Consider the following 54,031-nt stretch of genomic DNA (forward strand, 5'->3'; position numbering starts at 1 on the left):
ACCCGCCGCTCATGCGCGCGCAGATGGTCGACCGGCTTGCCGCCGATCGCGACGCTGCCGCCATCCTGGTTCTCCAGGCCGGCAATGATGCGGATCAGGGTGGACTTGCCGCAGCCGGACGGGCCGACAAGCGTGAGGAACTCGCCCTCGGTGATCGACAGGTCGATGCCGTCCAGCACCTTGGTCGATCCGAAGGATTTGGCGATGGACGTCAGATCGACTGCTGCCACCTTTCGCCTCCTGTTTGAGCCCTGATCGGGTTGTCCCCGTCTCGGGCGTGGTCTTGTCGTTGGGCCGGCGTCAGGCCGCGCGGGGCGGGTAGACCTCGTGGATCACGTCATCGATCCAGAGCGTCTGGAGCGCGGTGATCTCGTGGATCGCGGCCGAGAATCCGGCCCCGTCGAACTCGTAGACGACGGCGCCGAGGCTGGTGGCTCCGGCCATGCCGGGCTGGAGCGCAGGCCCAACGACGAAGCCGGAGGAGGGCCCCCAGATATAGCGCGTGTCGTCGAGCACGAGATCATGCGCGCGGTGCAAATGGCCGCTGGCGACGATCGCGACCTCGTGCTTGCGGACAAGTTCAAGGAGCTTGGCGCGGGGTGCCGGCGGCACGCTCCAATAGCCCATGTCGCCCTCCTCGGGCGCTTCGATGAACAGCGGCCGGTGCAGGAACCAGGCGATGCGCCGCTCTCCGGCCTGCTGCATCTGCTGCTCCAGCCAGGCGAGCTGGCGTGCCTCGTCAGAGCTGTCGCTGCCGAACAGCATCGCGTTGAGGCCGATCAGGCGCCAGCTCTCGAGATCGCGCACCCAGCGGTCGGTCCCGAAATGGCTCTGCCAGCGTGCCAGCCGCTCGGCATTGACCGGCTGGTGCGGATGATATGCCTCTCCGACATCATGGTTGCCGGGCACGCTGAGCACCGGCACGCCGAGCCCGGTGAGCAGCTCGGCGCAATGGCTCATGTCCTCGTCCTGGTCGGCGCCATCGACGGTGACGTCACCGGTATGGATGACGAGATCCGGCTTCTGCTCGACGAGCCACGCCCTGAGCGGCTCCCAGTTGCAGGCGAAATGCCGCTTGGTCGGACTGAGATGAGTGTCCGAAATCTGCAGGACACGCAGCATGGGCTTCCCTCCGCTAGCGCCTCCCTGGACGGGAGGTCGTGCCGCTCTCAGGGGGTCGACCCGCGGCGGCTTTGCAGTGGACCATACAGATGAATTTTTGATGACACAAATGTATTTCAAGGCACGCCGCAGCCGGCGTCGGAACGCAGGGCGATCGGGCGGCGGCGCGCCTGCGGCGGGCGCTAGCGCTCCCGAAAAGTCTTGGCGATCTGGTCCATCAGTGGCTTGACGATGAACTGCAGCGGCGTGCGGTCTTCGGTCTTCACGAAGACGTCGGCCTGCATGCCGGCCGAGACGCGGTGTGGTGCGAGGCGCGCGAGCTCCCCGGGCGCGATCGAGACCCGGACGGTGTAGAAGCTCGCGCCGCTCTGCCGGTCGAGGCTGGTGTCGGCGGAGATGCGCGAGACCTTGCCGTTGAGCTCGGGCGTGGTGCGCTGGTTGAAGGCGCGGATCCGGACCAGCGCGGCGCGTCCGAGGCCAATCTGGTCGATATCGGGCGGATTGACCCTCGCCTCGACCTGGAGGCCGTCCTCGGCCGGGACGATCAGCATGGCCGGGTCCGCCGGCGTGATGACGCCGCCAATGGTGTGGACCGCGAGCTGATGCACATAGCCCGCGCTCGGCGCGCGGATCTCGACGCGCTTGAGCTGGTCCTCCGCGGCGATGCGCCGTTCGACCAGCTCCGCGCTCTTGCCCTGGATCTCGCGCAGCTCCTTCATCACCTCTTCGCGCAAGGCATCGTCGATCTGGATGATCTGGAGCTGCGTCTCGGCGATCTTGCCCTCGGCCTGCGCCACCGCCGCGATCAGCTGGCCCTTGCGCCCTTCGAGATTGGCGGCCTCGCGGTCGAGCGCCGCCCTGCGGCTGAGCGAGACGAGGTTCTTCTGGTAGAGGTCCCTGACCCCGAGCAGCTCTTCGTCGATCAGGGTCGCCTGGCGGTCGCGAGCCTTCTGCTGCGCCCTGAGCCCGGCGATCTCGTCCTCGAGCTGGCCGACGCGCCTGGCGAGCTGCGCCTTCTGGCCGTCGCGCGCCGCGCGGCGGGCAGTGAACAGGTTGCCTTCGGCCGTGACCAGCTCGGTGATGGCCGGCTCCTTCAGCCGGCCGGCGAGCTCGGGATCGACCGTGACGCTTGCGCGGCCGTCGCGTTCGGCCTCGAGGCGGGCACGGCGGGCGGCGAACTGATCGAGCTGCTTGGTGACCACCTGGAGATTGGCGCGGGTGACGGTGTCGTCGAGCCGGATCAGGACGGCATCCTGCTCGACCTTGTCGCCGTCGCGGACCAGGAGCTCGCCGACGATCCCGCCGGTTGCGTGCTGGACCTTCTTGACGTTGCCGTCGACCACGAACTGCCCGCTGGCGACGACCGCGCCGGACAGCGTCGTGGCGACTGCCCAGACGCCGATCGTGCCGGCGAACAGGGCGATGCCCGCGCCGCCGAGCAGGGCAAGCCCCCTGAGCGAGCGCGTGAACTCGGTCTTGTCGTTGGCGCTGCTGGTCATGGCGTCATCGTCTGGCGCTGGACGCTCGGCAGGCCGCCGCGCCGCATCACCTTCTGCAGGATTTCTTCCTTCGGCCCGAATCCCTGGATGCGGCCCTCCGCCATCACCGCAATCTGATCGACGCCGGCGATCGCCGTCTGCCGGTGCGTGACGACGATGACGATGCCGCCGCGCGCGCGGATGCCCTTGACGGCGACCGTCAGGGCCTCGTCCCCGTCATGGTCGAGATTGGAATTGGGTTCGTCGAGGACGACGAGGAAGGGATCGCCATAAAGGGCCCGCGCCAGGCCGACCCGCTGGCGCTGGCCGCCGGAGAGTGTCGCGCCGTCCTCGCCGATGCGGGTGTCGTAGCCCTTCTCGAGCTTGAGGATCAGGTCATGGGCGCCGGCGGCCTGGGCCGCGGCGACGATCGCCTCGTCGGAGGCCTCGGGCTCGAAACGGGCGATGTTCTCGGCGACCGTGCCGTCGAACAGCTCGATATCCTGCGGCAGATAGCCGATATGGCGGCCGAGCTCCTGCGTCGGCCATTGCTCGAGCGCCGCACCGTCGAGGCGCACCTCGCCCTTGAGCGGGCGCCAGACGCCGACCAGCGCCCGGACCAGCGTCGACTTTCCCGAAGCGCTCGGCCCGATGATGCCGAGCCCCTGGCCGGCATCGAGCTTGAGCGACACCCCGTGCAGGATCGGCGCCTGGCGGCCGGGCGCGGCGACGACCAGGCCGCCGGCCGAGAGCTCGCGCCGAGGTGCGGGCAGGGCGGTGCGGTCGCGGTCGAGGAAGGCGGGCGCGTCCAGCACCTTTCTCAGGCGCTCGATCCCCTGGCGGGCCGCGACGAAGCCCTTCCAATGCGCGACCGCGATCTCGATCGGCGCCAGCGCGCGCGAGGTCATGATCGAGGCGGCGATCATCGCGCCGCCGGAGAGCTCGCCCTGCATCACCAGATAGGCGCCGAGCCCCAGCACCGCCGATTGCAGCACCATGCGGAAGACCTTGGCGAAGGCGCCGATTCCGCTGGTCGCGTCGGCGCCCGCGAGCCAGTCGCGGATATGGCGCAGATTGGCGTCGCGCCATTTCGCCTGGAAGGCGCCGCCCATGCCCATCGCCGTCAGCGCTTCGGCATTGCGGCGGCTGGCCTCGACGAGGGTGTGGCGCGCCAGCCCGCTCGTCATTTGCGCGGTCGTCGCCTCGCGGCTGCCGAGTTCGGTCAGGAAGGTCAGAAGCAGGATCACGATCCCGCCGCCGATGGCGAGCCAGCCGAGCCAGGGATGCAGCAGGAAGCAGCCGGCGAAGAACAGCGGCATCCACGGCATGTCGAACAGGGCGGTCGGGCCGAGCGAGGCCAGGAAGCCGCGGGCCTGGTCGAGGTCGCGGATCGGCTGCATCGCCTGGTCGGCGCGCAGGCCGAGCAAGGGCAGCTTCTGGGCCGCGGCGAAGGCCGAGGGCGAGACCTGCTCGTCGAACCGCGCGCCGATCCGCGCCAGCATGCGCACCCGGATCGCATCGAGAAAGCCCTGCAGGGCATAGGCCGCCAGGAGCAGCAGCGAGAGCCCGACCAGCGTCGCGACGCTGCGCGAGCTCAGAACCCGGTCATAGACCTGCAGCATGTAGAACGAGCCGGACAGCATCAGGAGGTTGATCAGGCCGGAAAATACCCCGACCGCCAGGAACGCCCCGCGACACGAGGCCAGCGCCGAGGCGACGATCGAGGCTGAACGGGCGGGCGGAGAACGACGGATCAAGACAGGGCCTCGTCCAAAACCGAGAGAGCTCCGAGGCTCAAAGCAAATCTACCCGGCGCCGACAACATCGACGCCGGCCGGGACACCAAGATTATCACAGCGGAACTACGCGAACACCAAATCATTCGCGCCGGATTTCCCCTTCGGCATGCTCTTTTGCCTGATCGTATTGCTGTTGTCGTGGATGAGCAATCTACCCGAGCGGAGTAGGTCGCCGGTCGTGCGCCCCGCTCCGGCCCGGCGCAACGGTGCCCGCGATCGGCGCTTGCGACTCATTCATATTATAATATGATCTTCTCATGAGCCGCCCGCCGAATTTCCATTCGCATCTCGTCGACCAGCTCGGCCGCATGATCGTCGGCGGCCAGATCGGCCATGACGGCGCCTTGCCGCGCGAGGACGACCTAGTGGCCCGGTTCGGCGTCAGCCGTACCGTGATCCGCGAGGTGACGAAGACCTTGCAGGCGCTCGGCCTGATCACGACGGGGCCGCGCGTCGGCTCGCGCATCCAGCCGATCTCGGCCTGGCGGCTGCTCGACCCGCAGGTGATGGACTGGATCACCGATGCCGACCTGGCGCATGGCTTCGAGCGCGACCTGCTCGAGCTGCGCGGCATGATCGAGCCGGCCGCCGCGGCGCTTGCCGCCGAGCGCGGCACGCCGGAGCAGATCGAGGCCGTCACCACGGCTTTGGCGGAGATGGCCGGCTCGTCCGACAAGGCCCGGCACGAAGCCATGGATTTCCGCTTCCACGAGGCGATCCTGCAGGCTTCGGGAAACATCCTCCTGATTCAGCTCCAGCCCGTCCTGCATGCGGTGCTGAAGGCCTCCTTCCGGCTGTCGATGCATGATCATGAGCGTGCCCAAGCCTCGGTCGCGATCCATCGCCATGTCGCGAGCGCGATCGCGGAGCGCCGGCCCGACCAGGCGCGCGAGGCCATGGTCGCGCTGCTCGGCATCGCACGGGCCGATATGGAGCGCGGCCACGCGCGAGCCGGACAAGCTGCGGACCCGGAACGAGGTCTGACCAGAAAAACAACAGAGGAAGCGCAGAATGCTCGCCAACGCAGAGAGATGGGTCTTACGCGGGCTTGAGGCCGCCCTCGTCATCCTGCTGGCCGGGATGGTGGTGATGGTCTTCGGCAATGTCGTGCTGCGCTATGCCTTCAATTCCGGCATCGACATTTCCGAGGAGCTGTCGCGCTATTTCTTCGTCTGGCTGACCTATATCGGCGCCGTCGTCGTGATGCGCGAGAACGGTCATCTCGGCGTCGACACGCTGGTCGGCGCTATCGGCCCGCGCAAGCGCCTGGTCTGCATGGTCGTCAGCGACCTGATCGTGCTCGCCTGCTGCGTGATGCTACTCGACGGCACCTGGAAGCAGCACGAGATCAACGCCAGCGCCGTAGCCCCGGTCACCGGGCTGAGCATGGGCTATGTCTACGGCGTGCTCTACTTCGCCGGCCTCGGCATCGGCTTCATCACGCTGTCCCGGCTGATCCGGGCGCTGACGGGCAAGCTCGGCGAGTTCGAGCTCGCCGAATTCGCCGGCGACTATAGCGGCAACCCCTCGCATGACCTGAAGGGGCACCTGGAATGACCGTCGCCATCTTCCTGCTCTCGCTTTGCGGGGCGATGGCGCTCGGCATGCCGATCGCCTTCGCGCTGATCGTCTGCGCGGTCTGCCTGATGCTCTGGCTCGGCGTCTTCGACACCCAGATCATCGCCCAGAACATGATCGTCGGAGCCGATTCCTTCCAGTTGCTGGCGATCCCGTTCTTCCTTCTCGCCGGCGAGCTGATGAATGCCGGCGGGTTGTCGAAGCGCATCGTCAATTTCGCCCTGTCGCTCGTCGGCCATCTCCATGGCGGCCTCGGCTATGTCGCGATCTTCGCCTCGATCATCATGGCCTCGCTCTCGGGCTCGGCCGCGGCCGACACCGCCGCGCTGGCCTCGATCCTGCTGCCGATGATGCGCCAGGCCGGCTACGACACCGGCCGCTCCGCCGGCCTGATCGCGTCCGGCGGCATCATCGCGCCGATCATCCCGCCCTCGATCGGCTTCATCGTCTTCGGCGTCGCCGCCAACCTCTCGATCACGAAGCTCTTCCTGGCCGGCGTCGTGCCCGGCCTGATCATCGGCCTCTCGCTGGTGATCGCCTGGTTCATCGTCTGCCGGCACGACAAGATCACGGTCCTGCCGCGGCGCAGCGGCAGGGAGCGGCTGCAGGCGACCTGGGACGGCGCGCTCGCCTTGCTGATGCCGATCGCGATCCTCGGCGGCATCCGCTTCGGCATCGTCACGCCGACGGAGGCAGCCGTCGTCGCGACGGTCTATGCGCTGGTCGTCGGGATGTTCGTCTATCGCGAGCTCAAGGTCCGCGACCTCTACAAGGTCACGCTGATGGCCGCGAAGACGACGAGCGCCGTCATGCTGCTGGTCGCCGCCGCCGTCGTCTCGGCCTGGCTGATCACGCAGGCCAACATCCCGGCCGAGCTCTCGAGCCTGCTCGCGCCCTTCATGGAGAACAAGACGGCGCTGCTGCTCGTCATCATGCTGCTGGTCATGGTCGTCGGCACCGCGCTCGATTTCACGCCGACGGTGCTGATCCTGACACCGGTGCTGATGCCCGTCATCAAGCAGGCCGGCATCGACCCGATCTATTTCGGCGTGCTCTTCATCATCAACAACGCCATCGGGCTGATCACCCCGCCCGTCGGCATCGTGCTCAACGTCGTCTGCGGCGTGGCGCGCATCCCGATGAGCCTCGTCATCCGCGGCGTCTGGCCGTTCCTCGTCGCCCAGACGCTGGCGATGCTGCTGCTCGTCTTCTTCCCGCAACTCGTGACCGTTCCGCTCGCCTGGCTGAGCGGTCGCTGATCCCAATCCACAACAAGGCAAACAGGGAGAACGTCATGCTCAAAACCCGTCTCGTCTCGATCTTGGCCGGCGTCGCGCTCGCCGCTCTCGCCGGCTCGGCCCAGGCCCAGGTCAAGGAGCGCAACATCCGCGTCTCCAACGGCATCAACGAGGACCACCCGGTCGGCAACGGCGTCGCCAAGATGAAGGCCTGCATGGCCGAGAAGTCGGGCGGCAAGCTCAAGCTCCAGGCCTTCTGGGGCGGCGCGCTCGGCGGCGACCTGCAGGCGACCCAGGCGCTGCGCGCCGGCACGCAGGAGATGGTGATCACCTCCTCCTCGCCGCTGGTCGGCATCATGCCTGAGCTCGGCGTCTTCGACCTGCCCTTCCTCTTCACCAACGAGAAGGAGGCCGACGCGATCCTCGACGGCGCTTTCGGCAAGTATATCGCCGAGAAGCTGCCCGCCTTCGGCGTCGTCAACCTGTCCTACTGGGAGAACGGCTTCCGCAACCTGACCAATTCCAAGCGCGCGGTGTCGAAGGCTGAGGAACTGACCGGCCTCAAGGTCCGCGTCATGCAGAACAACATCTTCCTCGACAGCTTCAAGAGCATGGGCGCCAACGCCACCCCGATGGCCTTCGGCGAGGTCTTTGCGGCGCTGGAGACCCACGCCATCGACGGGCAGGAGAACCCGCTCGTCACCATCGATACCTCCAAGCTCTACGAGGTGCAGAAATACCTGACGATGACGCGCCACGCCTATACGCCGTTCCTGGCGCTCTACTCCAAGAAACTCTGGGACCAGCTCTCGCCCGAGGAGCAGGCGATCCTGACCGACTGCTCGATCGTCGGCCGCGACGAGGAGCGCCGCGTCTCGCGCGAGCTCAACGACAAGTCGCTGGCGAACCTGAAGAAGCAGGGCATGCAGGTCTCCGAGGTCGCTCCGGCCGAGCTGACCAAGATGCGCGAGGCAACGGCTGCGGTCTATCAGCGCCACGAGGCGACGATCGGCAAGGAGACGATCGAGCGCCTGAAGGCCGACCTCGCCAAGATCCGCGGCTCGAACTGATAGGGAGAGTCCCCGGAGCCGCGCCAGCGGTTCCGGGGGCGTCCGCCATGCGCATCGCAACAATCGAACCCTTCATCCTGCATATTCCGGTCACCGGCGGCTCGATCGCCGACTCGACCCATCGCATCAGCCATTGGGGCGTCGTCGGCGCGAAGATCGTCACCGAGGACGGGCTCGCGGGCTACGGCTTCACCGGAACCCATGCCGACCTCGCCTCCGACCGGCTGATCACCGCCTGCATCCGCGACTGCTACGCGCCGCTGCTGATCGGCGAGGATGCCTCCGAGATCACGCGGCTCTGGCTCAAGCTCGCCCGTCATCCCGCTCTGCAATGGGTGGGTCGCGCCGGCATCACCCAGCTTGCGCTCGCCGCCGTCGATGTCGCGCTCTGGGATCTCAAGGCCAAGGCGGCCGGCGTGCCGCTCTGGCACCTGCTCGGTGGCGCGACGAAGCCGAAGCTCGACGCCTACAACACCGATATCGGCTGGCTCTCGATCCCGAAGGACGAGCTCGTCGAGGGCGCCCGCATGGCGGTCGAGCGCGACGGTTTTCGCCGCATCAAGATCAAGGTCGGGCATGCCGATATCGGCACCGATATCCACCGGCTCGAAGCCGTGCGCCGTGCCGTCGGCGACCATGTCACCATGGCGATCGACGGCAACGGCAAATGGGACCTGCCGACCTGCAAGCGCTTCTGCGCCCGCGCCGAGGGGCTCGACATCTTCTGGTTCGAGGAACCGCTCTGGTATGACGATGTCGGCTCGCACGCGGCGCTGGCGAAAGCGACCTCGATCCCCGTCGCGCTCGGCGAGCAGCTCTATTCGCTCGACGCTTTCCGCGCCTTCGTCGCGGCCGATGCGATCCATTACGTCCAGCCCGACGTGACCAGGCTCGGCGGCATCACCGAGTACATCCAGGTCGCCGAGCTGGCGCTTGCCCATCGCCTGCCGGTCGCGCCGCATGCCGGCGAGATGAGCCAGGTCCATGTCCATCTCGCCTATTGGCATCAGGCGACGCCGCTCCTGGAATACATCCCCTGGATCAAGGACGCCTTCGTCGAGCCGGCCGATGTCGTCGACGGCTGGTTCCTGCGCCCGCAGCAGCCCGGCGCCGGCACCACCCCGACCGCGGACGCTTTCGCCCGCTTCGCCCAACCCCTTGCATGAGCAGCATTCGATGAAGATCACCGCCGTCGAGACCATCCGCCTGACCGAGTTCGGCAATATCGTCTGGGTCAGGCTCCATACCGATGACGGGCTCGTCGGGCTGGGCGAGACCTTCATGGGCGCCGCCGCCGTCGAGGCCTATCTGCATGAGAGCGTCGCGCCGAAGCTGCTCGGCCAGGACCCGCTCCAGATCGAGGCCCGCAATGCGAGCCTCGGCAATTATCTCGGCTGGCGCGGCTCGGGCGTCGAGACGCGCGGCAACTCAGCCGTCGACATCGCGCTCTGGGACATCTACGGCAAGGCGATCGGCCAGCCGATCTCGGTCGCGCTCGGCGGCCGGGCGCGCGAGACGATCCGCACCTACAACACCTGCGCCGGCTACAAATATATCCGCGACACGCGCTCGCAGGCCGTCGCCAACTGGCATGTCGGCGAGCAGGGCGGCCCCTATGAGGACCTCGAAGGCTTCCTATACAGGGCCGACGAGCTCGCCCATTCCCTGCTGGAGCAGGGCATCACTGGCATGAAGATCTGGCCCTTCGACATTGCCGCCGAGCGCTCGGCCGGCTGGGACATCACGCCCCAGGAGCTGAACACGGCGCTCGAACCCTTCCGCAAGATCCGGAAGGCCGTCGGCGACAAGATGGACATCATGGTCGAGTTCCACTCGCTCTGGAGCCTGCCCATGGCCAAGAAGCTGGCCGAGCGACTGGCCGAGTTCGACACCTACTGGCACGAGGACCCGTTCCGGCTCGACAATGTCCAGGATCTCGGCGAATACGCCCGCCATTCCAAGGCCTGGGTCTGCGCCTCCGAGACGCTGGCCTATACCCACTCCTTCCGCGACTATCTCGAGACCAAGGCGGCCGGCGTCGTCATGCTCGACCTGTCCTGGTGCGGCGGGCTGTCGGAGGCCCGCAAGATCGCCGGCATGGCGGAGGCCTGGCACACGCCGGTCGCGCCGCATGACTGCACCGGCCCGGTGGTCTACGCCGCCTCCTGCCATTTCTCGCTGCATGCCCGCAACGCGCTGATCCAGGAATCGGTGCGGGCCTTCTACACGGGCTGGTACACCGAGCTGGTCACCGAGCTGCCGAAAGCCGAGAACGGCATGATCACGGTCTCCGAGGCGCCGGGGCTGGGGCTCGAGCTCCTGCCCGATCTGGACCAGCGCCAGGATGCGATCGTGCGCTTCAGCCGGCTCGGGGAGGGGTGAGAGGCAACTGGGGCGGGCCTATTGCGGCTTGATCCCCGCCGCCGCGATCGTCCTGGCCCATTTCGCGCGGTCCTGGCCGATCGTGCGGGCGAACTCCGCCGGGCTATTGCCGATGACCTTGCCCTGATTGCTGAAGCTCGCCGCGACCTGCGGATCCTTCAGCACCGCGCCGATCTCGCGGTTGAGCTTTTCGACGATGGCGTCCGGCGTCTTGCCCGGCGCCAGCACCGCGAACCAGGTGTCGACCGTGAAGCCCGGCAGCCCGGCCTCGGCCATGGTCGGGATCGCCGGCGCAAAACTCGCGCGCTCGTCCGCCGTGATCGCCAGCGCCCGGACATGGCCGGCCTCGACCGCGCCGGCGACGCCGATATAGGTGTCCATCATCGCCTGGACCTCGTTCGAGGTCAGGGCCGGCAGCACCGCGGCGCTGCCCTTGTAGGGGATATGCACCGCCTTGACGCCCGCCGCGGCGAGGAAGGCCTCGAAGGCGAGATGGGTCGAGGTGCCGTAGCCCGGCGAGCCGAAATTCAGCTTGTCGGGATTGGCCTTGGCGTAGTCGATCAGGTCCTTCAAGCTGCGGAAGGGCGAATCCTTGCCGACCAGGATCACATAGGGCGCCGACGACACGATGGTGACCGGCTTCAGGTCCTTCTCGATGTCATAGGTGAAATTCTTCTCGAAGCTCGGATAGACGGTGAGCGTCGCCGTGGCGAACAGCAGCGAGAGCCCGTCCGGCGCGGCGCGGATGACGTTCTCGGTGCCGATCACGCCGCCGGCGCCCGGCCGGTTCTCGACGATGACCGATTGCTTCAGCCGCTCCGTGAGCTTTTGCGCCAGCAGCCGCGCCATCGTGTCGGTGACGCCGCCGGGCACATAGGGCACGACGATCTTGACCGGCCGGTCCGGATAGCCGGACTGGGCCGCTGCGATGGGGTTCAGCCCGGCGAGCGCGCCGCCGGCGATCATCATGGTGCAGAACTGGCGTCTTAGCATCGTCGTTTCCTTCCCGTCTTTTTCTTGGCTGCCTGCTAGACCGGCGCCCAGCGGAACACGTCGGTGATGCGCTCGAGCGGCGTCAGGGACGCTGCCCAGGCCGTCGGGACGCGCTCCGCGAGCGCCTGCGCGGTCCAGCCTTCGGCCGCATGGAGCATCCGGACCGGCCGGTGCTGGCCATACAGGTAGAGCTCGTTGCCGCGCGCGCCGATCACCTGGCCGTTGACGCCGGCTGCGGCGTCGCTCGCCAGGAAGACGGCGAGCGGCGCCATCTGGTCGGGCTGCGAGGCGGCGCGCGAGCGCGCCAGGATGGCGAGGTCCGCCTCCGACATCAGATGCCGCCGGCTGCCATCGGTGAGCTCGGTCATCCGGCTCGTGCTCGACGGCGCGATGCAGTTCGAGCGCACGCCGTCCGCCGCCATGTCGAGCGCGAGCGCCTTGGACAGCCCGACGAGGCCGAGCTTGGCCGCCGCGTAATTCGCCTGGCTGGTCGAGCCGATCAGGCCGCTCGCCGAGGTCATGTGGACATAGGCGCCGGCGCGCTGCCGCCGGAAATGCGGAGCGGCCGCCCGGCTGAGATTATAGGAGCCGTCGAGATGGACGCCGATGACGGCGCGCCAGTCGCCGGGCGTCATCTGGTCGAAGCGCGCCATCCGGATGATGCCGGCATTGTTGACCACGACGTCGATGCGCCCGAAGCCGTCGAGCGCGCGCTCGACCATGGCGCGCGTCGCGACCCGGTCGGTCACGCTGCCCTTGTCGGCGATCGCCTCGCCTCCCGCGGCGGCGATCTCGGCGACGACGGTGTCGGCCGGATCGTGGCCCTCGCTGTCGCCCGCCACCGAGACGCCGAGATCGTTGACGACGACCTTGGCGCCGGCGGCGGCCATTTGCAGGGCGATGGCACGGCCGATGCCGCGCCCGGCGCCGGTCACGATCGCGACCTTGCCCTTCAGCAGGGCGCCTGGTTCGGAGTTCTCGGAATTGGCGCTCATGCCTCGGCCTCAGAATGCGTCATGGATCGTCTCGCCGGCCGGTACGAAGGCGCCGGCCCAGGGGCGGGCGAGCCCTGCGGCGAGGCCTTCGGCGCGCCAGCCTCCGTCGCGATGAAGCACCCGCAGCGGCCGCGGCTGGCCGAGCAGGTGGATGCCGCCCCCGCGCAGGACGAGGATCTGCCCCTGGATGGCGCTTGCCGCCTCGCTCAGCAGAAAGGCGGTGGCGGCTGCGGCGTCATCCGCCCCGTCGAACAGGCCGAGGCAGTTCGACCTGACGCCGGACTCGGCCAGGTCGAGCGCGATCGAGCGCGAGAGCCCGGCCGCCGCCATTCCCGCTGCCGCGACCGGCGCGTAGCCGTGGTCGCCAATGAAGGCTGCGGCAGGCACGAGATGCACGAAGGCGCCCCGGCCGCGCGCCACGAAATGCGGCGCGAGCGCCCGCGCGACGATGAAGCGGCGATGCAGCCCTTCGGTCAGCCCGGCGTCCCAATCAGCATCGTCGAGCTCGGCGAAATCGCCGGTTCGCGCCGTGCCCGGCAGCGTCACCACGGCATCGACGGCGCCGCCGGACAGGATTGCACTGCCGAGCGCATCGGGATCGTCGCCCGGCGGAGCCGGCACGATCTCGGCGCCCAGCGCGTGCAATCCGCCAGCCAGCGCCTCGCGCAGGCGCGGCGCGCCATCGCCCAGCACGATGCGAAACCCCTCGATCATGATGCGTCCTCTTCGAATACGACGTCGCGCTTGGCGCGGATCGACGGCAGCAGCACCGAGATGAGCAGCAGCGCCGAGAGCGCGAGCAGTCCGGCGCTGATCGGATGCTGCAGGAAGATCAGCGGGTCGCCGCGCGAGATCGTCAGGGCGCGCCGCAGGTTCTCTTCCATGAGCGGCCCCAGGATGATGCCGAGCAGGAGCGGCGCCGGCTCGCAGCCGAACTTGGTCAGCAGATAGCCGACGACGCCGAAGAGCAGCATCACGCCGACATCGAGCGTCGAGGAGTTCACCGTGTAGACGCCGATCGAGCAGAGCAGGAGGATGGCGGGGAACAGCACCGCATAGGGGATGCGCAGGATCCAGACCCAGACCCGGATCATCGGCAGGTTGATGACGAGCAGCATCAGGTTGCCGATCCACATGCTGACGATGACGCCCCAGAAGATATCGGGCTGCTTGGTCATCACGCCTGGGCCGGGCTGGACGCCGTGGATCATCAGCGCGCCCATCATTAGCGCCATGATCGGGTTCGACGGGATGCCGAGCGTCAGCATCGGGATGAAGGAGGTCTGCGCGCCGGCATTGTTGGCGCTCTCGGGCGCCGCGACGCCTTCGATCGCGCCCCGCCCGAACCGTTCAGGGTGCCGGCTGATCCGCTTCTCCAGGACATAGGCGGCAAAGGAGCTCAGAAGGGCGCCGCCGCCGGGCAGGATGCCGAGGATCGAGCCCAGCATCGTCCCGCGCAGCACGGCCGGCGCCGCCTGCTTCAGGTCCTGCCGGGTCGGCATCAGGCCCTTGATCTCCTGCTCGATCTCGTTGCGGCTGACCCGCGCTTCAAGATTGCGAATGATCTCGGCGATGCCGAACAGGCCCATGGCGACGGGCGCGATGTCGAGCCCGTCGGCGAGCGAGGGGATGCCGAAGGTCAGGCGCTTGATGCCGCTGTCGACATCGGTGCCGACGAGGCCGAGCACGAGCCCGACCAGGATCATCAGGATGGCTCTCAGCACCGAGCCATGGGCGATGACGACGGCGGCGACCAGCCCCAGCACCATCAGCGCGAAATATTCCGGCGCGCCGAAGCGCTGGCCGAGCGCGCTGAGCGGCGGCGCCGCCACCGCGATCACCAGCGTCGCGACGCAGCCGGCGAAGAACGAGCCGAGCGCCGCGATCGCCAGAGCCGGGCCGGCGCGGCCCTGGCGCGCCATCTGATAGCCGTCGATGGCGGTCATCACCGCGGAGGATTCGCCCGGCAACCGGCACAGGATCGCCGTGGTCGAGCCGCCATATTGCGCGCCGTAATAGATGCCGGCGAGCATGATCAGCGCGCCCGTCGGCGGCAGCGAGAAGGTCAGCGGCAGCAGCATCGCGATGGTCGCGAGCGGGCCGAGGCCCGGCAGCACGCCGATGAAGGTGCCGAGCAGGGCGCCGACGAAGCAGTACATGATGTTCGCGGGCGTGCCGGCGACCTGAAGGCCGAAGGCCAGGTTCGAGAGGATCTCCATCAGGGCCAGACCTTCACCGGCAACCCGAGCAGCTCCACGAAGAGCAGGAGCCCCGCCGCCGTGATCGCGACCGCGAGCACGAGCGAACGGACCGGCCGGACATCATGCGCGGCAGCCGTGCAGACCAGGACCGCGACGAAGGAGGCCGGCGCCAGGCCCGCCCGCTCCATGAGCAGCGCGAACAGGCCGAGCGCAAGGCAGACCATCACGAGCGGGCGCAGCGCCGGCCGGCCGATCGCTTCACCGCCGCGCATGAGCCCGCGCAGCAGCAACCCGGCCGAGACAAGGACCAGGCAGCCGAGCACGAGGCGCGGCATATAGCCCGCGCCGACGCGAAACCCCTCGAACAGCGGCAGATCGGCGAGCTGCCACCAGGCGAAGCCGGCGAAGGCGAAACCCAGGCATCCGAGAACGGTGTCGCCGTTGAGTGGGGATGTCGCCGCTCCGGACGATCGGCTCTCGGTCATGTGGCGGTCGCCTCCCTGTGGCGATGGGACGTAAAGCGAGGTGTCGGCATGGCGGAGGGCCATGCGCCGCCGCGCCGGTCGGAGAAGCTAGCGCTGCGGCAGGGCGGCTCAAGCCGCCATTGCCGGCGATGATCGTTGCAGAAATCGGAAGGGTCGGTCTCGCGCGATGTTATTGCGGCTCGATCTTCGCAGCCTCGATCACTTGCCGCCAGCGGGCGATGTCCTGGTCGACGCGGGCGCGCGCCTGCGCCGTCGTCTCGATGTTCGGTACCACGCCGATCTCGGCGAAGCGGGTGACCAGCGTCGGGTCGGCCAGCGCTGCGCGCAGCTCGGTGTTGAGCTTTTCGACAATGGCTGGCGGCGTCTTCGCCGGCGCGAACATGCCGACCCAGATCGTGACCGAGAAATCCTTGAGGCTGCCTTCCATGATGGTCGGCACGTCCGGCAGGCCGGGCCAGCGCCGGGTGTCGGTCACCGCCAGCGCCTTGAGCTTGCCGGCGTCGATCAGCGGCTTGGAGGCCAGGGTGTCGAACACGACCTGGACCTCGTTGGCCGTCAGGCCGACGATCGAGGGGCCGCCGCCCTTGTAGGGAATATGGACCATGTCGATCCCGGCCGCGGCCTTGAAGCGTTCGCCGATGAGATGGCCCGAGGAGCCGACGCCGGCCGAGCCGTAATTGATCTTGCCGGGATTGGCCTTCGCATAGGCGATGAACTCGGCCAGCGTATTGGCCGGCAGCGAGGGGTGCGCGGCGAGGACATAGGGGCCTGTCGCCGCGATGCCGACCGGCACCAGGTCCTTCTGCACGTCATAGGCGAGATTCTTCTTGAAGCTCGGATCGACGGTGATGACCGAGGTGTGGAACAGCAGCGTGTAGCCGTCCGGCGCGGCGCGCACGACATGCTCGGTGCCGATCGAGCCGGCGGCGCCCGGCTTGTTCTCGACGACGACGGGCTGCTTCAGCCGCTCGCTGATCTTCGCCGCGATCAGGCGCGCCGTCGGGTCCGTCGTGCCGCCGGGCGGATAGGGCACGACGAGCCGGATCGCCCGGTCGGGATAGCTGGCGGCGGCATCCTGCGCCTGGGCCGGCCCGGCAAGACAGGCGATGAGGCTGGCCGCGAGCAGGGCCGGGGCGATCTGGAACGATGGAATCGACGGCATAGAGCGTTCTCCCGTGAGCAGGCTGTTCTGGCCCGTGATCCGGACCCCGCCATTGCGCGCAAGGCTAAGAGCGCTCATCCCCGCCTGAAATCGGCGAGATGGGAAACCATCCTTGCACTGTGTGCAAAGAGCAGGCTTAGACGCTGCGTTCGTCCGCCGCCTCGACGAGGTTCGGCACGCCGATCGTGCAGCTATGGATGGCGATCGCTGCCGCGAGCTGGATCACCTCCATGATCTCGCCGGCCGAGGCGCCATGGCCGAGCGCGCTGCGGATATGCCGGCGCACCCCGGCCTCGTTCAGCGTCGAGGGCGAGACATTGACGGCGATGGCGATGAAATCCTTGACCTTCGGCGCCAGCGTGCCGCGCTGCCAGGGGCCGCCGACGAATTTCAGGAAGGAGCGCAGATAGGCCGGATCGAGCGCCAGGAACGCGTCGCCATAGGCGGGCCAATGGCCCATCACCGCGACGAATTCCTGTTTCAGCTTGCGCTGGTCGTCGCTCAGCGGCGCCTGCGCGACATCCTCGCCGCGAACCGCCTTGAGCTCCTCGGCGAGGATGCGGACGCCGAGCACGGCGCTCTCGCCGCCGAGCCCGGCCGTGAGCTGGACGACCTCGATCACCTCCGCCGGCGTCGCGCCCTTGTCGAGCGCGAACTCGATATGCCGTCGCATGCCGCGCTCATACATATGCGACACCGCCGCATCGACGGCGATATAGATGAATTCCCGCACCTTCGGTTCGAGCAGCCCCGTCTTCCAGGGCTGAGACAGGAAGGAGAGATAGGCGTCGAGGAAGTCGGGGTCGTGCTGCAGCAGGCCCTCATGGAAGGGGTGCCAATAGCCGCGTTCCGCGACGATCCGGTCTTTCAGCGCCTGCAGGGCGGGTGGCAGGGCAATCTCTTCGGCGGGCAAGATCCGGTCCTTCCATGGCGCGATGCGTCGGCGACCCGACTATCGCGGCATGGATCGGAGCGGTCGCCCCTCCCGGCTGAGAACCACCCTTTCACGATGCGTAAGCGGCTCGTCCGTCATCGCGAGCGCCGCGACACCGCCGTCATTGCGAGCGCAGCGAAGCAATCCAGGGGGACTGCGTGCTGCCCCTGGAACAATCCGGGGGGCCTGCGGGCGGCCCGTTTTTTGCTTGGTCGTTTCCGCTCCTCGCAATGACGGCCCGACTCCGCCCTTATGTTCGCACCGACACGCAACGCGTCATCCCGGCCAAGCCGCGTCAGCGGCGCAGAGCCGGGATCCATGCCGGAACGCAACTCTCGCCAGGCTCAGGCATGGATCCCGGGTCTCCCTTCGGTTGCCCGGGATGACAACTCGGTATGGGCTAGCTGCGATATTCGGGCTCCTCGCGGTCGAGCGTGCGCCGGACCGAGGCCAGATGCAGCGCCGCTGATTCCGCGTCACCGGCGCGCATCTGGTGATAGGCCGCCTCGGCGATGGCCGGCGCCACCGGCCGGACCTCGCGCCCGGTCGAGAGCGCCAGCGTCTGCACCTCGCAGGCGCGCTCGAGATAATAGAGATCGTCCCAGGCTTCCGCGATGGTCGGGCCGAGCACCATCACGCCGTGATGCTTCATGAAGACGATGTCGGCGTCGCCGATCGCGCCGGCGATGCGGTCGCCTTCGCGCTCGTCGAGGGCGAGCCCGTTATAGTCCCGGTCCACGGCGGTGCGGCCGTAGAATTTCAGCGAGGTCTGCCCGGCGAAGATCAGCGGCTCGCCCTCGGTCATCGAGAGCGCCGTCGCATAGGGCATATGGGTGTGGAAGGCGACCTTGGCGCGCGGGATCGCCTTGTGGATGCGCGCATGGATGTAGAAGGCCGTCGCCTCGGGCTGGCCCTCGCCGGAGACGACATTGCCGTGGAAGTCGCAGATCAGCAGCTTCGAGGCGGTCAGCTCACGGAAGGCATAGCCGTAAGGATTGACGATGAAGAGGTCGTCATAGCCCGGCACCAGCGCCGAGAAATGGTTGCAGATGCCCTCCTCCAGCCCGTAGCGCGCCGCCATGCGGAAACAGGCGGCGAGGTCGGCCCTGGCCTCGCGCACCGCCTCGGAATCGAGCGCGGGCTGGTTCGGGCCGGGCGTAGTCGCAGCGCTCGCGATGCCGGGCTTGAGGGAATGGGCCATCAGGTAACTCCGGGCTCTGGAAGAACGAATGTCGGCTAGGATGCCGGACGCAGGCGTTGACGTGTGATCGCGGCGTGGAAGCGCGCGCCGTGGATCAGCCCGGCATCATCGAAATCGTAGCAAGGATTGTGCAAGGGCGCCGAGTCGCCATTGCCGACGAAGGCGAAGCAGCCCGGCACATGCGCGAGGAACCGGGCGAAATCCTCGGAGCCCGTCGCGGGCTCGCGGGCGGTGGCCACGTTCTGCGCGCCGAACACGCCTTCGGCCGCCGCGAGCGCCTCCCGCGTCAGGGCCTCGTCATTCACCAGCGGCACGAATTCGCGCGTGTAGCTGACATCCGCTGCGACGTTGTAGGCGAGCGCGATCCCGTCCGTGATGATGCGCATCTGCTTCTCGATTTCGGTGCTCACCTCCGGCCGGAAGCTGCGCGCATCGCCGAGGATGCGGGCGAGGCCGGGCAAGGCGTTGCGCGTGCCGTCGGTGATCAGCTCGGTCACCGAGACGACGGCGATGTCGGCCGGTGAGAGGCGCCGCGAGACGATGGTCTGGAGATTCGTCACCAGCGCGCAGGCAGCGACCAGCACCTCGTTACCGGCCTGCGGCCGTGCGGCATGCCCGCCGACGCCCCTGAGCGCGATCTCGAAATTGTCCTCCGCCGACATGATCGGACCGGCGCGGGTCTCGAAATGGCCGATCGGCAGTCCCGGCGCATTGTGCAGCCCGTAGATCTCCTCGAACGGGAAGCGCTCCATCAGCCCGCCATCGAGCATGGCGAGCGCGCCCTTGCCCCATTCCTCGGCGGGCTGGAAGACGAAGCGCACGGTGCCGTCGAAGCCGCCTTCCGCCGCCAGCAGCTTCGCCGCGCCGAGCAGCATTGCGGTATGTCCGTCATGGCCGCAGGCATGCATGGTGCCGGGGGTCTGCGAGCGATAGGGCTGCTCGCTCTGCTCGGCGATGCGCAGCGCGTCCATGTCGGCCCTGAGCGCGATCGCCCGGTTGCCGCTGCCGCGCTTCAAGGTGCCGACGACGCCGGTGCCGCCGACGCCCTCGGTGACCTCGTCGAGGCCGAATTCCCGCAGCTTCGCCGCGACGAAGGCGGCGGTGCGCGTCTCCTCGAAGCCGAATTCTGGATGGGCGTGCAGGTCGTGCCGCCAGCCGCGCATCTCGGCAGCGAGCATGTCCGGATCGAGCTTCGTCACCGTTTCCTCCCTCGAAATCCCGCGTTCAGTCCTGCGTCTCGCCGCTATAGGCCGTGGCCCGCATGGAGGGGCGCTCCGCGAAGGCGCGATACCATCGGGCAAGGCGCGGCCGTCCGTCCTCGAAACCGGGCAGCCCACGGAACTCCAGCCAGGCGAGCGCGGTCGCGAGCGCGATATGGCCGATATGGAGCGGCGTCTCGAAATCGGCCTCGCGTTCGAGATGGTCGTAGGATTCGACGAGCTTCATCGTCAGCCCCTCGACCAGCGGAGAATAGCGCAGGGGCTCGGGCCGGCGCACGGTTTCCCAGCGCAGTGAGATCCCCGCGTCGCATAGGCCCTGGGCGAGCGCCTGCAGGCGCAGCGCCGCCCATCTCGCTTCGCCATCCTCCGGGACGAGCCGGATGCCGCCCATGCCGTCGAGATAATCGCAGATCACCGTCGAATCGAAGATCGCGCCGCCTTGCGACCGGATCAGGACCGGCACCTTGCCGAGCGGATTGACGGCGAAGACCGCCTCGTTCCGGTTGGTCGGACTCGTCTCCTGATGGATGACGCGCAGCCGTCCGGCCACCCCGGCCTCATGGGCAAAGACCAGGACCTTGCGCGCATAGGGCGAATGACTCTGATAGATCAGCTCCATGGTCGCACCCTGGGCGCCGCCGGTCACGCGCGCACCGGCTCGGCGCGGGAGACGACCTGCTGTGGCGTCATCCCGACAAGTTCGGCATAGCGCGCGGGGTCGGTGGCGCCTTCCGTATTGATGACGAGAATGCGCGAGGTCGCATCGAGGCCGAGCTGCTCGCGGATCGCGGGATCTCCCGCCGCCTGGATAACGCCCGCCAGTCCGACGCCGCCGCTTTCGCCCGAGACGATGGCGGGGTCTTCGCCGGCCGGCCGCGCCAGCCGGTTCATCACCGCGACGGCCTCCTCGTCCTCGACCGTCATGAAGCCGTCGGCGAGGCGCGCGAGCACCCGCCAGGCGACGGGCGAAGGCTCGTAGCATTCGAGCATCGCCATCACGGTCGGCTCGCCATGGGCGACCTTGACCGGATGGCCGGCCTTCGCCGTCTCGAAGATGCAGGCGGCGCGCGCAGGGTCGACCACGACGAAGCGCGGCCGTCTCTCGCCGAGCGCCAGGGCGAGGTGGCCCGCCGCCGCGGCCGCGATTCCGCCGACGCCGGCCTGGACGAAGACATGGCTCGGCGGTTCGCGAAGCGCCCGCAGCGCCTCGCGGATGATCACGGTATAGCCCTGCATCACCAGCCCGGGGATGCGCTCGTAGCCGGGCCAGGAGGTGTCGGAGACGACGGTCCAGCCTTCCGTCTCCGCGACCCTTGCCGCTTCCGCGACCGAATCGTCATAGGTGCCCTCGACCCGGATCATCCTGGCGCCGAAGCGGGCGATCGCGGCGACCCGTTCGTCGCTGACGCGGGCATGCACGAAGATCGCTGCCTTGGCCCCGGCAAGCTGCGCGCCCTGCGCCACCGAGCGCCCGTGATTGCCATCGGTGGCGCAGGCGACCGTCATCCCGGCCGCGACGGCCCGCACCTCCGGACTGTTGAGCTCGGCGATGTCGACCGGCCGGCCGAGCTGCCGGCCCGCCTCTTCCAGCACCAGCTGGAACACGGCATAGGCGCCGCCCAGCGCCTTGAAGCTGCCGAGCCCGAGCCGAAAGCCCTCGTCCTTGAGGTGGATCGCGCCGAGCCCGAGCGCGCCCGCCATGGCCGGCAATGCCCGCAGCGGCGTCTCGGCATGGTTGTCGCGATGGCTCAGATGGCGCTCGACCTCGGCGGCAGCGGCGACGCCGAGCGTCTGCGCATCGACGGGGTCCAGCGGCCTGCCATGGTCAGGATGTCGGTTGGGCAGGAACATCGCGGCGTCTCCATTTCGTGGCGACGAAAGGATATTGCGGTCCGCGCGAAAAAACCGCTGAGATTGGGAGCGCGCGATGCAAGTTTGTTTCGCCGTGCCGGGCATTCGGGAGCCTTATGTGAAGAAAGCCGCTTCGACCTCGTTCACGCTGGACGCTTTCGACCTCGCGATCCTGCGCATCCTGCAGCGTGACAACACGACGCCGCAGCGGGTGATCGGCGAGGCGGTCAATCTCTCCGCGCCGGCCGTCCAGCGCCGCATCAGGCGCATGGAGGAGGCCGGAATCATCCAGGCCAATGTCGCGCTGCTCGATCCGGCCCGGCTCGGCCAGCCGATCACCATCTTCGTCGAGGTCGAGCTGGAGAGCGAGCGCGCCGACCTGATCGATGCGGCCAAACGCGACTTCACCGCGGCTCCCGAAGTGCAGCAATGCTATTACGTCACCGGCGAGGCCGATTTCGTGCTGGTCATCCTCGTCTCCAGCATGGCCGCCTACGAGGCGCTGACGCGGCGGCTGTTCTTCGCCAACAACAATGTCCGCAAGTTCCGCACCTTCGTCGCGATGGACCGCGTCAAGGTCGGGCTCGGCGTTCCGCTCGACGCATCGTCGACCGGGACCTGAGAGGCCGCCGCGCCGCCCCCGGCTTGCCCTTGGCACCGGCGGCGTGGCAGATGAGCGGGGCTCGACGATGGATACGCCATGGCTTCGACCAAGCGCCGCAAGGCCAGGGGCGGCGACGGGGACCGGTCGGTGCTCGATCTCGCCCACTACGTTCCCTATTTCCTGACCGCGATCTCGAACACCTGGTCGCGCAGCTCGTCTCGCCTCTATCTCGACCTGTTCGGCGTCGGGGTCACCGAATGGCGTGTCATCTCGCAGCTGGCGATCGAGCCGCAGATCGCCGCGCAGCGCATTTGCGAGGTGATCGGCCTCGACAAGGGCGCGGTCAGCCGCAGCGTCGCCGCCCTCGTCGCGGCCGGCCATGTCGCCGAGAACGGGGATGCGCGCGACGCGCGCCGCCAGGTGCTCGAGCTGACCGCGAGCGGCTATGCGCTGCATGACCGGCTGATCGCCGTCGCCTTGCAGCGGGAACGCCTCATCCTCGCCGATTTTTCACCCGATGAGGTCGCGCAACTCACCGCCTTGCTCAGGCGCATCCACCGGCGACTGCCGGAATTGCGCGGATTCAGGCCCGATGACGAGGCTCCCGCACCGGGCGCGCGGCGTTGACAGGGCCGGGACGGCAGGGATACCTGCCGCTCCCGACGGGAATGCCGATGTCCAAATTCAGCTTCGAACCGCTCGCCGTTCCAGGGCCGGTGCTGGTCCGTCCACGCCGCTTCGGCGATGCGCGCGGCTATTTCATGGAAACCTATAGCCATGACGTCTTCGCCGCGGCAGGCATCGCGGCCGTCTTCGTGCAGGACAACCAGTCGCTTTCCGCCAGGCCAGGCACCGTGCGCGGCCTGCATTATCAGACGGCGCCGGCCGAGCAGGCCAAGCTGGTGCGCGTGCTGAAGGGGGCGGTCTTCGACGTCGCGGTCGATCTCCGGCGCGGCTCGCCGCATTACGGCCGCTGGTGCGCTGCGCGTCTCAGCGCCGAGGGCGCCGAGCAGCTCTTCGTGCCGCGCGGCTTCGCCCATGGCTTCTGCACGCTCGAGCCCGACACCGAGGTCGCCTACAAGGTCGACGGGCTCTATGCGCCTGAATGCGAAGGCGGCCTGTCCTGGGCCGATCCGGTTCTCGCCATCGACTGGCCTGTGACCAAGGACGAAGCGCAGCTCTCCGGCAAGGATGCCGAGCTGCCCGGCTTTACCGGCTTCGTCAGCCCCTTCGTCTACGAGGACAAGTGATGTCGCGTTTCCTGGTCACCGGCGGCGCCGGCTTCATCGGCTCGGCTGTGGTGCGCCATCTGATCGCCGGGACAGGGCATGAGGTGCTCGTCGTCGACAAGCTGACCTATGCCGGCAATCTCGACAATCTGAAGCCGGCCGAGACCGATCCGCGCTACGCCTTCCTCAAGGCCGATATCGGCGATCCCGTTGCAATGCGCGAGGCGCTCGCGAGCTTCCGGCCCGACGTGGTGATGCATCTCGCCGCCGAAAGCCATGTCGACCGCTCGATCGACGGGCCGGGCGCCTTCATCCAGACCAATGTCGTCGGAACCTATGTCTTGCTGCAGGCGGCGCTTGAATATTGGCGGTCACTGCCTCAGGCGGAGCAGGCCGGATTCCGCTTCCACCATGTCTCGACCGACGAGGTTTTTGGCTCGCTCGGCGCCGACGGCCTATTCAGCGAGACCACGCCCTATCAGCCGAACTCGCCCTATTCCGCCTCCAAGGCGGCCTCCGACCATCTCGTTCGCGCCTGGCACCATACCTACGGCCTGCCGGTCGTGCTCTCGAACTGCTCGAACAATTACGGGCCCTATCACTTCCCCGAGAAGCTGATCCCGCTCGTCATCCTCAACGCGCTCGAAGGCAAGGAGCTGCCGGTCTATGGCGATGGCGGCCAGGTCCGCGACTGGCTCCATGTCGAGGACCATGCGCGTGCCCTTTGCCTGATCGCCGAAACAGGGTTGCCGGGCGAGAGCTACAATGTCGGCGGCAATGCCGAACGCACCAATCTCGACGTCGTCCGCGCCATTTGCGGCCTCGTCGACCGCTTCGCTCCCGACACCGCGATCGGCCCGCGCGAAAAGCTCATCCGCTTCGTCGCCGACCGGCCGGGCCATGACCGGCGCTATGCCATCGACGCGGGCAAGATCGCGCGCGAGCTCGGCTGGCGGCCGCAGGAGAGTTTCGAGAGCGGGCTGGAGAAGACGGTGCGCTGGTATCTCGACAATCCGCACTGGTGGGGCCGCATCCGCAGCGGGCTCTATCGCGGCGAGCGGCTGGGGCTGTCGTGAGCGCCGCCCCGATCCTGCTCTTCGGCGCTGGCGGCCAGCTCGGCCGCGAGCTCTCGGCGCTGGCGGCGGAACGCGGCATCCCGCTCGTCGGCCTGACCCGCACTGAGGGCGACATCACCAATGCCGCGGCCGTCGCCGCCGCCTTGCAGGCGCATCGTCCCGCTCTCGTGGTCAACGCCGCCGCCTATACCGCCGTCGACCGGGCCGAGAGCGACACCCTGGCCGCCTACGCCGTCAATGCCGAAGGCCCTGCCATCCTCGCCGAGGCGACCGCCGCCGCCGGCGTTCCGCTGCTCCACATCTCGACCGACTATGTCTTCGACGGCAGCAAGCCCGGCCCCTATCTCGAGAGCGACGCCGTCACGCCGCTCGGCGTCTATGGTGCGAGCAAGGCGGAGGGCGAGGCCAGTCTGCGTGCGCTCCAGCCGCGCCACGTCATCCTGCGCACCGCCTGGGTCTACGGCATCCACGGTGCCAATTTCCTGAAGACGATGCTGCGCCTCGCCGGCGAGCGCGATGTGCTGCGCGTCGTCGCCGACCAGCGCGGCTGCCCGACCGCGACGCGCGATCTCGCCGAGGCGATCCTGGCCGTTCATGCGGCCCTGCTGGCCGGTGCCGAGCCCTGGGGCACCTACCACTTTGCCGGGCAGGGCGAGACGAGCTGGCACGGCTTCGCCGAGGCCATCGTCGAAGCGCAGGCCCGTTTCAGCGGCCGCCGGCCCGTCGTCGAGGCGATTACGACGGCCGACTACCCGCTGCCGGCGCGCCGCCCGGCCAATTCGGTGCTCGATTCATCACGTTTCGCTGCGACCTTCGGCTATCGTGCCCGGCCATGGCAGGAACGCGTGAACGAGGTCGTGGCTTCGCTGATGGCGCAGAGGGTTTCATGAAGGGCATCATTCTCGCCGGTGGCTCCGGCACGCGGCTGCACCCGGTGACCTCGGTGGTCTCGAAGCAGCTTCTGCCGGTCTACGACAAGCCGATGATCTATTACCCGCTCTCGACGCTGATGCTCGCCGGCATCCGCGAGATCCTGATCATCACCACCCCGCACGACCAGGCACTGTTCGTCCGCCTGCTGGGAGACGGCTCGCAATTCGGGCTGAGCCTGAGCTATGCCGTCCAGCCCGAGCCGCGCGGTCTCGCCGATGCCTTCATCGTCGGGCGCGATTTCGTCGGAACGGACCGTGTCGCGCTCGTGCTGGGCGACAACATCTTCTACGGGCACGGCCTGCCCGAGCTGATGGCGCAGGCCGTGGCGCGAGAGAGCGGCGCCACCGTCTTCGGCTATGTCGTCTCCGATCCGCAGCGCTACGGCGTGGTCGAACTCGACGGGCAGGGCAGGGGCGTCTCGATCGAGGAGAAGCCGGCGCAGCCCAAGTCCAACCTCGCGGTCACCGGCCTGTATTTCTACGACAACGAGGTGCTCGACATCGCGGCCGGCATCAAGCCGTCGGCGCGTGGCGAGATCGAGATCACCGACGTCAACCGCGCCTATATGGCGCGTGGCGCGCTGCATGTGCAGGTCATGGGCCGCGGCTTCGCCTGGCTCGACACCGGCACGCATGAAAGCCTGATGGAAGCTGGCCAGTTCATCGAGATTCTCGAACGGCGCCAGGGCATGAAGATCTCCTGCCCGGAGGAGATCGCCTTCCGCAAGGGCTTCATCACCCGTGAGCAACTGGCCGAGCTGGCGAAGCTGACGGCCAAGTCGAGCTATGGGCAATATCTGGCGCGTTTGCTGTGAGGGGATCGAAATGAGCTGGTCGGCACGGCAATACACCAAGTTCGAGGATGAGCGTAACCGCCCGATCCGGGATCTGCTCGCCCAGATCCGGACGGACAAGGTCGCGACGGCCGTCGATATCGGCTGCGGCCCGGGCAACTCGACGGAACTGCTTCAGGCCCGCTTTCCCGATGCGGCCGTCACCGGCATGGACTCCTCCGCCGACATGATCGAGGCGGCCCGCGCGCGAATGCCCGGCATCGCTTTCGAGGTCGCCGATATCGCCGCGTGGCGGGGGCCTGGTCCCTTCGACGTGATCCTGGCCAATGCCGTGCTGCAATGGCTGCCCGACCATGAGGTCCTGTTCCCGGGGCTCGTCGCGAAGCTGGCGCCTGGCGGCAGCCTCGCCGTGCAGATGCCCGACAATCTCGACGAGCCGGCTCATCGCCTGATGCGCGAGATCGCCGCCGACGGGCCATGGGCAGGCAAACTGGCTAAAGCGGCAAATGCCCGGGCGCCGCGGCATGAGGCCGACTGGTATTACCGGGTGCTGCGGGAGAGCGTCGGCGCGCTCGACATCTGGCGCACCACCTATCATCACCCGCTCGCCGGGGGCGCTGCCGCGGTCGTCGAATGGTTCAAGGGCAGCGGCCTGCGCCCGTTCATCGATCCGCTCGACGAGGCCGAACGCGCGGCGTTCCTCGCCCGCTACCAGGAGGCCGTCGCGCGCGCCTATCCGGCCCATCCCGACGGCACGGTCCTGCTGCCCTTCCCCCGGCTGTTCATCGTCGCGACACGCTGAACCCCAGACGCTGAACCGTGCGTCTCAGTCGAACCAGAGCGGCTCGTCGCTCTTGCAGCGGTAGCCGATGAAGCAGCTTGCCCGGTCGCGGCTCGGCACCCAGGCCGGCTCGGCCCGTTCGTCGAACTCGCAGAAGCTGCGATTGCGGACGAAGCGGTCATAGGTATGGCCGCCGGTGCCGAGCACGATCGCGCCGCTTGCCGCGACGCTTTGCCGGTTGGCGCTGCAGGAGCGGTTCGTGGTGGAGGGCCGCGCCTCGGCTGTTGCGATCCCCGCGGCCAGCAGGAGCAGCAGTGAAAGGACGATCCGGCTCATGTTCGCCTCCGATGCGGGAGAAGCTGTCGCCGGCAGGTATAACCCGGCGCGGACGCCATCGTTCCAGGTGGCGCCGGCCGCATCTTGACGCCGCCGCCGCCATCCGCCATCGCTCCGGCGCTGTCCGAACGCTGGAGTCCGACGATGAGCCTGACCGATCTTGCCGCCACCATCGACGCCGCCTGGGAGAACCGGGCCGAGATCGGCATCAATACGCAAGGCGCGGTGCGCGACGCGGTCGAGCAGGCGATCGAGCTGATCGATTCCGGCGAGGCGCGCGTCGCCGAGAAGATCGACGGCGAATGGGTCACGCATCAATGGCTGAAGAAGGCGGTGCTGCTCTCCTTCCGCCTCAACGACAACAAGGTCATTCCCGGCGGTCCGGGCGAGGGCGGCTTCTGGGACAAGGTTCCGTCGAAATTCGAAGGCTGGGGCGAGAACCGCTTCCGCGCCGCCGGCTTCCGCGTCGTGCCGCCGGCGACCGTGCGCCGCGGCGCCTATATCGCGCCGAACGTCGTGCTGATGCCGTCCTTCGTGAATATCGGCGCCTATGTCGATGCCAGCACGATGGTCGACACCTGGGCGACGGTCGGCTCCTGCGCCCAGATCGGCAAGAACGTGCATCTCTCGGGCGGCGTCGGCATCGGTGGCGTGCTCGAGCCGCTTCAGGCCAACCCGACCATCATCGAGGACAACTGCTTCATCGGCGCCCGCTCCGAGGTGGTCGAGGGCGTCGTCGTCGGCGAGGGCTCGGTGATCTCGATGGGCGTCTTCATCTCGGCCTCGACCAAGATCGTCGACCGCGCCACCGGCAAGGTCCATATCGGCAAGGTGCCGCCCTATTCGGTGGTGGTCTCCGGCTCGCTGCCCGGCAAGCCCCTCACCGACGGCACGCCCGGCCCCTCGCTCTATTGCGCCGTCATCGTCAAGACGGTCGACGCCCAGACCCGCGCCAAGACCGGCATCAACGAATTGCTGCGAGACTGAGCTGCGCATAGCAGATGCGCCTTGAATGAGGCCTGCCCGCCGCATTAGCCTCCAGGACGGAGCTGATGCGGTGCGCGTTCTCAAAATCTGCTTGATCGCTGCAGGAATCGTAGGCGGAGCGGACTGGAATGTCGCTCTCGCGCAGGATCAATCTGAGCCGGCGAATGGCAAGCCCGCAGAGCGATCGCGCCCGGACTACGATCAACGACTGATCTCCGAACCGGAGAATGATCGCTTCCGCGTGATGTGGAGGATCATGGCTGAAGACCAATGTGTCTTCGCAGACGACGGTTGTAACGTGGTGTCGCGTTTTAGGGATGGTCCAGTTCCCTATTTGAAGCGTGGTGTTCTTACTCAGGATCACGCAACCGCCAGCAGGACCTACCTGGTTCTCGAGGCGCGCCGTGAATTCTCAGGGTATGGCGGTTCGAGGAGTTTGGTAGCTTGCCCGAAGCCGCCGAAATACACCTGTATCCGCCATGCGGAGCCGGGGTACGATCTCAACGAGCTGGTGAAACAGCCCGTGATCGCTGATGCGGCAACGGATCGGCCGAATTGGATCGGACACACAGAGATACACGGCTCGTGGGTCGATCTTGCATCGCCCGAATACGCCATCGGATGCTTGTCGCTCGATCTCCAACTGCTCCGCACGCACCGGCTGGGAGATTTCCCGAGCCGAATAAGAAGCACGTCCCTCTATTCACTCTGCCGCTCTGCGCCCTGACCTTCGCTTGATTGGGCGACCGGCGTTACTTTCAAGCAGCGCCGGGCACGTTCGACGCGGCACGCACCGTCATTGCGAGGAGCGAAGCGACGAAGCAATCCAGGGCTAAAGCGCGAGCCCTCCTGGATTGCTTCGCTTACGCTCGCAATGACGGCCTGCGATGCGCCCGCTCAGCCGCAGCTCAGGCAGATATGCAGATGGCCGCGGCAGCAGGCGGGTTTGGCGCAGCCGCCGAGACCTGTCGAGAGCGTCGTCAGCGTCAAGGCGAGGGCGAGCGCCGCGCGCAGTTTCCGCCTCATGGCCGGCCCTCAGCCGACCGGCTTCGGCGCCTCGCCGCCCGTCGCGGCGATCGGGGCGGCCGGCGTCGAGGGATGTTCCACCGCGCCGGGCGAGGCGGAGATCGCGTCGCGCAGCGCCTGCTCGCGGCTATGGTCGAGCGAGGTCTTGAGCACCACGCCGCCCGAGCCCTTGATCGCCTCGAGCACCTTGTCGGCGGTCATCTTGCGGATCAGCAGGAAGAGCGCGGCATTGCCCGGCTGCAGGCTGGCCGAGAGCTCCTTCATGAAGCCGTCATTGACGCCGTAGTCGGTCAGAGCGCCGCCGAGCGCGCCGGACGCCGCGCCGAGCGCCGCGCCGAAGACCGGCATCAGGAAGATCGCGCCGATCAGCAGGCCCCAGAAGCTGCCGGAGACGGCGCCCAGCGCCGTGGTGTTGAGCAGCTGGTTCAGCTTGACCTTGCCACCCTCGTGCATGACGGCGATGGCGGCGTCGCCGATCTCGATCAGGTATTCCTTTTGCAGGCCGATGATCTTCTGGCGCATCTCCTCGGCCTTGGCCTCGGTCGGGTAGACGATGACGACGAGATCGGACATGGGAGTTTCTCCTGAGGCGGGAAAGCCAGCTTGACGCCGCCCTGTGACGGGTTTGCGGCAGGCCGCTGCGCTGAACGCTCACGCGTCGCGCTTGGTTCCCCGCGCCTCTTTCGGCGCTACTCCCCGGCGATCTCCTTTGCCGCCTCGATCGCGCGGCCGCGCAGCGGCATCTCCTTCATCTTGATCAGGAAGATCAGCGACAGCGCGAAGCCGGCGAAGGTCGCCGCGAAGACATATTGGAAGAGCTGCACCATGGTGGTGCGGTCCGTCGTGCCGGCCTGCAGGGTCTCGGCCGTGACGCCGGCGCCGGCCCCGACGCCGCCGAGCACGATCGCGCCGAAGACCGCGACGATCAGCGCCCCGCCGATCTGCCGGAAGAAATTGGCGGTCGCCGTCGTCGTCCCGAGCTGGTGCGGCTGCACGGCGTTCTGGATCGAGACAGTCGCGACCGGCAGCAGCGTGCCGAAACCGAGGCTGATCACGGCGAGGATCGCTCCGAAGGAGACGAGCGAGATCTTGCCCGCAAACAGCACGAGCATCGCCGTGCCGACGAGCGCGATGCAGAGCCCGGCCAGAGGCACGCGCTTATAGTGCTTGAGCCGCGTCATCGCCCGGCCCGACGCCGTGGCGCCCAGCACCGTGCCGCAGGTCAGCGGGATCAGCCCCATGCCGGAGTTGGCGGCCGAGAGCCCGGCGACCGTCTCGAAATAGAGCGGCAGGTAGATGGTCAGGCCAATGAAGGTGCCCATGCCGAACCCGGCCGCGATCGTGCCGGCGCGCACGACCGGGTTGGCCAGGATCGCGAGCGGGATCAGCGGCTCGTCGGCCGTCTTGAGCCGCCAGGCGAAGACGATCCAGAGCAGGAGCGAGACGCCGACCAGGCCGAGGATCGGAGCCGAGGTCCAGGGATGGCGCACCCCGCCCCAGGACAAGGCGAGCAACAGCGTCACCGTCGCGCTGGTCATCAGGAAGGCGCCGAGCCAGTCGAGCTTGTGCGGCCGCTCATGGCGCGGCAGCCGCTTCAGGGCGCTGCTGGTCATGAGATAGGCCACGAGCCCGAGCGGCAGGTTGATCCAGAAGATCACCGACCAGTGCAGCGCCTCGGAGATCACGCCGCCCAGCACCGGCCCGAGCAGCGACGAAGCGAAGAACACGCTGGCGATGTAGACTTGGTATTTGCCGCGCTCCTTCGGCGGCACCATGTCGCCGATGATGGTCTGCGCCATGGCGATCAGTCCGCCGCCACCGAGCCCCTGGACGAAGCGCGCCACCACCAGCAGCCAGAGCGAGGGCGCCATCGCGCAGGCGGCCGAGCCGACGATGAAGATCACGATGCCGGCGAGCAATGTGATGCGGCGGCCATGGATGTCGGCGACCTTGCCGTAGAGCGGGGTCACCGCGGTCGAGGCCAGCAGATAGGAGGTCACGACCCAGGGCAGATGCGTGACGTCGCCGAGCTCGCGGCCGATCGTCGGCATCGCGGTGGCGACGATGGTCTGGTCGAGCGCCGCCAGGAACATGGCGAGCATGATGCCGATGATGATCGCGCGGATATCCGCCTCGGTCAGGGACGGCTTCGGCCCATCCGTGTCGACCCGCTTGTCCATCGGTATTCGTGCTCGCCCGTGCGTTTGGGGAATAGCACTCTGTAGAACCGGGCTGAGCCATGCACTAGGGGCGGGCGCGCAGGGCAGGGCTGTGAAGGGCGGCGATCACGGACTTGTGTCGCTCGCGGGGGATAGGCTCCTTGCGCGACGCCAACCGTAAACGCCGCGGGGAACCCTCTCCTTCCGGGAGAGGGTTCCCCGCGCCGTGCTCCCACTGACGGTGATAACGCCGCCCGTTTATCCCCGGCGCCTGAAACACCCCTATCCTGCGCTCGCTCCGCCCGACCAAGGGGGCTGTCGCGAGGCATCGTGCGGCCGGGCGGAGTGGCGGTGTCCGTCAGCCACGACCGTCGCGGGTCGTGGCGGCGGAGGCCCGTCCGTCGCCGGGCTTGCGCCCGGGAGGCCTGCCAGGCCGCCGGACGGACGGGTCATAGAGAACCGCGCGCGGGACGAGGTGGCGGCCCAGCGGCGCTGCCTCGACATCTCGACATCGACATCGACATCGACACGCGGCGCCAGGCTGCGGCGCCATCTCGTCCCGCGCATCCCTCGGGATCGCAGAGCGACCAGCGAGAGCCTCGCGGCACCAGCCGGCGGGGATTTTGGCGCGGGCGGCGCGACAGGCCCCCTCTCCCCCTGCGGGAGAGGGCTGGGGTGAGGGGTCGCGCAGGGCTTTCCGAATGCGGAGCTCGTCGGACGCGAGGATTCAAAAGCGGTGCGCGACCCCTCATCCGTCTCCGCTTCGCGGAGCCACCTTCTCCCGCAGGGGGAGAAGGGAAGTGCTGAAAAGAAAAAGGGCCGCGCTTGCGCGCAGCCCGAAGTCTAGGGAGGAAACGCCCAAGGAGGGCGACGCAGCATCGCTGCTGCGGTGCACTCGAAATAGGGGGTGGCGTTCGCTATCGCAAGAGGAAAAGGGCAGCAGCGCTGCCCTTTTTGGAGGCGGCGTGTTGTCGCGCCCGGTTCAACTTTGAACCGCCGCTGGATCCATCCACATCAGTTCCCAGACATGACCGTCGAGATCCTGGAAGCCGTGGCCATACATGAAGCCGTGGTCCTGCGGCTCGGCATAGGTCCTGCCGCCGGCGGCCACTGCCGCCTTGACCATCGAATCGACGTCGGCGCGGCTTTCGCGCGACAGGCAGGTCAGCACTTCGGTCACTTTGCTGCTGTCGGCGATCGGCTGGGGCGCGAAGCCCGCGAATTTCTCATGGGTCAGCAGCATCGCGTAGATCGTGTCGCTGATCACCATGCAGGCGGCGGTGTCGTCGGAGAATTGCGGATTGAAGCTGAAGCCGAGCGCCTCGAAGAACGCCTTAGATTTGGGCAGGTCCTTCACCGGCAGGTTGACGAAAATCATCTGGGGCATGGTTGCTCCTTGCATTTGGGTGGGTTGGCGGTTGGTGGTTTGGTTGAGGAAGCGGACCGCCGGCCCGGCGGCTGCGTGCTGGGCTAGGACAATGCCCGCAGGTCCTGCCTGAACCGGGCAGGATCGGTGTCGGGCAGCAGCGCGTCGATGGCCTCATGCGTGCGCTGCCAGATCGGCATGGCGCTGGCGAGCAGGGCCCTGCCGTCCTGGGTCAGGATCAGGAGCCGGCTGCGCCGGTCCTTCGGATCGACCGTCACCGCCAGCAGGCCGCGGCGCTGCAGCGGCTTCAACGCGGCCGTCAAGGTCGTGCGGTCCATCGCCAGGAGTTCCGCGACCGGTCCCAGGCTCGGCGGCCGCGGCCGGTTCAGCGACATCAGCAGCGAGAACTGGCCATTGGTCAGATCCAAGGGCCGCAGGGCCTCGTCGAAGCGCCGCGCCAGGGCCCGCGCCGCCCGCTGGACATGCAGGCACAGGCAATGATCGCGCACGAGCAGCGTCGTCTCGAAGGGCAGCTGCATCTCGCCGAGGCCGGGAATGGGTTTTGACATGGGGTTTTTATGTTGATATCAACCTATCATGTCAAGGGGGCCTGGAGCCGGATCCGATCAGATCGAACCGACCTGATCGGTGAATCCGCCTCTGAACTTTGGATGGAGAACGCGTGCTCGAACGGATTGCTGCGCAATCTGATTGGCGCGTGCTCTAGCAGGAGGAAGATCATGCAGCATCATCCGGTCGTCTCGCGGGAGGAATGGCTCACGGCGCGCAAGGCGCTGCTGGCGCGCGAGAAGGAGGAGACCCGCCTGCGCGACAAGGTCAATGCCGAGCGCCAGGCGCTGCCCTGGGTCAAGGTCGACAAGGACTATGTCTTCGACACCCCGACGGGGCAGCGCAGCCTCGCCGACCTGTTCGACGGTCGCAGCCAGCTCATCATCTATCATTTCATGCTTGGGCCGGACTGGGAGGAGGGCTGCACCGGCTGCTCCTTCATGGCCGATCATTTCGACGGCACCCTGCCGCATCTGAACAACCATGACGTCACGCTGGTCGTGGTCTCGCGCGCGCCGCTCGACAAGATCGAGGCCTACAGGAAGCGGATGGGCTGGAACTTCCCCTGGGTCTCGTCCTTCGGCAGCGATTTCAATTTCGACTATCACGTCTCCTTCACGCCGGAGGAATTGAAGGGCGAGGCCGTGCTCTACAATTTCACCCGCACGCCGGTGGGGGACGCCCATGACGAGCTGCCGGGCACCAGCGCCTTCATCCGCAACGAGCAGGGCGAGGTGTTCCACACCTATTCGTCCTATGCGCGCGGCGGCGAGGAGATGATCGGCACCTTGATGATCCTCGACCGCGCGCCCAAGGGCCGCAACGAGGACACGACCATGAACTTCGTCAAGCGGCACGACGAATACGAGCAGAAGCCGAAGGCGCATGGCTGCTGCGCCGCCTGAGGCGGCGAAGGGCGACACGCGCATAGGGATGGTAGGGTTGCCCGCTCCTCGCCGGGAAGCGGGCTTGGGACGCGCGTTCTCACCGCGACGAAACTCGTCATTCCGGACAAGTCGCGAAGCGGCGCAGCTCCAGAATCCATCGTAAGGCACCTGAGCTCTACGATGGATTCCGGCGCTCCGCTTCGCTGCGGCCGGAATGACGGCTGTGGGATGGCGAGAGCCCTATCCCCGTGCCACGCTGGCGCGCCTGACGATTCCCGCCAGCTCCGGCGAGGGCTCGAGCGTGCCGAAGACATAGCCCCAGTCGGCGTCGAGCCGCGAGCGGCAGAAGTTTTCGAACACCGCCTCATCGGCATGCTTCCTCAGCTCGGAGGCCTGCAGCGCATAGGCCATCAGATTGGCGAGCCGCCGGCCATGGCCATCGTCGTTGCGCGGCTTTGCGGCCTCATTGCCAAGCCTGTCGAGCCAGCGGTCGAGGGCCCGGTTGGCGCCGCGCGCCGTGCCGATCTCGGCCATGAAGGCGTCCTTGGTGCGTGGGTCGCGGTTGAAGGCGCGCAGCACGTCCATGCACATCATGTTCGACGTGCCCTCCCAGATCGCGTTGAGGGGCGCCTCGCGATAGAGCCGGGCCATCGGGTTTTCCTCGATGAAGCCGTTGCCGCCATGGCATTCCAGCGCCTCGACCACGAAGGCTGCGGCCCGTTTGCAGTTCCAGAATTTTGCCAGCGGCGTCGCGACCCGGGCGACATGGCGTTCCTGTTCGCTGGTCTCCATCGCGTCGGTCGCCGCTGCGACGCGAAAGGCCATCAGCGTCGCGGCTTCCGAGTCGATCGCAAGATCGGCGAGGATGTTGGTCATCATCGGCTGCTCGGCCAGCGATGAGCCGAAACCCTGGCGCGACTGGGTGTGGTTCAGCGCCAGCGTCAGCGCCTGCCGCATCAGCCCGGCCGAGCCGATGGCGAAGTCGAGCCGGGTCAGGTGGGCGTGGGAGAGGATCTCGCGGATACCATGGCCCTCCTCGCCGACGAGCCAGCCCAGGCACTCGCGGAACTCGACCTCGGAGGAGGCGTTCGAGCGGTTGCCGGCCTTGTCCTTGAGGCGCTGGATCTGCAGGCGGTTGCGGCTGCCATCCGGCAGGAAACCGGGGCAGAACAGGCAGGAGACGCCGCTTTCGGTCCGCGCCAGCGTGAAGAACCCGTCCGATTGCGGCACCGAGAAGAACCATTTGTGCCCGGTGATCAGGTAGACCCGGCCCTCCGGCGTATCCTCCAGGAAACGCGCCGTCGTCTGGGTCTGGCGCAGGTCCGAGCCGCCCTGCTTCTCGGTCATCGCATAGCCGATCGTCGCCCCGCTCTTCTGTGTGACGGGCAGCGGGCGCCGGTCATACTGGCCGCTCGTGATCTTTTCACGCCAGAGCGCGAATTCCGGCTGGGCGAGCCCGGGCCAGGCGGCATAGGTCATGCCGGTCGGGCATCCCGTTCCATGCTCGATCTGGTTCCAGACATAGGAGAGCACGCCGCGCGCGACATGGCCGTTGCGCTCCGATGTCGTCCAGGCGAGCGAGGGCACCTCGTGCCTGAAGGCGAGCGTCATCAGCTCGTGCCAGGCCGGATGGAGCTCGACCCAGTCGGTGCGGCTGCCGAAGCGGTCATGCGTGCGCAATTCGGGCGTGAACTTGTTGGCGAGCCGGGCGAGTTCCTGCACAGCCTCGTCGCCCGCATGCGCGCCGAGTGCCTGTGCTTTCTCGGCGACCCAGGGAGCATGGCGGCCGGCGATGCCCTGCAGCACGGCATCGTCGGAAAAGGCGTTCCAGCCCGTGGCCGGGCGGGCCTGGTTGAGGACCTGGTGGGTCGCGGTGGCGTGCATGGTCATGGAAGGCCCTTTCGTCATGGCCGGCCTTGTGCCGACCATCCACGTCTTTGACGTGGGCAAGCGAAGACGTGGATGCCCGGGACAAGCTCGGGTATGACGGCGTGGTCTATTCGGCCGCCTCGCGCGGCTCGCCGCCGATCCGCTCCGGCACCTCGCAGCCCGTCACGCAACAGCGGCCGGGCTGTTTCGAGACCCGCGAACCATCCGCCAGCACGCCGCGATCGAGCAGGCTCTCGACCAGCGCGACCTTCTCCATCACCGGATAGTTGCGCCAGATCTCGCGCTTCATCGCCTCGGGCGAGCCGCCGCCATGCAGCGAGATCACCGAATACCAGCCGGCCTCCTTCGACACCGTCAGGTCCTCGATGAAGCGAGCGACCTCGGCCCGCTGCGCGTGGGGAATGTCCGGCCGCCCGGTGAGAACCGCCGAAAGCGAGGCGGCCGTCTCGGGATTGTGGTCCTCGTCGGGTCCCGGCAGCGCGACGACGAGGCCGCCGGAGACGTAATGGGCGATGCGGTGCATGTCATAGATCTTGGTAGCGAGCAGCAGCTTGCCGATATTGGCGAAAACTGTGTCCGGCATCACGTTTCCGGCCGGGTCTTTCTGGCAGTAGACGGAAGCCGCGACGCCGCAGGCGAAGAAGCTTTCCGTGATGGTGATCAGCTCGACCATCTGCTCGCGGACATGGCCGTGGCGCTCAATGTCGAGTCCGTTCGCCTCGATCATCAGCGCGCCGGCGCCGATCAGCAGGTCGCCGAAGCCGGCGCGCGCGCCGATGCAGCTATGGCGGTGATGCGTGGCGTAGCTGGTGGTCAGGAAGCCGGCCTCCTCGGTCTCGCCGGCCATGAAGACCCGCTCCCATGGCACGAAGACGTCGTCGAACATCACGACGCCGGTCGACTGGCCGTATTTCGCAGAGAATTTCGCCGCCGGGTCGCCCGGCCGCCCCGCAGGTCGCGCCACGATCGTCACGCCCTGCGCATCGCAGGGCACGGCGCAGCAGACCGCGAAATCCTCGTCGCCGGGCGCATGCGTCCGGCACGGCATCACCAGGAACTCGTGGACGTAAGGAGCACCGGTGACGATCGCCTTGGTGCCGCGAATGACGATGCCGTTCTTGCGCCGTTCCTTGATGTGGACATAGGCGTCGCGGTTCGGCTGCGCGCCCGGCCGCTTCGAGCGGTCGCCCTTGGCGTCGGTCATGGCGATGCCGAGCGTCAGGTCCCTGTCCTGGACCTCGTGCATGAAGGCGCGGAAGCGCTGCCCGTAATCGGTGCCGTGCTGAGCGTCGGCCCGTGCCGTCGCCTGATGGAGCCCGTTGAAGGCGTCATGGGTCAGGTAGCGCACGGCGCAGCCCGAGATCTTGCACATCAGCCTGACCGCCTCGAGCTTGGCGAGCAGGTCGCTCGCGCTCTCGTCGATATGGGTCATGCGGTTGACGGTCTTGCCCGAGCTCGCCTGCACCGCCGTCATGATCGGCCGATGCGTCTCGTCATGGGCGAGGTCATAGGCCACGCCGATGCCGGCTATGCCCGGCGCCAGCATCGGCTCGTCGGCCACGCTCTCGACGCGCTGGCCGTTGACGAAGACGCGGGGGTGATAGCTGCGAAGCGACTCGCGATAGCCGGCGGCATCCATCAGCATGGCGTATCCCTCACGATTTTGCGTCTTGCCCGTAAAATTGAACGCCGTTAGATTTTGCGTCAATCGGAAATTTGAAAGGATCCAGGATGGTGCTGGCGGAGAGCACGACGGGGCGGCGCAAGCGCGCGGTCACTGAGCTGAAGCGCGGCCTCATCCTCGATGCGGCACGGACGGTCTTCGAGCGCGACGGACTCGACGGCGCCTCGCTGCGCGGCATCGCCGCCGAGGCCGGCTACACGCCGGCGGCGCTCTATTTCCATTTCGATTCCAAGGAAGCGCTCTATGCCGAGGTGCTCGGCCAGTCGATCGCGGTCCTGCAGGCGCGTGTCGACGAAGCGGTGGCGAAGGCCACGACGCCGCAGGAGCGGCTGCACGCCGCTGCGCTGGCCTTCTTCGATTTCTACGCCGCCAATCCGCGCGATCTCGATCTCGGCTTCTACCTGTTCCGCGGCGGCATGCGCCCGCACGGCCTGGGGCGCGAGCGCGACAGGGCGCTGAACGAGGCGCTCGAGGCGGCGCTCGCGCCGATCCGCGACGCCGCGATGCAGCTCGGCGCGTCGCCCGAGGCTGCCCGGCTGGTCATGGCCGATGCCTTCGCCCATGCTTCGGGCGTCTTGCTGCTGGCCCATACCCAGCGCATCCGCATGTTCGGAACCGATGCGCGCCTGCTGATGGAGCGCTATGTCGATGCTGCGTTAGCAGGGCTGGCATCGAAGGAGGGACGCTGATGCCGCTGCTGAAGGCCGACCGCGCCCGGCTGGTGATCATCGACTTTCAGGCGCGTCTGATGCCGGCCATCGATGACGGGCCGCGGATCGTCGCCAATGCGCGCCGGCTGGTCGAGGCCGCGACTGCGCTCGCCGTGCCGATCGTGATGACCGAGCAGAATCCGGCCGGCCTCGGCGGCACCGTGCCGGAGCTTTCCGGTGCCGGGCCGGTCATCGCCAAGATGAGCTTCGATTCCTGCGCCGAGCCGGCTTTTCTTGATGCGCTTCCGGCGAATGACGAGCTCGTCATCTGCGGTTGCGAGGCGCATGTCTGCGTCGGCCAGACCGTGCTCAGCCTGCTGGCGGACGGGCGCCGCGTCGTCGTGGTGGAGGATGCGGTCGGCTCGCGCGCCCCAGACAGCAAGGCGGCGGCGCTCCGGCGGATGGAGCGTCACGGCGCCGAGATCGTCACCACCGAGATGGTGGTGTTCGAATGGCTCAGGACGGCGGCGCATCCGCAGTTCCGGGTCTTGTCCAAGCTGATCAAGTGAGTGCCGGGGAACCATGCGCCATGAGTGAACCCGCGATCTGGTATTTCGACATCATCTCGCCCTTCGCCCATCTCGCCCTGACCCGGCTCGACGCGGTCGCCGCGCAGCGCGAGGTGATCATGAGGCCGATCGTCTTCGGCGCCGTGCTCAAGCATTGGGGCCAGCTCGGCCCGGCCGAGATCGTCCCCAAGCGCGTCCACACCTATCGCCTGGTGACGCATATGGCTGCTACGATGGGCGTGCCTTTCCGCTTTCCGCCGGCGCATCCCTTCAACCCGCTCGCGATGCTGCGGCTGCTGACCGCGCTGGACGGTCGCGAGGCCGCCGTGCGCGAGGCCTTCCGCCTGGTCTGGGGCGAGGGGCGCGACGCCAGCGACCCCGCTGTGCTGGCGCAGGTTGCGGCCGCCGCCGGCGCGCCCGAAGCCGTCGCCGGCATCAGTGACCAGACGGTCAAGGACGCGCTGCGGCAGGCCACCGAGGAAGCGGTCGCTGCCGGCATCTTCGGCGTGCCGAGCCTGCTGATCGACGGCGAGATCTTCTGGGGTCTCGATGCCATGGCGATGGCGCAGGACTATCTGACGGAGCCGGAACGCTTTCTCGGCGGCGAGATCGCGCGAGTGTCGCGTCTGCCGGTCGGCCTGCAGCGGCAGGCCTGAGGGAACTGGAGGGCGGCCGGCCCAGTTTCACCATCTTGTCGGACTAGCCTTCCCTCCTCGGCGCAGCTCTTGCGCCGGCCCGACAAGAAGGAGACGCTCCATGTTGCGCCGGTCCTTTCTGAAGCTCGGCCTTGCCGGGTTGAGCGCTCCGGTCGTGCTCGGGCGGGCTGTCGCGACCGAAGCGGCGCCTCCCGGCATCAAGTTCAACGTCACCTATTTCGACGTGCCCCAGATCAAGGGCTCGCGCGATGTCACCGACGCGGGTGACGGCACGATCTGGGTCTGCGGCCAGCGCAACGGTACGCTCGGCCGCTTCGATCCGCGCTCGGGCGAGCTCAAGGTCGTCGCGCTCGGCGAGGGCGCGGCGCCCCATGGCGTGATTCGCGGGCCAGACGGCGCCGCTTGGGTCACGGAGGGCGGCCAGAACGCGATCGCACGCGTCGATGACAAGACCCACAAGGTCGACCTGTTCAAGCTGCCCGAGGGCCGCGACAAGGCCAATCTCAACACCGGCGTCTTCGACAAGGACGGCATCCTCTGGTTCACCGGCCAGAACGGCATCGTCGGCCGCTTCGACCCGAAGGACGCCAAGATGGAGATCAAGGACGCGCCGCGTGGGCGCGGCGCCTATGGCATCACGCTGACCCCCTCCGGCGAGGTCTGGTACGCCTCGCTCGCCGGCAACCATATCGCGCAGGTCAATCCCGGCACCTTCGAGATCACCGTGGTCGAGCCGCCGACGCCGGGTCAGGGCGCGCGGCGGGTCTGGTCGGATTCGAAGGACCGCGTCTGGGTCAGCGAGTGGAACTCCGGCAATGTCTCGGCCTATGACACGCTGAGCAAGAGCTGGAAGACCTGGAAGCTGCCGGGCGACAAGCCGCGCGCCTATTCGGTCTATGTCGACGATGCCGACAAGGTCTGGGTCACGGATTTCTCCACCAATGCCATCGTGCATTTCGACCCGGTCACCGAGGCCTTCACCAGCTTCCCGAGCAGCAAGCCGGGCGCCAATGTCCGGCAGATGGACGGGCGCTCCGGCGAGGCCTGGGGCGGCGAAAGCGGCCATGACCGGCTCGTGCGCATCCAGACGGTGCGGCAGGCGTGAGGCAGGCGCCCGGCGCGCTCGTCGTCGCGGCGCTCTTGCTCGGCGGGCAACCCGCCTTGGCCCAGGACAGCGCAGCCGGCGCCCGCCTGTTCGCGAGCTGCACCGCCTGCCACAGCCTTGATGCCGCCGCTCCCGGGATGGCCGGCCCGCATCTGGCGGAGCTGAAGGGGCGGGTTCTCGGCTCGGCGGCAGGGTTCGACTATTCCCCGGCCTTCAAGGCTGCCCGGGCGGCGGGCCTCGCCTGGGACGCGGAGCGCCTGAAAGCCTATCTCGCTGACCCTGACGCCGTCGTCCCCGGCGGCTGGATGAGCCCGCCGGCAGGCCTCAGCGAAACCGACCGCGCCGCGATCGCGACTTTTCTGCTGGGCGGTTAAACGTCATTGCGAGCGCAGCGAAGCAATCCAGGGGCCGCACCAGCCCTCCTGGATTGCTTCGTCGGCTGCGCCTCCTCGCAATGACGGGAGGCTCAGAGCGGTTTTTTGATCCATTTCGCGATCACGCCGACGATGCCTTCGCGGAAGAGCAGGACGCAGATCACGAAGATGACGCCCTGGACGACGGTGACCCAGGCGCCGAGGCTGGCGAGGTAGTTCTGCATCGCGACGATGACCAGCGCGCCGACGATCGGGCCGAACACGGTGCCGAGGCCGCCGACGAGGGTCATGAGCACGACCTCGCCCGACATCGACCAGTAGACGTCGGTGAGCGAGGCGAGCTGGAAGACGATCGCCTTGGTCGCGCCGGCAAGCCCGGCCAGCGTCGCCGACAGCACGAACACCATCAGCTTGTAGCGGTTGGCGCGATAGCCGAGCGAGATCGCGCGCGGCTCGTTGTCCCGGATCGCCTTGCAGACCTGGCCGAAGGGCGAATGGATGATGCGGTAGATCAGCAGCAGCCCGGCCATGAAGATCGCCGCGACGAGCCAGTAGAGGGTGCGGTCGTCGGCGAGGTCGATCAGGCCGAAGAGCCGGCCGCGCGGCACCGCCTGGATGCCGTCCTCGCCGCCGGTGAAGCCCGGCGTCTGCAACGAGAAGAAGAACACCATCTGGGCCAGCGCCAGCGTGATCATCGCGAAATAGATGCCTTGCCGGCGGATCGCGAGGGCGCCGAAGACGAAGCCGAGTGCCGCGGCGACGGCGGCGCCGAGCAGGATGGCGAGCTCCGGCGTCAGGCCCCAGTTCTTGGCGGTATAGGCGCAGACATAGCTCGCCATGCCGAAATAGGCGGCATGGCCGAAGGAGAGCAGGCCGCCATAGCCGAGCAGCAGATTGAAGGCGAGCGCGAACAGCGCGAAGCACAGCACCTTCATCACGAAGACCGGATAGGCGACGAAGGGCGCGATCACGAGCAGCACGGCGAGCCCGATGAAGATCGCCCGGTGCAGCCGCGCCGTGCCTTGCGTGGTCTCGGGAACGGCGATGCCGGCGGCCGGAGCCTCGGCGGAGAGCGCGTCAGCCATGATCGGCTCCTTTCAGCGAAAGCGCCGTCATGCCGCCCGCCCGAACAGCCCGGTCGGCTTCACCAGCAGGACGAGCACCATGATGATGAAGATCACGGTGGCCGCCGCCTCGGGGTAGAACACCTTGGTCAGCCCCTCGATGAGGCCGAGCCCGAAGCCGGTGACGATCGAGCCCAGGATCGAGCCCATGCCGCCGATCACGACCACGGCGAAGACGACGATGATGATGTCGGCGCCCATGTTCGGATTGACCGAGTAGATCGGCGCGGCCAGCACCCCGGCAAAGGCGGCGAGCGCCACGCCGAAACCGTAGGTCAGGGTCACCAGTAGCGGCACGTTGATGCCGAAGGCCTGGGTCAGCGTCGGGTTCTCGGTCGCGGCCCGCAGATAGGCGCCGAGCCGCGTCTTCTCGATCACGAACCAGGTCGCGAGGCAGACGGCCAGCGAGGCGATGACGACCCAGCCGCGGTAGTTCGGCAGGAACATGAAGCCGAGATTCTGGCCGCCGGTGAGTTGCGGCGGAATCTGGTAGGGCAGGCCGGAGGAGCCGTATTGGTTGCGGAACAGGCCCTGGATGATCAGCGCCAGGCCGAAGGTCAGCAGCAGCCCGTAGAGATGGTCGAGATGGGCGATGCGCTTGAGCAGCAGCCGCTCTATGATCACGCCGGTGACGCCGACGATGAGCGGCGCCAGCAGCAGCGCCACCCAGTAGTTCAACCCGAGATAGTTCAGGCACATCCAGGCGACGAAGGCGCCCATCATGTACTGCGCGCCATGGGTGAAGTTGATGATGTTGAGCAGCCCGAAGATCACCGCCAGCCCGAGGCTGAGGATGGCGTAGAACGAGCCGTTGATCAGGCCGAGCAGGACCTGGCCGAACAGCGCTTGTGGGGGGATTCCGAGAAGCTCGAACATTGATGCTCAATTCATTGCGAAGTCGAGAGGGCAGCGGGCCTGGCGTCATCCTGGCAAGGGAGTGCCGGGAGCCGCCAGGCGCGTCATGGTCGGGCTTGACCCGACCATCTCGCAAACCAGAAGCCTCTGGTCACGAGATTCTCGGGTCAAGCCCGAGAATGACGCCTTTGCCTGCGCTCATTTCTTGACGAGCGGGCACTCGCTCTCGGAGAGCGGGCGGAAGGCCTGCTCGGCCGGCAGCACCGCGATCTGCTTGTAATAGTCCCAGGGGCCCTTCGATTCCGACGGCTTCTTGACCTCGAACAGATACATGTCGTGCATCTTGCGGCCGTCGGGGCGCACCGAGCCCTTGCCGAAGAGCGGATCGTCCGTCGGCAGCTCCTTCATCTTGGCCACCACCGCGGCGGGGTCCTTGCTCTTCGCCGCCTCGACCGCCTTGAGATAGTGCAGCAGGCCGGAATAGACGCCGGCCTGGACCATGGTCGGCTTCTTGCCGCCGTTCTGCTTGGCGAAGCGCTCCGACCAGGCGCGCGTCCCGTCATTGGTGTCCCAGTAGAAGGCCTCGGTCAGCACCAGGCCCTGCGCCGTCTGCAGGCCGAGCGCATGCACGTCCGAGGCGAAGACGAGGAGCCCGGCGAGCTTCTGGCCGCCGGCGGTGATGCCGAACTCGCCCGCCTGCTTGATCGAGTTGATCGTGTCGCCGCCGGCATTGGCGAGGCCGATCACCTTGGCCTTGGAGGCCTGGGCCTGGAGCAGGAAGGAGGAGAAATCGGTGCCGGGGAACGGCGTGCGCACCGCGCCGAGCACCTTGCCGCCGTTCTTGGTGACGATCGCGGCGGTGTCGCGCTCAAGCGCATGGCCGAAGGCGTAGTCCGCGGTCAGGAAGAACCAGGTGTCGCCGCCGGCCTTGACCATGGCGCCGCCGGTGCCCTGGGCGAGCGCATAGGTGTCGTAGGTCCAGTGGATGGTGTTGGCGTTGCAGGCCTTGCCGGTGAGGTCCGACGATGCGGCGCCGGAGTTGATATGGACCTTGTTCTTTTCCTTGGTGATCTGGCTGACCGCCAGCGCGACCGAGGAGGTCGGCACGTCGAGGATCAGGTCGACGCCGTCCTGGTCGTACCATTGCCTGGCGATGGTCGAGCCGACATCCGGCTTGTTCTGGTGGTCGGCCGAGATGATCTCGACCTTGATGCCCTTGTCGGCGGCTTTGAAGTCCTCGACCGCCATCCTGGCGGCGATCACCGAGCCTTCGCCCGCGAGGTCGGCATAGAGGCCGGAGCGGTCGTTCAGCACGCCCGCCTTGACGCTGATCTGCTGGGCGAGCGCCGGGCTGGCCATGAGCGCGCCGAGCCCGGTCGCGAAAAGCAATGTCTTGTAATTCATGATCTCTCTCCCTGACGCGATGTCGTTTTCGACTTGGTTGTTCAAACCCCGAGATAGCCGTGCAGCTTGTCGATGTTCCGATCGAGCGCCTCGTTCGGGATCATGTCGACCACCTTGCCCTGCTCGACGATGAAATGCCGGTCCGCCACCGTCTGGGCGAAGCGGAAATTCTGCTCCACCAGGATGATGGTGAAGCCCTCGCGCTTCAGTTTCGCGATGGTGCGGCCGATCTGCTCGATTATGACCGGCGCGAGCCCCTCGGTCGGCTCGTCGAGCAACAGCAGGTTGGCGCCGGTGCGCAGGATGCGGCCGATCGCCAGCATCTGCTGCTCGCCGCCCGAGAGCTTGGTGCCCTGGCTCTTCAGCCGCTCCTTCAGGTTGGGGAAGAGCGTGAAGATCTGCTCGAGCGGAAGCCCGCCCGGCTTCACCTGCGGCGGCAGCAGCAGGTTCTCCTCGACGCTGAGCGAGGAATAGATGCCGCGCTCCTCCGGCACATAGCCGATGCCGAGCTTGGCGATCGCGCGCGAGGGCAGGGCGATGGTCTCGGCGCCGTCGAGCATCACCGAGCCCTTGCGCTTGCCCATGATGCCGATGATCGATTTCAGCGTCGTGCTCTTACCGGCGCCGTTGCGGCCGAGCAGGGTCACCACCTCGCCGGGCGCGACGTCGAAATCGATGCCGTGCAGCACATGGCTCTCGCCATACCAGGCCTCGAGCCCGCGCACCGCGAGCAGGGGCTTGATGCCGGTCGCCGGCTTCTGGGCGGTCGCGCCTTCAATGAGCATGGCCGCCTCCCGAGCCGATATAGGCCTCGACCACGCGCGGATCCTTCGAGACGGTGGCGTAATCGCCCTCGGCCAGCACCTGGCCGCGGGCCAGCACGGTGATCCGGTCCGAGAGCGAGGCCACGACGGACAGATTGTGCTCGACCATCAGGATCGTGCGGTTCTTCGAGACCTTGCGGATCAGCGCCTCGATGCGCTCGACATCCTCGCGGCCCATTCCGGCCATCGGCTCGTCGAGCAGCATCATCTCGGGGTCGAGCGCCAGCGTCGTCGCGATCTCCAGGGCCCGCTTGCGGCCGTAGGAGAGCTCGACCGCCGGCAGGTTGACGAACTCCGACAGCCCGACGGCCTCGACCAGGCGCCGCGCCTCGTTGTCCAGCGGTTTCAGGACGTCCTCGGAACGCCAGAAATCGAACGAGTCGCCGCGCTTGCGCTGCAGCGCGATACGGACATTGGTCAGCACGCTGAGCTGCGGGAACACGGCCGAGATCTGGAAGGAACGGACCAGCCCGAGGCGGGCGATCTCGGCGGGCTTCTGCGCCGTGATGTCCTTGCCGTTATAGACGATCGAACCTTTTGTCGGCGCAAGAAACTTGGTCAGCAGATTGAAGCATGTCGTCTTGCCGGCGCCATTTGGACCGATCAGCGCGTGAATGCTCCCGCGCCTGACCTTGAGGTCGACGCCGCTCACCGCAGTGAAACCCGCGAATTCTTTCGTGAGTCCTGAGGTGGAGAGAATAATATCCTCAGCCATACCACGCACACATGGTCGCCACCTTATTCATTCTTGGATTGTTCGTTTCCCCGAAAACATGCTGCACCGCGCCCGTTGCGCCTGTCAACGGCGCGGCGGTGCACGCAAAGCCATGCGCAACCGCCTAAAATCGAGCGGTTTAGACGAAAGGCGTAGACGGGGTGTGAGCGGCCGGACCCGCGCTAGCGGTCGGGCGTCACCGCCGCCGCGACAACCGATGCGATCGCGTCGAGGCGCGCCCCATAGGTCTCGCAGGACGGCAAGGCGCCGAGCTTTGCGCCGGCCGCCGCCTGCATCAGCGTCGTGATCAAGGCGGCGGGGCTGACCTCGGCCCGGGCAAGCCTGATCTCACCGGCGGCCTCGGATTCCGCCATCAGGCGCTGGGCATGGCGAACGAAGATCTCCTCGAAGGCCAGGAGTTCCTCCCCCGCGACGCTGACGATCACCGCCTTGAGCTCGACCAGATGGTCGCCTGCGCCGAACGCGGCGAAGGCGCCGCCATGGTGAGCCCGCAGCAACGCGGCGAGCCGTTCGGCGAACGGCCCGGTCGAGGCCAGCACCTCGCGACAACGTGCATCGACGCGCTGGCCGAGCAGGGCCAGCATGGCGCGGAAGACGTCGTCCTTGCCCTTGAAATGGAGATAGAGCGTGGCCTTGGCGAGCCCGGCCTCCTTGGCGATGTCGTCCATGGAGGTGCGCTTGTAGCCGTAGCGGGCGAACAGGCGCAGCGCCGCGTCGGCCACCTGTTCGACACGGTTCGTCGTTTCGTCGGCGGGAGCGCCGGAACCTTCGCTTCTGTCGGACATTTGCAGTCTTGACAAAATCCAATCTGAGCGCGACTATCCTAGTTAGACTCAAATCGTCTAACTAGTCCAGTCGCGCGACCCCGGACTACGGATCGATCGCCCGCCTTCTGATATGTCAGATCGGGCCCTCGAGAGCGAGCCTCTCGATCCGCACCATGGTGCCGCGCTGCGTCATGCCAGCACACGGAGGCAACCATGGTCTCACTCAAGGTCAACGGACAGGCGCATAACGTCGATATCGACGACGACACGCCCCTGCTTTGGGCGATCCGCGACAATCTCGGCCTGACCGGCACCAAGTTCGGCTGCGGCGTCGCCCAATGCGGCGCCTGCACCGTCTACATGGACGGCAAGCCGCTGCGTTCCTGCGTCACTCCCGTCTCGGCGGTCGGCGATGCCGAGATCACCACGATCGAAGCGCTCACCGGCAAGGAAGCCGAGGCCGTCCAGGCGGCCTGGACGGCGCGCGACGTGCCGCAATGCGGCTATTGCCAGTCCGGCCAGGTGATGAGCGCGATCGCGCTCCTCAAGGAGAACAGGAAGCCGACCGATCGCGACATCGATCTCGCGATGAACGGCAATCTCTGCCGCTGTGCCACCTATGTTCGCATCCGCGCCGCGATCCATGACGCGGCCCGCGCGCTGGAGGTCTGACCATGACCGTGCATGATCCTAACCTCTCCCGCCGCTCGCTGCTGAAGGGCGCTGGCGCCCTCGTCATCGGCCTGCATCTGCCGCTCGCCGCGCGCGCCCAGTCCGGCGCCGCGCAGGTCTTCCGGCCGGGCGGCGACGCCGTTTTCGCGCCGAACGCCTTCGTCCGCATCGCAGCCGACGACACGGTCACGGTGCTGGTCAAGCATATCGAGTTCGGTCAGGGGCCATTCACCGGCCTCGCCACGCTGGTCGCCGAGGAACTGGACGCCGACTGGAGCCAGATGCGGGCCGAGCACGCCCTGGCCGACGTCAAGCTCTACGCCAATCTCGCCATGGGCATCCAGGGCACCGGCGGCTCCACGGCGATCGCTAACTCCTTCGAGCAGATGCGCAAGGCCGGCGCCACGGCTCGCGCCATGTTGGTGCAGGCCGCGGCCGAGGCCTGGAAGGTCCCCGCTGCCGAGATCAAGGTCGATGCCGGCGTCATCAGCCATGGCTCCGGCAAGCAGGGCCGCTTCGGCGAGTTCGCTGAGGCCGCCGCCAAGCTGCCGGTGCCGGAGAATACGCCGCTCAAGCCGGCCTCCGCCTTCAAGCTGATCGGCAAGGAAGGCGCGGTGAAGCGCCTCGACAGCGCCGACAAGTCGCGTGGCAAGACGCAGTTCACCATCGACATCTACGCACCGGACATGCTGACCGTGGTCGTCGCCCGGCCGCCGCGTTTCGGCGGCAAGGTCGGCAGCTTCGACGCGGCCGAGGCGCTCAAGGTCAAGGGGGTCGTCGACGTCAAGCAGATCGGCTCCGGCGTCGCGGTCTACGCCACCGGCATGTGGCCGGCCCTGAAGGGTCGCGAAGCGCTGAAAGTCACCTGGGATGAGGCTGGCGCGGAGAAGCGCGGCAGCCGCGAACTCATTGCCGAGTATCGCAGGCTCGCCGGCGGGAAGGGGCTGGTTGCTGGCCAGCATGGCGATGCCGAGGCCGTGCTCGCCAAGGCCGACAAGGTGGTCGAGGCCGAGTTCGCCTTCCCCTATCTGGCGCATGGCCCCATGGAGCCGCTCGACGGCTATTTGCAATGGGATGGCAACGAGGCGCTGGCGCGTTTCGGCAGCCAGCTCCAGACCGGCGACCATCAGGCCATCGCCCGCGTGCTTGGCCTCGGGCTCGAGAAAGTCCGGGTCGAGACGATGCTCTCGGGCGGCAGCTTCGGCCGGCGCGCCCAGCCGACCATGGAGCTTGCCGTCGAGCTCGCGGAAGCGGCCAAGGCGATCGGTCCCAACCGGCCGGTGAAGCTGGTGCGCACCCGCGAGGACGACCTCTCCGGCGGCTATTACCGCCCGCTCTTCCTGCACCGCCTGCGCGGCGCGGTGAAGAACGGCAAGATCCTCGCATGGAGCGGTGCGATCGTCGGCCAGTCGTTCCTGAAGGGCTCGCCTTTCGAGGCGATGATCAAGGACGGGATCGATCCGGTCATGGTCGAAGGCGCCAACGAACTGCCCTATGAGATCGCCGATTTCCGCTGCGACCTGCACACCGTCCAGGTCGGCGTGCCGACGCTATGGTGGCGTTCGGTCGGCCATACCCATACCGGGCATGCGGTCGAATGCTTCATCGATCAGCTCCTGCAGGAGGCCGGGCAGGACCCGGTTGCCGGGCGGCTGGCGCTGATGGGCAAGCATCCGCGCCTCGCCAACGTGCTGCGCGCCGTGGCGGACCTGGCGAAGTGGAATGGGCCCGGCCCTGTCGACGGCCGTGCACGCGGCGTCGCGGTGGTCGAGAGCTTCGGCTCCTTCGTGGCCCAGATCGCCGAGGTCTCGCTCGGCGGCGATGGCGAGCCCAAGGTGCACAAGGTCTGGTGCGCGGTCGACTGCGGCACCGCCGTCAATCCCGACATCATCCGGGCCCAGATGGAGGGTGGCATCGGCTTCGGTCTCGGCCATGCGCTCTACGGCGAGATCACGCTCGACGAGGGCCGGCCGGTTCAGCTCAATTTCGACAGCTACCGCTCGCTGCGCATCCACGAGATGCCGGAGGTCGAGGTCAGGATCGTCGCCTCGACCGAGGCGCCTACCGGCGTCGGCGAGCCCGGCGTGCCGCCGATCAGCCCGGCGGTTGCCAATGCCCTCGCCCGCCTCGGCCAGGCGAGGGCGCGACAGTTGCCGATGGTGGGAGGGACTGTGTGATGCGGGGCCTTTTCCTTTCCGCGGCTGCCGGGCTCGCGCTCTGCATGGCCGGCACCGCGCTGACGCTGGCGCAGAATGCGGGCCAATCCCAGCCCGGCGGCGCCTCTCTGCGCCCCGCCGCAAGCTTCAGCAGTATCGCCAACCCGCGCGACCGCTCGGTCGCGCTGTTCGCCGAGATGGGCAAGGTCATGCAGCATCCGCGCTGCATGAACTGCCATCCCGCGACCGAGCGGCCGCGCCAGGGCGACGCCAAGCGCCTGCACCAGCCGATGGTGGTGCGCGGCAAGGACGGCCATGGCGCGCCGGGCCTCGAATGCACGACCTGCCACGGCAAGCAGAACTTCGATCCGGCGCGCGTGCCGGGCGACGGCCACTGGGCGCTGGCGCCGGCCTCCATGGCCTGGGAAGGCAAGTCGCTCGGCCAGATTTGCGAACAGCTTAAGGACCAGAACCGCAACGGCAGCCGCGACCTCGCGGCGCTGGTCAAGCATGTCACCACCGACACGCTGGTGCTCTGGGGCTGGAATCCGGGCGCGAGCCGCGAGCCGGCGCCGGGCACCGCCGCGCAGTTCGGCGCGCTGATGCAGGCCTGGGCCGATACGGGCGCCGCCTGCCCGGCGTCGTAGAGCGCGATCCTCTCTTCCCTTCTCCCGCAAGCGGAGAAGGGAAGGCGCGCACTTTGGCCTGCGCCTTCGTCCATGTTGCAAGCGCACCATCCGCTCGGCTAGTGCTGTCGGGAACGCTTCCTCCCTCCGTTCCAGCGGCAAAGGCTATGCGATGAAGAAGGTTTATCCCGATGCGGCGGCAGCGCTCGCTGGCGTCGTCAAGGACGGCATGACGATCATGGCGGGCGGCTTCGGCCTGTGCGGCATCCCCGACACGCTGATCGAGGCGATCCGCGCGTCCGGCGCGAAGAACCTGACCTTCATCTCGAACAATGCCGGCGTCGATGGCGCCGGCCTCGGGCTGCTGCTCGAGACGCGCCAGATCAGGAAGATGATCTCGTCCTATGTTGGCGAGAACAAGCTCTTCGCCCAGCAATATCTCGCCGGCGAGCTCGAGCTCGAATTCACCCCGCAGGGCACGCTCGCCGAGCGCATCCGCGCCGGCGGCGCCGGCATCCCGGCCTTCTTCACCAAGACCGGCGTCGGCACGCTGATCGCCGAGGGCAAGGAGGAGCGCGAGTTCGACGGCGAGCGCTACATCATGGAACGCGGGCTCTTCGCCGACATTTCGATCGTGCATGCCTGGAAGGGCGATACCGAGGGCAACCTCGTCTACCGGAAGACGGCGCGCAACTTCAATCCGATGATGGCCTCGGCCTCGCGCTTCACCGTCGCCGAGGTCGAGCATCTCGTGCCGGCCGGCGAGATCGACCCCGACCACATGCACACGCCAGGCATCTTCGTGAAGCGCATCGTGCATGTGCCGAATCCGGTCAAGCGCATCGAGCAGCGCACCACCCGCCCGCGCGCGGCCGCCTGAGGAGATTGCGACATGGCCTGGACCCGTGAACAGATCGCCGCCCGCGCCGCCAAGGAGCTGAAGGACGGTTTCTACGTCAATCTCGGCATCGGTATCCCGACGCTGGTTTCGAACTACATTCCCGACGGCATGAGCGTGCAGCTCCAGTCGGAGAACGGCATGCTCGGCATGGGCCCGTTCCCCTATGAGGGCGATGAGGACCCGGACCTGATCAATGCCGGCAAGCAGACCATCACCGAGCTGAAGACGACGAGCTATTTCTCCTCGGCCGACTCGTTCGGCATGATCCGCGGCGGCCATATCGATCTCTCGATCCTCGGCGCCATGCAGGTCGCGGAGAATGGCGATCTCGCCAACTGGATGATCCCGGGCAAGATGGTGAAGGGCATGGGCGGCGCCATGGACCTCGTCGCCGGCGTCAAGAAGGTCGTCGTGGTGATGGAGCATGTCGCCAAGAACAAGGACGGCTCGGAATCGCCGAAGCTGCTCAAGGCCTGCGACCTGCCGCTGACTGGGGCGGGCGTCGTCGACATGGTGATCACCGATCTCGGCGTCTTCAGCATCGACGAGAATGGCGGCGGCATGACGCTGATCGAGCTCGCCGAGGGCGTCTCGCTCGACGAGATCAAGGGCAAGACGGACGCGGCCTTCAAGGTCGCGGTCTGAGTCGGGCATGCGTCATGGTCGGGCTTGACCCGACCATCTCCTGACGAGAAGGGCTCCGTCTCAGGCGCCTCTTTCTGCCTGAGATTCTCGGGTCTGCGCTTCGCTCCGCCCGGGAATGACGGCTGGCGCAGCACTCAACTGCGCCCCTTGCCTGCCTCCCACCCCGCCCGCACCAGTTCCGGGTCGGCATGCTCCTCCTGCGGGTAGCCGACGCAGAGCCAGGCGATCAGCTTCCAGTCCGGCGGCGTCCGCAGCGCCGCCGCGATCTCGCCGGGCTCGAGGATCGAGACCCAGCCGACGCCGACGCCATGCGCCCGCGCCGCTAGCCAGAACTGGGTGATCGCGGCCACCACCGAGTAGTCGAGCATCTCCGGCATGCTGCGCCGGCCGAGCCCATGGCCCTGCCGGGTGGAGTGGTCGCAGAACACCGCGAATTGTTCCGGGGCCTCGCGCAAGCCCTCGAGCTTGAGCCTTGCATAGAGCGCCGCCTGCGCGCCGTCATAGTCGCCCAGGGCCTCGGCATTGCAGCGCGCGAAGCTCGCCTGGGCCGCGGCGCGCTGTACCGGATCGTTGACCCGCAGCCAGCGCCAGGGCTGAGAATGGCCGACCGAGGGCGAAAGCTCCGCGAGCCGCAAGAGATGCGTCACGAGCGGCTCCGGCAGGGTTTCCGGCCTGAAGCGGCGCACGTCCCGTCGCCAGGCCAGCAGCTCCTCGAAGCGGGCGATGAAACCCGCGTCGAAGACGGGCACGTCGCTCACGACGGTTCCCGGCTGGCGATGGCGTGGAAGAAGGAGCCGCTGACCAGGCCGCGCCGGCTGCCCGCCGGGGTCGGTGGCGAGCCATGCGGGTCGGTCACCATCGCGAAGGGCTCATCTTCGCCTTGCGAGAGGATGGTCGCATAATGGAACTCGTGCCCGGTCAGCGCCTGCCCGGCCGGACCGAGCGGCCCGTCGGCCCGCAGCACCGCACGGCGATAACCCAGGTTCATCTTGCGCTTCGCGAAGCTGGTCTCGACCGAAAGCAGCCCCGCCATGGCGTGGCTGGCGCCCTCGGCATCGACGAGGGAGCGGCCGAGCACCATGTAGCCGCCGCACTCGCCATGGACGGGACGCGTCTCGGCGAAGCTCCGTAGGCTCGTCATGAAGCGATCGGCGGCGGCGAGCCGTCCGGCATGCAGCTCGGGATAGCCGCCCGGCAGCCAGCAGGCGTCGCAGTCGGCGGGAGGCGGCTCGTCCGCCAGCGGCGAGAACGGCACCAGCGTCGCGCCGGCGGCACGCCAGCCGGCCTCGACATGGGGATAGACGAAGCTGAAGGCGGCATCGCGTGCGAGCGCGATGCGCCGTCCCGGGGCGGGCAGGGCGGGGAAGGGCGCCGTCGGTGCTGGCAACCGCGTCGGCTTCGCCGCCGCGATCACGGCGTCGAGGTCGACCGCGGCCGACACGGCCTCGGCGAGCGCGTCGAGCCGCTGATGCAGGTCTTCCGTCTCGCCCGCCTGTACCAGTCCGAGATGGCGCTCGGGCAGGATCAGGCTCGCCTCGCGCGGCAGCGCGCCGAGCACGGGCAGTCCGATCTTCTCCATGCCGGCGCAGGCCAGCCGACGATGGCGCTCGCTCGCCACCTTGTTCAGGATGACGCCTGCCACCGTGATGCGCTCGTCATAGCGCATGCAGCCGAGCGCGACGGCCCCGGCCGATTGCGCCTGGCCGGAGACATCGACGACGAGCAGCACCGGCCAGCCGAACAGCGCCGCGATATCGGCGCTTGCGCCGGTGCGGCCCTCCAGGCCGGGCACGCCGTCGAACAGCCCCATCGAGCCCTCAGCGATGACGATGTCGGCGCTCGCGACCTCGCTCGCGATCTGGCCGAGCAGCGCCTCCGGCATCGCGTAGCTGTCGAGATTGGCGCTGGGCGCGCCGGTTGCGGCGGCGTGGAAGGCC

Annotated in this window: 57 protein-coding genes (1 of these 57 cut by a window edge); 26 read left to right on the forward strand and 31 right to left on the reverse strand. The window is 67.7% G+C overall.

What is annotated here, in order from left to right; translation table 11 throughout:
• From ACTIF2_RS23275 to ACTIF2_RS23290, 4 genes are all read right to left on the reverse strand, one after another.
• Positions 1 to 230 (reverse strand): ATP-binding cassette domain-containing protein (locus ACTIF2_RS23275; protein ID WP_439499511.1); only part of this gene is annotated, 230 nt, incomplete at its 3' end.
• 70 nt (positions 231 to 300) lie between these two features.
• Positions 301 to 1,122, reverse strand: coding sequence for a metallophosphoesterase family protein (locus ACTIF2_RS23280; protein WP_439499512.1), 822 nt, complete (start codon positions 1,120 to 1,122; stop codon positions 301 to 303).
• A gap of 182 nt (positions 1,123 to 1,304) precedes the next feature.
• A complete protein-coding gene (locus tag ACTIF2_RS23285; protein WP_439499513.1) occupies positions 1,305 to 2,621 on the reverse strand; it encodes an HlyD family type I secretion periplasmic adaptor subunit in 1,317 nt (438 codons plus the stop codon).
• The gene (locus ACTIF2_RS23290; RefSeq protein WP_439499514.1) at positions 2,618 to 4,357 is read right to left on the reverse strand and encodes a type I secretion system permease/ATPase; all 1,740 of its coding nucleotides are present in this window, start codon (positions 4,355 to 4,357) and stop codon (positions 2,618 to 2,620) included. Before ACTIF2_RS23290 ends, ACTIF2_RS23285 begins: the two co-directional genes overlap by 4 nt.
• A 299-nt stretch (positions 4,358 to 4,656) precedes the next feature.
• Between ACTIF2_RS23290 and ACTIF2_RS23295 the strand changes: the two genes are divergently transcribed.
• Genes ACTIF2_RS23295 through ACTIF2_RS23320 form a run of 6 tightly spaced genes read left to right on the forward strand, consistent with a single transcriptional unit; the run spans position 4,657 to position 10,667 of the window.
• Positions 4,657 to 5,451: a FadR/GntR family transcriptional regulator gene (locus ACTIF2_RS23295; protein WP_439499515.1), complete on the forward strand. Its 795-nt coding sequence runs from the start codon at positions 4,657 to 4,659 to the stop codon at positions 5,449 to 5,451.
• Positions 5,411 to 5,956, forward strand: a complete 546-nt coding sequence (locus ACTIF2_RS23300; RefSeq protein ID WP_439499516.1) for a TRAP transporter small permease — start codon at positions 5,411 to 5,413, stop codon at positions 5,954 to 5,956. Before ACTIF2_RS23295 ends, ACTIF2_RS23300 begins: the two co-directional genes overlap by 41 nt.
• On the forward strand, positions 5,953 to 7,236 hold the full coding sequence (locus tag ACTIF2_RS23305; protein ID WP_439499517.1) for a TRAP transporter large permease: 1,284 nt from the start codon (positions 5,953 to 5,955) through the stop codon (positions 7,234 to 7,236). The genes ACTIF2_RS23300 and ACTIF2_RS23305 overlap by 4 nt, the downstream gene beginning before the upstream one ends.
• A gap of 35 nt (positions 7,237 to 7,271) precedes the next feature.
• Positions 7,272 to 8,285: a TRAP transporter substrate-binding protein gene (locus tag ACTIF2_RS23310; protein WP_439499518.1), complete on the forward strand. Its 1,014-nt coding sequence runs from the start codon at positions 7,272 to 7,274 to the stop codon at positions 8,283 to 8,285.
• Between the two features lie 47 nt (positions 8,286 to 8,332).
• Positions 8,333 to 9,451: a mandelate racemase/muconate lactonizing enzyme family protein gene (locus tag ACTIF2_RS23315; RefSeq protein WP_439499519.1), complete on the forward strand. Its 1,119-nt coding sequence runs from the start codon at positions 8,333 to 8,335 to the stop codon at positions 9,449 to 9,451.
• Positions 9,452 to 9,461: 10 nt separating this feature from the next.
• Positions 9,462 to 10,667 carry a mandelate racemase/muconate lactonizing enzyme family protein gene (locus ACTIF2_RS23320; RefSeq protein ID WP_439499520.1) on the forward strand — a complete coding sequence of 402 codons (1,206 nt, stop codon included), beginning with the start codon at positions 9,462 to 9,464 and terminating at the stop codon, positions 10,665 to 10,667.
• 18 nt (positions 10,668 to 10,685) lie between these two features.
• On the opposite strand, the gene ACTIF2_RS23325 is transcribed toward ACTIF2_RS23320, so the two are convergent.
• The 11 genes from ACTIF2_RS23325 to ACTIF2_RS23375 form a co-directional block, all read right to left on the reverse strand.
• Positions 10,686 to 11,660, reverse strand: coding sequence for a Bug family tripartite tricarboxylate transporter substrate binding protein (locus tag ACTIF2_RS23325; RefSeq protein ID WP_439499521.1), 975 nt, complete (start codon positions 11,658 to 11,660; stop codon positions 10,686 to 10,688).
• A gap of 35 nt (positions 11,661 to 11,695) precedes the next feature.
• On the reverse strand, positions 11,696 to 12,655 hold the full coding sequence (locus tag ACTIF2_RS23330) for an SDR family NAD(P)-dependent oxidoreductase (protein ID WP_439499522.1): 960 nt from the start codon (positions 12,653 to 12,655) through the stop codon (positions 11,696 to 11,698).
• Between the two features lie 9 nt (positions 12,656 to 12,664).
• On the reverse strand, positions 12,665 to 13,369 hold the full coding sequence (locus tag ACTIF2_RS23335; RefSeq protein ID WP_439499523.1) for an SDR family oxidoreductase: 705 nt from the start codon (positions 13,367 to 13,369) through the stop codon (positions 12,665 to 12,667).
• On the reverse strand, positions 13,366 to 14,874 hold the full coding sequence (locus tag ACTIF2_RS23340; RefSeq protein WP_439499524.1) for a tripartite tricarboxylate transporter permease: 1,509 nt from the start codon (positions 14,872 to 14,874) through the stop codon (positions 13,366 to 13,368). The genes ACTIF2_RS23335 and ACTIF2_RS23340 overlap by 4 nt, the downstream gene beginning before the upstream one ends.
• Positions 14,874 to 15,341, reverse strand: coding sequence for a tripartite tricarboxylate transporter TctB family protein (locus ACTIF2_RS23345; protein ID WP_439499525.1), 468 nt, complete (start codon positions 15,339 to 15,341; stop codon positions 14,874 to 14,876). The genes ACTIF2_RS23340 and ACTIF2_RS23345 overlap by 1 nt, the downstream gene beginning before the upstream one ends.
• 169 nt (positions 15,342 to 15,510) lie before the next feature.
• Complete coding sequence (locus ACTIF2_RS23350) at positions 15,511 to 16,503, reverse strand: Bug family tripartite tricarboxylate transporter substrate binding protein (protein ID WP_439499526.1); 993 nt, start codon at positions 16,501 to 16,503, stop codon at positions 15,511 to 15,513.
• A 136-nt stretch (positions 16,504 to 16,639) separates the two neighbouring features.
• Positions 16,640 to 17,416: a carboxymuconolactone decarboxylase family protein gene (locus tag ACTIF2_RS23355; protein WP_439499527.1), complete on the reverse strand. Its 777-nt coding sequence runs from the start codon at positions 17,414 to 17,416 to the stop codon at positions 16,640 to 16,642.
• Positions 17,417 to 17,837: 421 nt separating this feature from the next.
• Positions 17,838 to 18,638: an aldolase gene (locus tag ACTIF2_RS23360; RefSeq protein ID WP_439499528.1), complete on the reverse strand. Its 801-nt coding sequence runs from the start codon at positions 18,636 to 18,638 to the stop codon at positions 17,838 to 17,840.
• 35 nt (positions 18,639 to 18,673) lie between these two features.
• Positions 18,674 to 19,816, reverse strand: coding sequence for an amidohydrolase (locus ACTIF2_RS23365; protein WP_439499583.1), 1,143 nt, complete (start codon positions 19,814 to 19,816; stop codon positions 18,674 to 18,676).
• A gap of 46 nt (positions 19,817 to 19,862) precedes the next feature.
• Positions 19,863 to 20,477, reverse strand: a complete 615-nt coding sequence (locus ACTIF2_RS23370; protein ID WP_439499584.1) for a glutathione S-transferase family protein — start codon at positions 20,475 to 20,477, stop codon at positions 19,863 to 19,865.
• 23 nt (positions 20,478 to 20,500) lie between these two features.
• Positions 20,501 to 21,709, reverse strand: coding sequence for a diaminopropionate ammonia-lyase (locus ACTIF2_RS23375; RefSeq protein ID WP_439499529.1), 1,209 nt, complete (start codon positions 21,707 to 21,709; stop codon positions 20,501 to 20,503).
• Positions 21,710 to 21,827: 118 nt separating this feature from the next.
• On the opposite strand from ACTIF2_RS23375, the gene ACTIF2_RS23380 reads away from it, so the two are divergent.
• From ACTIF2_RS23380 to tam, 7 genes are all read left to right on the forward strand, one after another.
• Positions 21,828 to 22,331: an Lrp/AsnC family transcriptional regulator gene (locus ACTIF2_RS23380; RefSeq protein ID WP_439499530.1), complete on the forward strand. Its 504-nt coding sequence runs from the start codon at positions 21,828 to 21,830 to the stop codon at positions 22,329 to 22,331.
• Between the two features lie 78 nt (positions 22,332 to 22,409).
• Positions 22,410 to 22,940 carry a MarR family winged helix-turn-helix transcriptional regulator gene (locus tag ACTIF2_RS23385; RefSeq protein WP_439499531.1) on the forward strand — a complete coding sequence of 177 codons (531 nt, stop codon included), beginning with the start codon at positions 22,410 to 22,412 and terminating at the stop codon, positions 22,938 to 22,940.
• 47 nt (positions 22,941 to 22,987) lie between these two features.
• Positions 22,988 to 23,563, forward strand: a complete 576-nt coding sequence (gene rfbC, locus ACTIF2_RS23390) for a dTDP-4-dehydrorhamnose 3,5-epimerase (protein WP_439499532.1) — start codon at positions 22,988 to 22,990, stop codon at positions 23,561 to 23,563.
• Positions 23,563 to 24,618 carry a dTDP-glucose 4,6-dehydratase gene (gene rfbB, locus ACTIF2_RS23395; protein ID WP_439499533.1) on the forward strand — a complete coding sequence of 352 codons (1,056 nt, stop codon included), beginning with the start codon at positions 23,563 to 23,565 and terminating at the stop codon, positions 24,616 to 24,618. The genes rfbC and rfbB overlap by 1 nt, the downstream gene beginning before the upstream one ends.
• Complete coding sequence (rfbD, locus tag ACTIF2_RS23400; protein ID WP_439499534.1) at positions 24,615 to 25,508, forward strand: dTDP-4-dehydrorhamnose reductase; 894 nt, start codon at positions 24,615 to 24,617, stop codon at positions 25,506 to 25,508. Before rfbB ends, rfbD begins: the two co-directional genes overlap by 4 nt.
• Positions 25,505 to 26,365 carry a glucose-1-phosphate thymidylyltransferase RfbA gene (rfbA, locus tag ACTIF2_RS23405; protein ID WP_439499535.1) on the forward strand — a complete coding sequence of 287 codons (861 nt, stop codon included), beginning with the start codon at positions 25,505 to 25,507 and terminating at the stop codon, positions 26,363 to 26,365. Before rfbD ends, rfbA begins: the two co-directional genes overlap by 4 nt.
• Positions 26,366 to 26,375: 10 nt before the next feature.
• Entirely contained in the window at positions 26,376 to 27,146 is a 771-nt protein-coding gene (gene tam / locus ACTIF2_RS23410) for a trans-aconitate 2-methyltransferase (RefSeq protein WP_439499536.1), read from the forward strand.
• Positions 27,147 to 27,170: 24 nt separating this feature from the next.
• Here tam and ACTIF2_RS23415 read toward each other — a convergent pair whose 3' ends face one another.
• On the reverse strand, positions 27,171 to 27,461 hold the full coding sequence (locus tag ACTIF2_RS23415; RefSeq protein ID WP_439499537.1) for a hypothetical protein: 291 nt from the start codon (positions 27,459 to 27,461) through the stop codon (positions 27,171 to 27,173).
• Between the two features lie 144 nt (positions 27,462 to 27,605).
• Between ACTIF2_RS23415 and dapD the strand changes: the two genes are divergently transcribed.
• Complete coding sequence (dapD, locus tag ACTIF2_RS23420; protein ID WP_439499538.1) at positions 27,606 to 28,448, forward strand: 2,3,4,5-tetrahydropyridine-2,6-dicarboxylate N-succinyltransferase; 843 nt, start codon at positions 27,606 to 27,608, stop codon at positions 28,446 to 28,448.
• 70 nt (positions 28,449 to 28,518) lie between these two features.
• Positions 28,519 to 29,175 carry a hypothetical protein gene (locus ACTIF2_RS23425; protein WP_439499539.1) on the forward strand — a complete coding sequence of 219 codons (657 nt, stop codon included), beginning with the start codon at positions 28,519 to 28,521 and terminating at the stop codon, positions 29,173 to 29,175.
• 170 nt (positions 29,176 to 29,345) lie between these two features.
• Here ACTIF2_RS23425 and ACTIF2_RS23430 read toward each other — a convergent pair whose 3' ends face one another.
• The 5 genes from ACTIF2_RS23430 to ACTIF2_RS23450 form a co-directional block, all read right to left on the reverse strand.
• Positions 29,346 to 29,474: a hypothetical protein gene (locus ACTIF2_RS23430; protein ID WP_439499540.1), complete on the reverse strand. Its 129-nt coding sequence runs from the start codon at positions 29,472 to 29,474 to the stop codon at positions 29,346 to 29,348.
• Positions 29,475 to 29,483: 9 nt separating this feature from the next.
• Positions 29,484 to 30,047 carry a DUF1269 domain-containing protein gene (locus tag ACTIF2_RS23435; RefSeq protein WP_439499541.1) on the reverse strand — a complete coding sequence of 188 codons (564 nt, stop codon included), beginning with the start codon at positions 30,045 to 30,047 and terminating at the stop codon, positions 29,484 to 29,486.
• Positions 30,048 to 30,163: 116 nt separating this feature from the next.
• Positions 30,164 to 31,654, reverse strand: coding sequence for an MDR family MFS transporter (locus tag ACTIF2_RS23440; protein WP_439499542.1), 1,491 nt, complete (start codon positions 31,652 to 31,654; stop codon positions 30,164 to 30,166).
• A 961-nt stretch (positions 31,655 to 32,615) separates the two neighbouring features.
• Positions 32,616 to 33,020, reverse strand: a complete 405-nt coding sequence (locus ACTIF2_RS23445; RefSeq protein WP_439499543.1) for a VOC family protein — start codon at positions 33,018 to 33,020, stop codon at positions 32,616 to 32,618.
• 83 nt (positions 33,021 to 33,103) lie between these two features.
• Complete coding sequence (locus ACTIF2_RS23450) at positions 33,104 to 33,568, reverse strand: MarR family winged helix-turn-helix transcriptional regulator (RefSeq protein ID WP_439499544.1); 465 nt, start codon at positions 33,566 to 33,568, stop codon at positions 33,104 to 33,106.
• A 171-nt stretch (positions 33,569 to 33,739) separates the two neighbouring features.
• On the opposite strand from ACTIF2_RS23450, the gene ACTIF2_RS23455 reads away from it, so the two are divergent.
• On the forward strand, positions 33,740 to 34,474 hold the full coding sequence (locus tag ACTIF2_RS23455; protein WP_439499545.1) for a DUF899 domain-containing protein: 735 nt from the start codon (positions 33,740 to 33,742) through the stop codon (positions 34,472 to 34,474).
• A 222-nt stretch (positions 34,475 to 34,696) separates the two neighbouring features.
• On the opposite strand, the gene ACTIF2_RS23460 is transcribed toward ACTIF2_RS23455, so the two are convergent.
• On the reverse strand, positions 34,697 to 36,346 hold the full coding sequence (locus ACTIF2_RS23460) for an acyl-CoA dehydrogenase family protein (RefSeq protein ID WP_439499546.1): 1,650 nt from the start codon (positions 36,344 to 36,346) through the stop codon (positions 34,697 to 34,699).
• Between the two features lie 106 nt (positions 36,347 to 36,452).
• Positions 36,453 to 37,991, reverse strand: a complete 1,539-nt coding sequence (locus ACTIF2_RS23465; RefSeq protein WP_439499547.1) for a 4-hydroxyphenylacetate 3-hydroxylase family protein — start codon at positions 37,989 to 37,991, stop codon at positions 36,453 to 36,455.
• A gap of 86 nt (positions 37,992 to 38,077) precedes the next feature.
• Between ACTIF2_RS23465 and ACTIF2_RS23470 the strand changes: the two genes are divergently transcribed.
• The 5 genes from ACTIF2_RS23470 (at position 38,078) to ACTIF2_RS23490 (ending at position 41,384) form a co-directional block, all read left to right on the forward strand.
• Positions 38,078 to 38,719 (forward strand): TetR/AcrR family transcriptional regulator, encoded by a 642-nt coding sequence (locus tag ACTIF2_RS23470; protein ID WP_439499548.1) that lies wholly within the window; start codon positions 38,078 to 38,080, stop codon positions 38,717 to 38,719.
• Entirely contained in the window at positions 38,719 to 39,249 is a 531-nt protein-coding gene (locus ACTIF2_RS23475; RefSeq protein WP_439499549.1) for a hydrolase, read from the forward strand. Before ACTIF2_RS23470 ends, ACTIF2_RS23475 begins: the two co-directional genes overlap by 1 nt.
• Before the next feature lie 20 nt (positions 39,250 to 39,269).
• Entirely contained in the window at positions 39,270 to 39,905 is a 636-nt protein-coding gene (locus tag ACTIF2_RS23480; RefSeq protein ID WP_439499550.1) for a 2-hydroxychromene-2-carboxylate isomerase, read from the forward strand.
• A gap of 100 nt (positions 39,906 to 40,005) precedes the next feature.
• Entirely contained in the window at positions 40,006 to 41,010 is a 1,005-nt protein-coding gene (locus ACTIF2_RS23485; RefSeq protein ID WP_439499551.1) for a Vgb family protein, read from the forward strand.
• Positions 41,007 to 41,384 (forward strand): c-type cytochrome, encoded by a 378-nt coding sequence (locus ACTIF2_RS23490; RefSeq protein ID WP_439499552.1) that lies wholly within the window; start codon positions 41,007 to 41,009, stop codon positions 41,382 to 41,384. The genes ACTIF2_RS23485 and ACTIF2_RS23490 overlap by 4 nt, the downstream gene beginning before the upstream one ends.
• Before the next feature lie 92 nt (positions 41,385 to 41,476).
• Here ACTIF2_RS23490 and ACTIF2_RS23495 read toward each other — a convergent pair whose 3' ends face one another.
• The 6 genes from ACTIF2_RS23495 to ACTIF2_RS23520 all read right to left on the reverse strand — a co-directional run bounded on the left by ACTIF2_RS23495 (position 41,477) and on the right by ACTIF2_RS23520 (position 47,112).
• Positions 41,477 to 42,469, reverse strand: coding sequence for a branched-chain amino acid ABC transporter permease (locus ACTIF2_RS23495; RefSeq protein ID WP_439499553.1), 993 nt, complete (start codon positions 42,467 to 42,469; stop codon positions 41,477 to 41,479).
• 27 nt (positions 42,470 to 42,496) lie between these two features.
• A complete protein-coding gene (locus tag ACTIF2_RS23500; RefSeq protein WP_439499554.1) occupies positions 42,497 to 43,384 on the reverse strand; it encodes a branched-chain amino acid ABC transporter permease in 888 nt (295 codons plus the stop codon).
• Between the two features lie 177 nt (positions 43,385 to 43,561).
• Positions 43,562 to 44,767: an ABC transporter substrate-binding protein gene (locus ACTIF2_RS23505; protein ID WP_439499555.1), complete on the reverse strand. Its 1,206-nt coding sequence runs from the start codon at positions 44,765 to 44,767 to the stop codon at positions 43,562 to 43,564.
• Positions 44,768 to 44,808: 41 nt separating this feature from the next.
• Positions 44,809 to 45,552: an ABC transporter ATP-binding protein gene (locus ACTIF2_RS23510; RefSeq protein WP_439499556.1), complete on the reverse strand. Its 744-nt coding sequence runs from the start codon at positions 45,550 to 45,552 to the stop codon at positions 44,809 to 44,811.
• Positions 45,542 to 46,306, reverse strand: coding sequence for an ABC transporter ATP-binding protein (locus ACTIF2_RS23515; protein WP_439499557.1), 765 nt, complete (start codon positions 46,304 to 46,306; stop codon positions 45,542 to 45,544). The genes ACTIF2_RS23510 and ACTIF2_RS23515 overlap by 11 nt, the downstream gene beginning before the upstream one ends.
• Before the next feature lie 182 nt (positions 46,307 to 46,488).
• Positions 46,489 to 47,112, reverse strand: coding sequence for a TetR/AcrR family transcriptional regulator (locus ACTIF2_RS23520; RefSeq protein WP_439499558.1), 624 nt, complete (start codon positions 47,110 to 47,112; stop codon positions 46,489 to 46,491).
• Positions 47,113 to 47,307: 195 nt separating this feature from the next.
• Here ACTIF2_RS23520 and ACTIF2_RS23525 point away from each other — a divergent pair, with 195 nt between their 5' ends.
• The 5 genes from ACTIF2_RS23525 (at position 47,308) to ACTIF2_RS23545 (ending at position 52,094) form a co-directional block, all read left to right on the forward strand.
• Positions 47,308 to 47,766: a (2Fe-2S)-binding protein gene (locus ACTIF2_RS23525; RefSeq protein ID WP_439499559.1), complete on the forward strand. Its 459-nt coding sequence runs from the start codon at positions 47,308 to 47,310 to the stop codon at positions 47,764 to 47,766.
• A gap of 2 nt (positions 47,767 to 47,768) precedes the next feature.
• Positions 47,769 to 49,943, forward strand: coding sequence for a xanthine dehydrogenase family protein molybdopterin-binding subunit (locus ACTIF2_RS23530; protein WP_439499560.1), 2,175 nt, complete (start codon positions 47,769 to 47,771; stop codon positions 49,941 to 49,943).
• Positions 49,943 to 50,569 (forward strand): Isoquinoline 1-oxidoreductase subunit, encoded by a 627-nt coding sequence (locus tag ACTIF2_RS23535; protein WP_439499561.1) that lies wholly within the window; start codon positions 49,943 to 49,945, stop codon positions 50,567 to 50,569. The genes ACTIF2_RS23530 and ACTIF2_RS23535 overlap by 1 nt, the downstream gene beginning before the upstream one ends.
• A gap of 151 nt (positions 50,570 to 50,720) precedes the next feature.
• A complete protein-coding gene (locus ACTIF2_RS23540; RefSeq protein ID WP_439499562.1) occupies positions 50,721 to 51,428 on the forward strand; it encodes a CoA transferase subunit A in 708 nt (235 codons plus the stop codon).
• Between the two features lie 12 nt (positions 51,429 to 51,440).
• On the forward strand, positions 51,441 to 52,094 hold the full coding sequence (locus ACTIF2_RS23545) for a 3-oxoacid CoA-transferase subunit B (RefSeq protein ID WP_439499563.1): 654 nt from the start codon (positions 51,441 to 51,443) through the stop codon (positions 52,092 to 52,094).
• 134 nt (positions 52,095 to 52,228) lie between these two features.
• On the opposite strand, the gene bluB is transcribed toward ACTIF2_RS23545, so the two are convergent.
• Positions 52,229 to 52,852 carry a 5,6-dimethylbenzimidazole synthase gene (gene bluB, locus ACTIF2_RS23550; RefSeq protein WP_439499564.1) on the reverse strand — a complete coding sequence of 208 codons (624 nt, stop codon included), beginning with the start codon at positions 52,850 to 52,852 and terminating at the stop codon, positions 52,229 to 52,231.
• On the reverse strand, positions 52,849 to 54,031 hold the 3' portion of the coding sequence (locus tag ACTIF2_RS23555; RefSeq protein ID WP_439499565.1) for a cobyrinate a,c-diamide synthase. The gene runs 140 nt beyond the window's last position; the window shows 1,183 of its 1,323 coding nt (coding positions 141-1,323); its start codon lies beyond the right edge, outside the window — the gene reads right to left on this strand; it ends in the stop codon at positions 52,849 to 52,851. Before ACTIF2_RS23555 ends, bluB begins: the two co-directional genes overlap by 4 nt.

Origin of the sequence: Allobosea sp., assembly GCF_051860145.1 — a bacterium.
In the GTDB taxonomy this organism is placed as follows: Bacteria; Pseudomonadota; Alphaproteobacteria; order Rhizobiales; family Beijerinckiaceae; genus Allobosea.

Bases quoted from the DNA above. Each gene is read 5' to 3' on its own strand.
- ACTIF2_RS23460 (WP_439499546.1), bottom strand. From the start codon at position 36,346: ATGACCATGCACGCCACCGCGACCCACCAGGTCCTCAACCAGGCCCGC.
- ACTIF2_RS23480 (WP_439499550.1), top strand. From the start codon at position 39,270: ATGAGTGAACCCGCGATCTGGTATTTCGACATCATCTCGCCCTTCGCC.
- ACTIF2_RS23510 (WP_439499556.1), bottom strand. From the start codon at position 45,552: ATGCTCATTGAAGGCGCGACCGCCCAGAAGCCGGCGACCGGCATCAAG.
- ACTIF2_RS23365 (WP_439499583.1), bottom strand. From the start codon at position 19,816: ATGCTCGCTGCCGAGATGCGCGGCTGGCGGCACGACCTGCACGCCCAT.
- ACTIF2_RS23280 (WP_439499512.1), bottom strand. From the start codon at position 1,122: ATGCTGCGTGTCCTGCAGATTTCGGACACTCATCTCAGTCCGACCAAG.
- ACTIF2_RS23505 (WP_439499555.1), bottom strand. From the start codon at position 44,767: ATGAATTACAAGACATTGCTTTTCGCGACCGGGCTCGGCGCGCTCATG.
- ACTIF2_RS23535 (WP_439499561.1), top strand. From the start codon at position 49,943: ATGCGGGGCCTTTTCCTTTCCGCGGCTGCCGGGCTCGCGCTCTGCATG.
- ACTIF2_RS23315 (WP_439499519.1), top strand. From the start codon at position 8,333: ATGCGCATCGCAACAATCGAACCCTTCATCCTGCATATTCCGGTCACC.
- ACTIF2_RS23300 (WP_439499516.1), top strand. From the start codon at position 5,411: ATGCTCGCCAACGCAGAGAGATGGGTCTTACGCGGGCTTGAGGCCGCC.
- rfbB (WP_439499533.1), top strand. From the start codon at position 23,563: ATGTCGCGTTTCCTGGTCACCGGCGGCGCCGGCTTCATCGGCTCGGCT.
- dapD (WP_439499538.1), top strand. From the start codon at position 27,606: ATGAGCCTGACCGATCTTGCCGCCACCATCGACGCCGCCTGGGAGAAC.
- ACTIF2_RS23350 (WP_439499526.1), bottom strand. From the start codon at position 16,503: ATGCCGTCGATTCCATCGTTCCAGATCGCCCCGGCCCTGCTCGCGGCC.
- ACTIF2_RS23545 (WP_439499563.1), top strand. From the start codon at position 51,441: ATGGCCTGGACCCGTGAACAGATCGCCGCCCGCGCCGCCAAGGAGCTG.
- ACTIF2_RS23325 (WP_439499521.1), bottom strand. From the start codon at position 11,660: ATGCTAAGACGCCAGTTCTGCACCATGATGATCGCCGGCGGCGCGCTC.
- ACTIF2_RS23525 (WP_439499559.1), top strand. From the start codon at position 47,308: ATGGTCTCACTCAAGGTCAACGGACAGGCGCATAACGTCGATATCGAC.
- ACTIF2_RS23345 (WP_439499525.1), bottom strand. From the start codon at position 15,341: ATGACCGAGAGCCGATCGTCCGGAGCGGCGACATCCCCACTCAACGGC.
- ACTIF2_RS23435 (WP_439499541.1), bottom strand. From the start codon at position 30,047: ATGTCCGATCTCGTCGTCATCGTCTACCCGACCGAGGCCAAGGCCGAG.
- ACTIF2_RS23485 (WP_439499551.1), top strand. From the start codon at position 40,006: ATGTTGCGCCGGTCCTTTCTGAAGCTCGGCCTTGCCGGGTTGAGCGCT.
- ACTIF2_RS23375 (WP_439499529.1), bottom strand. From the start codon at position 21,709: ATGTTCCTGCCCAACCGACATCCTGACCATGGCAGGCCGCTGGACCCC.
- ACTIF2_RS23530 (WP_439499560.1), top strand. From the start codon at position 47,769: ATGACCGTGCATGATCCTAACCTCTCCCGCCGCTCGCTGCTGAAGGGC.
- ACTIF2_RS23340 (WP_439499524.1), bottom strand. From the start codon at position 14,874: ATGGAGATCCTCTCGAACCTGGCCTTCGGCCTTCAGGTCGCCGGCACG.
- ACTIF2_RS23295 (WP_439499515.1), top strand. From the start codon at position 4,657: ATGAGCCGCCCGCCGAATTTCCATTCGCATCTCGTCGACCAGCTCGGC.
- ACTIF2_RS23520 (WP_439499558.1), bottom strand. From the start codon at position 47,112: ATGTCCGACAGAAGCGAAGGTTCCGGCGCTCCCGCCGACGAAACGACG.
- ACTIF2_RS23285 (WP_439499513.1), bottom strand. From the start codon at position 2,621: ATGACCAGCAGCGCCAACGACAAGACCGAGTTCACGCGCTCGCTCAGG.
- ACTIF2_RS23440 (WP_439499542.1), bottom strand. From the start codon at position 31,654: ATGGACAAGCGGGTCGACACGGATGGGCCGAAGCCGTCCCTGACCGAG.
- ACTIF2_RS23385 (WP_439499531.1), top strand. From the start codon at position 22,410: ATGGCTTCGACCAAGCGCCGCAAGGCCAGGGGCGGCGACGGGGACCGG.
- ACTIF2_RS23540 (WP_439499562.1), top strand. From the start codon at position 50,721: ATGAAGAAGGTTTATCCCGATGCGGCGGCAGCGCTCGCTGGCGTCGTC.
- rfbC (WP_439499532.1), top strand. From the start codon at position 22,988: ATGTCCAAATTCAGCTTCGAACCGCTCGCCGTTCCAGGGCCGGTGCTG.
- rfbA (WP_439499535.1), top strand. From the start codon at position 25,505: ATGAAGGGCATCATTCTCGCCGGTGGCTCCGGCACGCGGCTGCACCCG.
- ACTIF2_RS23335 (WP_439499523.1), bottom strand. From the start codon at position 13,369: ATGATCGAGGGGTTTCGCATCGTGCTGGGCGATGGCGCGCCGCGCCTG.
- ACTIF2_RS23470 (WP_439499548.1), top strand. From the start codon at position 38,078: ATGGTGCTGGCGGAGAGCACGACGGGGCGGCGCAAGCGCGCGGTCACT.
- ACTIF2_RS23500 (WP_439499554.1), bottom strand. From the start codon at position 43,384: ATGTTCGAGCTTCTCGGAATCCCCCCACAAGCGCTGTTCGGCCAGGTC.
- ACTIF2_RS23360 (WP_439499528.1), bottom strand. From the start codon at position 18,638: ATGGCCCATTCCCTCAAGCCCGGCATCGCGAGCGCTGCGACTACGCCC.
- ACTIF2_RS23445 (WP_439499543.1), bottom strand. From the start codon at position 33,020: ATGCCCCAGATGATTTTCGTCAACCTGCCGGTGAAGGACCTGCCCAAA.
- ACTIF2_RS23495 (WP_439499553.1), bottom strand. From the start codon at position 42,469: ATGGCTGACGCGCTCTCCGCCGAGGCTCCGGCCGCCGGCATCGCCGTT.
- tam (WP_439499536.1), top strand. From the start codon at position 26,376: ATGAGCTGGTCGGCACGGCAATACACCAAGTTCGAGGATGAGCGTAAC.
- ACTIF2_RS23455 (WP_439499545.1), top strand. From the start codon at position 33,740: ATGCAGCATCATCCGGTCGTCTCGCGGGAGGAATGGCTCACGGCGCGC.
- ACTIF2_RS23430 (WP_439499540.1), bottom strand. From the start codon at position 29,474: ATGAGGCGGAAACTGCGCGCGGCGCTCGCCCTCGCCTTGACGCTGACG.
- ACTIF2_RS23450 (WP_439499544.1), bottom strand. From the start codon at position 33,568: ATGTCAAAACCCATTCCCGGCCTCGGCGAGATGCAGCTGCCCTTCGAG.
- ACTIF2_RS23475 (WP_439499549.1), top strand. From the start codon at position 38,719: ATGCCGCTGCTGAAGGCCGACCGCGCCCGGCTGGTGATCATCGACTTT.
- ACTIF2_RS23465 (WP_439499547.1), bottom strand. From the start codon at position 37,991: ATGCTGATGGATGCCGCCGGCTATCGCGAGTCGCTTCGCAGCTATCAC.
- ACTIF2_RS23415 (WP_439499537.1), bottom strand. From the start codon at position 27,461: ATGAGCCGGATCGTCCTTTCACTGCTGCTCCTGCTGGCCGCGGGGATC.
- ACTIF2_RS23330 (WP_439499522.1), bottom strand. From the start codon at position 12,655: ATGAGCGCCAATTCCGAGAACTCCGAACCAGGCGCCCTGCTGAAGGGC.
- ACTIF2_RS23310 (WP_439499518.1), top strand. From the start codon at position 7,272: ATGCTCAAAACCCGTCTCGTCTCGATCTTGGCCGGCGTCGCGCTCGCC.
- ACTIF2_RS23370 (WP_439499584.1), bottom strand. From the start codon at position 20,477: ATGGAGCTGATCTATCAGAGTCATTCGCCCTATGCGCGCAAGGTCCTG.
- ACTIF2_RS23305 (WP_439499517.1), top strand. From the start codon at position 5,953: ATGACCGTCGCCATCTTCCTGCTCTCGCTTTGCGGGGCGATGGCGCTC.
- ACTIF2_RS23320 (WP_439499520.1), top strand. From the start codon at position 9,462: ATGAAGATCACCGCCGTCGAGACCATCCGCCTGACCGAGTTCGGCAAT.
- ACTIF2_RS23515 (WP_439499557.1), bottom strand. From the start codon at position 46,306: ATGGCTGAGGATATTATTCTCTCCACCTCAGGACTCACGAAAGAATTC.